The sequence below is a fragment of the Marinithermofilum abyssi genome (assembly GCF_014641195.1).
In the GTDB taxonomy this organism is placed as follows: Bacteria; Bacillota; Bacilli; order Thermoactinomycetales; family DSM-45169; genus Marinithermofilum; species Marinithermofilum abyssi.
In genome coordinates this window covers 1-57671 of record NZ_BMHQ01000002.1, presented here as the reverse complement: position 1 = coordinate 57671, position 57671 = coordinate 1, and the positions used below count along the sequence as shown (strand labels likewise).

The 57671-nt window shown below is 51.1% G+C and carries 49 protein-coding genes and 3 pseudogenes; 37 read left to right on the top strand and 15 right to left on the bottom strand.

Going from position 1 to position 57671, the window contains the following annotated elements; genetic code table 11:
- Nucleotides 1-11 precede the first annotated feature (11 nt).
- Complete coding sequence (locus IEW70_RS02415; RefSeq protein WP_188646348.1) at nt 12-821, bottom strand: cobalamin-binding protein; 810 nt, start codon at nt 819-821, stop codon at nt 12-14.
- Between the two features lie 66 nt (nt 822-887).
- On the opposite strand from IEW70_RS02415, the gene IEW70_RS02410 reads away from it, so the two are divergent.
- Entirely contained in the window at nt 888-1457 is a 570-nt protein-coding gene (locus IEW70_RS02410) for a GNAT family N-acetyltransferase (protein ID WP_188646347.1), read from the top strand.
- Here IEW70_RS02410 and IEW70_RS02405 read toward each other — a convergent pair whose 3' ends face one another.
- Nucleotides 1458-1940 carry a divergent PAP2 family protein gene (locus IEW70_RS02405; protein WP_188646346.1) on the bottom strand — a complete coding sequence of 161 codons (483 nt, stop codon included), beginning with the start codon at nt 1938-1940 and terminating at the stop codon, nt 1458-1460.
- Nucleotides 1941-2173: 233 nt separating this feature from the next.
- Here IEW70_RS02405 and IEW70_RS02400 point away from each other — a divergent pair, with 233 nt between their 5' ends.
- Entirely contained in the window at nt 2174-3181 is a 1008-nt protein-coding gene (locus tag IEW70_RS02400) for a LacI family DNA-binding transcriptional regulator (protein ID WP_188646345.1), read from the top strand.
- 174 nt (nt 3182-3355) lie between these two features.
- Here the strand turns inward: IEW70_RS02400 and IEW70_RS02395 are convergent, their stop codons facing one another.
- A complete protein-coding gene (locus IEW70_RS02395) occupies nt 3356-3661 on the bottom strand; it encodes a hypothetical protein (RefSeq protein ID WP_188646344.1) in 306 nt (101 codons plus the stop codon).
- A gap of 176 nt (nt 3662-3837) precedes the next feature.
- Between IEW70_RS02395 and IEW70_RS02390 the strand changes: the two genes are divergently transcribed.
- The 3 genes from IEW70_RS02390 (at nt 3838) to IEW70_RS02380 (ending at nt 7039) form a co-directional block, all read left to right on the top strand.
- Nucleotides 3838-4857: an asparaginase gene (locus IEW70_RS02390; RefSeq protein WP_188646343.1), complete on the top strand. Its 1020-nt coding sequence runs from the start codon at nt 3838-3840 to the stop codon at nt 4855-4857.
- Nucleotides 4858-5262: 405 nt separating this feature from the next.
- A complete protein-coding gene (locus tag IEW70_RS02385) occupies nt 5263-5496 on the top strand; it encodes a hypothetical protein (RefSeq protein ID WP_188646342.1) in 234 nt (77 codons plus the stop codon).
- Nucleotides 5483-7039 carry an FTR1 family iron permease gene (locus IEW70_RS02380; RefSeq protein WP_188646341.1) on the top strand — a complete coding sequence of 519 codons (1557 nt, stop codon included), beginning with the start codon at nt 5483-5485 and terminating at the stop codon, nt 7037-7039. The genes IEW70_RS02385 and IEW70_RS02380 overlap by 14 nt, the downstream gene beginning before the upstream one ends.
- Nucleotides 7040-7208: 169 nt before the next feature.
- On the opposite strand, the gene fdhD is transcribed toward IEW70_RS02380, so the two are convergent.
- The 5 genes and pseudogenes from fdhD to IEW70_RS02355 form a co-directional block, all read right to left on the bottom strand.
- Nucleotides 7209-8000: a formate dehydrogenase accessory sulfurtransferase FdhD gene (fdhD, locus tag IEW70_RS02375; RefSeq protein ID WP_188646683.1), complete on the bottom strand. Its 792-nt coding sequence runs from the start codon at nt 7998-8000 to the stop codon at nt 7209-7211.
- A gap of 29 nt (nt 8001-8029) precedes the next feature.
- The gene (locus tag IEW70_RS02370; RefSeq protein ID WP_188646340.1) at nt 8030-10381 is read right to left on the bottom strand and encodes an FdhF/YdeP family oxidoreductase; all 2352 of its coding nucleotides are present in this window, start codon (nt 10379-10381) and stop codon (nt 8030-8032) included.
- Nucleotides 10382-10923: 542 nt separating this feature from the next.
- Nucleotides 10924-11668: pseudogene (locus IEW70_RS02365) on the bottom strand (YjiH family protein); the annotation flags it as partial.
- An 11-nt stretch (nt 11669-11679) separates the two neighbouring features.
- Nucleotides 11680-12075, bottom strand: a complete 396-nt coding sequence (locus IEW70_RS02360; RefSeq protein WP_229751766.1) for a VOC family protein — start codon at nt 12073-12075, stop codon at nt 11680-11682.
- A gap of 252 nt (nt 12076-12327) precedes the next feature.
- The gene (locus IEW70_RS02355) at nt 12328-13899 is read right to left on the bottom strand and encodes a sigma-54 interaction domain-containing protein (protein WP_229751764.1); all 1572 of its coding nucleotides are present in this window, start codon (nt 13897-13899) and stop codon (nt 12328-12330) included.
- A 192-nt stretch (nt 13900-14091) separates the two neighbouring features.
- Between IEW70_RS02355 and IEW70_RS02350 the strand changes: the two genes are divergently transcribed.
- From IEW70_RS02350 to putP, 3 genes and pseudogenes are all read left to right on the top strand, one after another.
- Nucleotides 14092-15006 (top strand): proline dehydrogenase family protein, encoded by a 915-nt coding sequence (locus tag IEW70_RS02350; RefSeq protein WP_188646337.1) that lies wholly within the window; start codon nt 14092-14094, stop codon nt 15004-15006.
- Nucleotides 15007-15154: 148 nt separating this feature from the next.
- On the top strand, nt 15155-16702 hold the full coding sequence (gene pruA / locus IEW70_RS02345) for an L-glutamate gamma-semialdehyde dehydrogenase (RefSeq protein ID WP_188646336.1): 1548 nt from the start codon (nt 15155-15157) through the stop codon (nt 16700-16702).
- A gap of 285 nt (nt 16703-16987) precedes the next feature.
- Nucleotides 16988-18450, top strand: a pseudogene (gene putP / locus IEW70_RS02340) (sodium/proline symporter PutP).
- A 142-nt stretch (nt 18451-18592) separates the two neighbouring features.
- Here putP and IEW70_RS02335 read toward each other — a convergent pair.
- A complete protein-coding gene (locus IEW70_RS02335; RefSeq protein ID WP_188646335.1) occupies nt 18593-19249 on the bottom strand; it encodes a LytR/AlgR family response regulator transcription factor in 657 nt (218 codons plus the stop codon).
- Between the two features lie 266 nt (nt 19250-19515).
- Between IEW70_RS02335 and IEW70_RS02330 the strand changes: the two genes are divergently transcribed.
- Nucleotides 19516-19893 (top strand): cupin domain-containing protein, encoded by a 378-nt coding sequence (locus IEW70_RS02330; RefSeq protein WP_188646334.1) that lies wholly within the window; start codon nt 19516-19518, stop codon nt 19891-19893.
- A 44-nt stretch (nt 19894-19937) separates the two neighbouring features.
- Nucleotides 19938-20441, top strand: a complete 504-nt coding sequence (locus tag IEW70_RS02325) for an acyl-CoA thioesterase (protein WP_188646333.1) — start codon at nt 19938-19940, stop codon at nt 20439-20441.
- An 81-nt stretch (nt 20442-20522) separates the two neighbouring features.
- Here the strand turns inward: IEW70_RS02325 and IEW70_RS02320 are convergent, their stop codons facing one another.
- On the bottom strand, nt 20523-21185 hold the full coding sequence (locus IEW70_RS02320) for an FMN-dependent NADH-azoreductase (protein ID WP_188646332.1): 663 nt from the start codon (nt 21183-21185) through the stop codon (nt 20523-20525).
- A gap of 990 nt (nt 21186-22175) precedes the next feature.
- Here IEW70_RS02320 and IEW70_RS02315 point away from each other — a divergent pair.
- The 4 genes from IEW70_RS02315 (at nt 22176) to IEW70_RS18345 (ending at nt 23843) form a co-directional block, all read left to right on the top strand.
- On the top strand, nt 22176-22463 hold the full coding sequence (locus IEW70_RS02315) for a heterocycloanthracin/sonorensin family bacteriocin (RefSeq protein ID WP_188646331.1): 288 nt from the start codon (nt 22176-22178) through the stop codon (nt 22461-22463).
- 227 nt (nt 22464-22690) lie between these two features.
- Nucleotides 22691-23320 carry a phosphotransferase gene (locus tag IEW70_RS02310; RefSeq protein WP_188646330.1) on the top strand — a complete coding sequence of 210 codons (630 nt, stop codon included), beginning with the start codon at nt 22691-22693 and terminating at the stop codon, nt 23318-23320.
- A complete protein-coding gene (locus IEW70_RS18350) occupies nt 23292-23609 on the top strand; it encodes a phosphotransferase (protein ID WP_373285899.1) in 318 nt (105 codons plus the stop codon). The genes IEW70_RS02310 and IEW70_RS18350 overlap by 29 nt, the downstream gene beginning before the upstream one ends.
- Before the next feature lie 30 nt (nt 23610-23639).
- On the top strand, nt 23640-23843 hold the full coding sequence (locus tag IEW70_RS18345; protein ID WP_373285898.1) for a hypothetical protein: 204 nt from the start codon (nt 23640-23642) through the stop codon (nt 23841-23843).
- A gap of 357 nt (nt 23844-24200) precedes the next feature.
- On the opposite strand, the gene IEW70_RS02300 is transcribed toward IEW70_RS18345, so the two are convergent.
- Both IEW70_RS02300 and IEW70_RS02295 read right to left on the bottom strand, forming a co-directional pair.
- Nucleotides 24201-25187: an aldo/keto reductase gene (locus IEW70_RS02300; RefSeq protein WP_188646329.1), complete on the bottom strand. Its 987-nt coding sequence runs from the start codon at nt 25185-25187 to the stop codon at nt 24201-24203.
- Nucleotides 25188-25253: 66 nt separating this feature from the next.
- Nucleotides 25254-26105 carry an aldo/keto reductase gene (locus IEW70_RS02295; RefSeq protein WP_188646328.1) on the bottom strand — a complete coding sequence of 284 codons (852 nt, stop codon included), beginning with the start codon at nt 26103-26105 and terminating at the stop codon, nt 25254-25256.
- A gap of 240 nt (nt 26106-26345) precedes the next feature.
- Between IEW70_RS02295 and IEW70_RS02290 the strand changes: the two are divergent.
- From IEW70_RS02290 to IEW70_RS02270, 5 genes and pseudogenes are all read left to right on the top strand, one after another.
- Nucleotides 26346-27478 (top strand): annotated as a pseudogene (locus IEW70_RS02290) (MFS transporter).
- 278 nt (nt 27479-27756) lie between these two features.
- Nucleotides 27757-28797 (top strand): NAD(P)-dependent alcohol dehydrogenase, encoded by a 1041-nt coding sequence (locus tag IEW70_RS02285; RefSeq protein WP_188646327.1) that lies wholly within the window; start codon nt 27757-27759, stop codon nt 28795-28797.
- 649 nt (nt 28798-29446) lie between these two features.
- Nucleotides 29447-31510, top strand: coding sequence for a thioredoxin domain-containing protein (locus tag IEW70_RS02280; RefSeq protein ID WP_188646326.1), 2064 nt, complete (start codon nt 29447-29449; stop codon nt 31508-31510).
- Nucleotides 31511-31859: 349 nt separating this feature from the next.
- Nucleotides 31860-33416, top strand: a complete 1557-nt coding sequence (locus tag IEW70_RS02275; RefSeq protein WP_188646325.1) for a carboxypeptidase M32 — start codon at nt 31860-31862, stop codon at nt 33414-33416.
- Between the two features lie 108 nt (nt 33417-33524).
- On the top strand, nt 33525-34280 hold the full coding sequence (locus IEW70_RS02270) for an alpha/beta hydrolase (RefSeq protein ID WP_188646324.1): 756 nt from the start codon (nt 33525-33527) through the stop codon (nt 34278-34280).
- 435 nt (nt 34281-34715) lie between these two features.
- On the opposite strand, the gene IEW70_RS02265 is transcribed toward IEW70_RS02270, so the two are convergent.
- Nucleotides 34716-34928, bottom strand: a complete 213-nt coding sequence (locus IEW70_RS02265; RefSeq protein WP_229751763.1) for a YhzD family protein — start codon at nt 34926-34928, stop codon at nt 34716-34718.
- A 391-nt stretch (nt 34929-35319) separates the two neighbouring features.
- Between IEW70_RS02265 and sbnA the strand changes: the two genes are divergently transcribed.
- From sbnA to IEW70_RS02220, 9 genes are all read left to right on the top strand, one after another.
- Nucleotides 35320-36336, top strand: a complete 1017-nt coding sequence (gene sbnA / locus IEW70_RS02260) for a 2,3-diaminopropionate biosynthesis protein SbnA (RefSeq protein WP_229751762.1) — start codon at nt 35320-35322, stop codon at nt 36334-36336.
- A gap of 66 nt (nt 36337-36402) precedes the next feature.
- Nucleotides 36403-37434 (top strand): 2,3-diaminopropionate biosynthesis protein SbnB, encoded by a 1032-nt coding sequence (gene sbnB, locus IEW70_RS02255; RefSeq protein ID WP_188646323.1) that lies wholly within the window; start codon nt 36403-36405, stop codon nt 37432-37434.
- A 45-nt stretch (nt 37435-37479) separates the two neighbouring features.
- On the top strand, nt 37480-39381 hold the full coding sequence (locus IEW70_RS02250) for an IucA/IucC family protein (RefSeq protein ID WP_188646322.1): 1902 nt from the start codon (nt 37480-37482) through the stop codon (nt 39379-39381).
- 3 nt (nt 39382-39384) lie between these two features.
- A complete protein-coding gene (locus IEW70_RS02245) occupies nt 39385-40653 on the top strand; it encodes an MFS transporter (RefSeq protein ID WP_229751813.1) in 1269 nt (422 codons plus the stop codon).
- Between the two features lie 20 nt (nt 40654-40673).
- Nucleotides 40674-42488, top strand: coding sequence for an IucA/IucC family protein (locus IEW70_RS02240; protein ID WP_188646320.1), 1815 nt, complete (start codon nt 40674-40676; stop codon nt 42486-42488).
- Between the two features lie 4 nt (nt 42489-42492).
- Nucleotides 42493-44340 (top strand): IucA/IucC family protein, encoded by a 1848-nt coding sequence (locus IEW70_RS02235; RefSeq protein WP_188646319.1) that lies wholly within the window; start codon nt 42493-42495, stop codon nt 44338-44340.
- Nucleotides 44334-45128, top strand: coding sequence for an HpcH/HpaI aldolase family protein (locus IEW70_RS02230; protein ID WP_188646318.1), 795 nt, complete (start codon nt 44334-44336; stop codon nt 45126-45128). Before IEW70_RS02235 ends, IEW70_RS02230 begins: the two co-directional genes overlap by 7 nt.
- Nucleotides 45125-46333: a type III PLP-dependent enzyme gene (locus tag IEW70_RS02225; protein ID WP_229751761.1), complete on the top strand. Its 1209-nt coding sequence runs from the start codon at nt 45125-45127 to the stop codon at nt 46331-46333. The genes IEW70_RS02230 and IEW70_RS02225 overlap by 4 nt, the downstream gene beginning before the upstream one ends.
- Nucleotides 46334-46347: 14 nt before the next feature.
- Entirely contained in the window at nt 46348-47115 is a 768-nt protein-coding gene (locus tag IEW70_RS02220) for a ParB N-terminal domain-containing protein (RefSeq protein ID WP_188646317.1), read from the top strand.
- 334 nt (nt 47116-47449) lie between these two features.
- Here the strand turns inward: IEW70_RS02220 and IEW70_RS02215 are convergent, their stop codons facing one another.
- Nucleotides 47450-47920 carry a hypothetical protein gene (locus IEW70_RS02215; RefSeq protein WP_188646316.1) on the bottom strand — a complete coding sequence of 157 codons (471 nt, stop codon included), beginning with the start codon at nt 47918-47920 and terminating at the stop codon, nt 47450-47452.
- Nucleotides 47921-48153: 233 nt separating this feature from the next.
- Here IEW70_RS02215 and IEW70_RS02210 point away from each other — a divergent pair, with 233 nt between their 5' ends.
- A complete protein-coding gene (locus IEW70_RS02210) occupies nt 48154-49458 on the top strand; it encodes an NCS2 family permease (protein WP_188646315.1) in 1305 nt (434 codons plus the stop codon).
- A 162-nt stretch (nt 49459-49620) separates the two neighbouring features.
- Nucleotides 49621-50829: an MFS transporter gene (locus IEW70_RS02205; protein ID WP_188646314.1), complete on the top strand. Its 1209-nt coding sequence runs from the start codon at nt 49621-49623 to the stop codon at nt 50827-50829.
- Nucleotides 50830-51432: 603 nt separating this feature from the next.
- Here IEW70_RS02205 and lipP1 read toward each other — a convergent pair.
- Nucleotides 51433-52404: a LipP1 family hormone-sensitive lipase gene (lipP1, locus tag IEW70_RS02200; protein WP_188646313.1), complete on the bottom strand. Its 972-nt coding sequence runs from the start codon at nt 52402-52404 to the stop codon at nt 51433-51435.
- 515 nt (nt 52405-52919) lie between these two features.
- Here lipP1 and IEW70_RS02195 point away from each other — a divergent pair.
- From IEW70_RS02195 to IEW70_RS02170, 7 genes are all read left to right on the top strand, one after another.
- Complete coding sequence (locus tag IEW70_RS02195) at nt 52920-54245, top strand: VWA domain-containing protein (RefSeq protein WP_188646312.1); 1326 nt, start codon at nt 52920-52922, stop codon at nt 54243-54245.
- Nucleotides 54246-54326: 81 nt separating this feature from the next.
- Nucleotides 54327-54587 (top strand): CbrC family protein, encoded by a 261-nt coding sequence (locus IEW70_RS02190; RefSeq protein ID WP_268234811.1) that lies wholly within the window; start codon nt 54327-54329, stop codon nt 54585-54587.
- Complete coding sequence (locus IEW70_RS18255) at nt 54584-54694, top strand: CbrC family protein (RefSeq protein WP_308423119.1); 111 nt, start codon at nt 54584-54586, stop codon at nt 54692-54694. Before IEW70_RS02190 ends, IEW70_RS18255 begins: the two co-directional genes overlap by 4 nt.
- A 611-nt stretch (nt 54695-55305) precedes the next feature.
- Nucleotides 55306-55863, top strand: coding sequence for a polymorphic toxin type 47 domain-containing protein (locus IEW70_RS17705; protein ID WP_229751760.1), 558 nt, complete (start codon nt 55306-55308; stop codon nt 55861-55863).
- A gap of 19 nt (nt 55864-55882) precedes the next feature.
- Nucleotides 55883-56209 (top strand): hypothetical protein, encoded by a 327-nt coding sequence (locus tag IEW70_RS02180; RefSeq protein WP_229751759.1) that lies wholly within the window; start codon nt 55883-55885, stop codon nt 56207-56209.
- A 698-nt stretch (nt 56210-56907) separates the two neighbouring features.
- On the top strand, nt 56908-57216 hold the full coding sequence (locus tag IEW70_RS02175; RefSeq protein ID WP_188646311.1) for a polymorphic toxin type 35 domain-containing protein: 309 nt from the start codon (nt 56908-56910) through the stop codon (nt 57214-57216).
- Complete coding sequence (locus tag IEW70_RS02170) at nt 57213-57662, top strand: hypothetical protein (protein WP_188646310.1); 450 nt, start codon at nt 57213-57215, stop codon at nt 57660-57662. Before IEW70_RS02175 ends, IEW70_RS02170 begins: the two co-directional genes overlap by 4 nt.
- Nucleotides 57663-57671: the final 9 nt, after the last annotated feature.

Sequence of the window (57671 nt, the reverse complement as noted above, 5' to 3'; positions counted from 1 at the left end):
GCAGGTCTTTTTTATAGGGACAAGGGGTTGTTCGGATCCGGGGGATCAAAACGGTCCGGATACAAGAGATGCGCAAGGTGTTCGATTCCGGTTAAAATCCGTTGCGAGGGACGGCAGAACCAACCCTCTTCAAGAATATGGATACGGTTTTCTTTAGCAAAAGGCTGTCCTTTCCACACTTCACGGGAGAGGATGGTCTTCTTTTTTACCCGGTGTATCGGAACACCGGTCCATACCACCAAAATGACTTCGGGCTGGCGGCGGACCACTTCTTCCCAATTTGTTTGCACACTTTGTCCGGGTTCGTCGCCGAAGACATTGACGGCGCCGACGATACGGCTCACATCGGTTAGCCAGTTGTCTCTGCCGGGAGTAAACACCGGCTTGGGCCACCATTCCCAATATAAGCGAGTCGGGTTGGAATGGGGGATTCGTTCTTGGATGCGCTGCAGACGCTCCTCAAACCGCCGGGCTGCCTCAGCCGCTTTTTCTTCAACCCCTGCATAAGCGCCTACCCGAAGCATGTCGGCAGGAATACCCTCTATATTGTCGGGGTATAAAACGAGATAGGGAATGCCTCTTTTCTGTAAAGCTTCGATGTTTTTTTCCATTCCGGGAACACTAAGGGAAGCAAGAACCCAATCCGGCTTCAGAGATTCGAGCTTGCCCATGTCAATGGAAAGATCCGGGCCTAAGCGGGGAAGCTTTTCCACTTCCTGCGGCCAATCGGAATAATCATCGATGCCTACAACCTGGTCCAGCAGTCCGAGAGCATGCAAAATCTCGGTATTGCTGGGGCAAATAGAAACGATTCTCGGCATGGAGATCTCCCCCTTTTCATGTATAGAGACTCGAGCAAATCAACAGAAAGGAGTTTCACTATATCTATGGCTTTGCAACTGACCCGAATGTTTCCGACAGCATTTCGTGATCGACGCGTGTATCGCGGGAAGGAAGGAGAGAAGATCGTTCTGCGGCCCGCCACCCGGGAAGATGCGCCGGAACTGACCAAAAGGTTGGCGCGTGTGGTCAAAGAAGGTATTTATCTGGATGAAAATCCCGACAACTTGCCAACGCACCGAGAAAAACGGGATGAAATCCGAGAAATCCACAGAAACAAGGGAATGTATACTGTGGTGGAGGTGGAGGGCAAAATCGCCGGAGCTGCTATGTTGCGGCGCGGTTCCAAAGGGATCAGCGACCATACGGCCAAGTTTAGGACATGGCTGGTCCCGGGTTACCGCGGCATGGGACTTGGGAAAAAGCTGATGGAATACACGATTGATTGGGCCCATGCCAACGGATTGGAAAAGATCAATCTGGATGTCTGGTCCAGCAATGACCGGGCCATTCAGTTATATAAAAAGTACGGATTTCGTGTAGAAGGACGGCTGCGCCGTCAGGCCATTCTGCAAGGACAATATGTGGATGAAGTATTCATGAGCTTGTTTTTATAATTAAAACCACAGCCAATACCAGAGCAATGCAACACCGATTCCAAACCATCCGCCGGCGATCACTTCGATCGGCTGATGGCCCAATATTTCTTTTAACTTCACCCCTCTCTCCCGGGGGGATTTTTCCTTCATTTGCCGCAATTCCACGACCAACTGGGCAAAGTCTTCGGCCAATTGGTTCAAGACTTTGGCTTGCATTCCCGCCTGTCGGCGTACGCCGGTGGCATCGTACATCACAATCAGCGCCAAAATGGTAGTGATGGCAAAGTGCGGGGAGCCAAACCCCTCTGCCATTCCGATTGCGGTAGCCAGCGAAGTCACCGCAGCGGAATGGCCGCTGGGCATGCCTCCTGTATTAAATACCCAACCCCAATCCCACTCCCGGGTGATGGTATAGTTCCAGGGAACTTTCAGCAGTTGAGCCAGTGTGATTGCGGTCAGGGAAGTCCATAGGGGATAATTGCTCAATAACGGTTCGAACATGAGACCCTTCGCTTCCTTTCAACATCGTATCGCGTATAAGAGTGTTAAGTTCGTCAATTGGATATACACAATACAGTTTATCTCAATTGATATGTCGGATACCAGACTTTATCGAAAAGAGAAACCGGTTTCTCAGTCACTACCGGTTTCTGAAATTTGGCGCTAATGATTCTTGACAGGAATTGATCGGATTCGCTATTCTGATTTCGAAAACGCTTTCGAGGGGGATCGGCATGTCCATTACCATTAAAGACATTGCTAAACAGGCAGGTGTGTCTGTGACAACGGTATCCCGTGCGCTCAATGGTTATCCCGATATCAAACCGGAGACGCGTCAACGGATTCTTCGGATCGCAGCGGAAGCCAACTACCACCCCAGTGCCATCGCCCGCAGCTTGGTTATGAAAAAGTCTCGGGCCATCGGTTTGATTATCTCGGAGTTAACCGATTTGGGTTCCGGCTATCATATGTTGTTTGATGTGATCCGAGGGGTAAATGACCAAGCGATGGCTTTGGGATATGATCTGATTCTGTCGGCAACGGACCCCGAGCAACAAAGGGAGATTCCCTATATAGAACTATGTCAACGCCGTCAGCTGGAGGGCGTTGTCCTGATGGGGGTTCGGACGGATGATCCGTATCTGAAAGAGGTACTGGACGCCTCGGTTCCTTGCGCACTGGTCGATATCCCCCTCACGGCAGATTCGTGTACTTATGTAACCCTGGACAATGTCCAGGGAGCCAAACTGGCTGTCCAGCACCTTGTCGAACGGGGACATCGCCGGATTGGGCTGATCAATGGACATAACCAAGCTTTTGTCAGTCGGGAACGATGGAAAGGATATGGTGAAGGGTTGAAAGAGGCCGGGATTCCCCTGCGGGAAGAGTGGGTGGCTTACGGAGATTTTGAGCAGGAATCCGGGGCCGAATGTATCGAGAATCTCCTGGCGGCTGATCCGGAATTAACTGCCGTATTTTGTGCCAGCGATATAATGGCCATCGGTGCGATTCAGCGTTTGAAACAATTGGGGAAACGAGTTCCGGAAGATGTGGCGGTGGTGGGGTTTGACGGCCTTGAGCTGACCCAGTTTCTCACCCCTTCGGTTACTACCATCGTACAACCAAGGCACCGCTTCGGAGTGGAGGCGGTCAATCTGTTGGTGAGGATGATGGCAGGTGAAACACCGGAACCGATTATCCTTAATCCGGAACTGCGAGAGGGACAGAGTACGGGCAAATGAAAAAACACCGCTCGAGGCGGTGTGAAGCCAGAGTTTATGGCTGGGAATGAAAGAGGCTTTAGCCCAAGTTGCGGCCTTCGAATAATGTATCCCAGCCCCAAACCGTGGGGCCGAGGCAAATGTAGCCGTCGCGCGACAGGAAACAGTGTACGATCAAGCGATGAGACTTTTCCATCAATGACAACCGGATGAAGGTTTCCTTCGTTTATTCCCCGTCTTTTTTTGTTCATAAGCAAACCAGCGGCCAGCCAACGCAAACAGAAACAGAACGATGCCAATGACCAAGGTCCATCCACCGGGAGTGTTGGCAAACCATTCTTGGATATGGGAAGGGTCTTTGGCTGCGGTATCTACCGCTTGGCTGGAAGGAACGATCACAGCCAAGTACAGCCCCAGCAACATCAAAATCAATCCGGCCACTTGGGCAACCAAAAAAAATGCACGACCCGAGCCTTTAAACATCTGTTTGTATGATTTCATCGGTGCCCCGCCTTTCTTCGGGTGTGTTTTATGTTATGAAGAAAGCGAGTCCGAATTTCCGGTCATACCGTCTTTTTTTGACTCTTTCACCCGGCATATTCTATTCAAGCTGTTGGAATATTTCATATTCTGGTAATGATCTCTGTGATAAAGCATGTCATCGAAGGAGGCTGGCGGTGAACATTATTGCCAATGTATACCGGGGAGGAGCCGTCGAAAGCTCCCATTCCGGCCATGTGGCTGTGGTGGATGTGGAAGGGCGGCTGCGCTATTTTTACGGGGATCCCTATCGGATGACATATGGCCGATCGGTCATGAAGCCCATTCAGGCCATTCCGGTGATTACCACCGGAACTGCAGAGCGGTTTGCGTTGGATGAGGCTGATCTGGCTTTGTGCTGCGGTTCCCACAGCGGAGACCCGCGGCATCGTGCCCGCGTTTATGACATGCTGAGGCGCGCAGGACAGAAAGAAGCGGTTTTGCAATGCGGGACCCATGTTCCAAGGGATACGGAGAGCTATCACCGGTTGATTCGGGAACAAAAACCGCTTACGCCTGTTTACAGCAATTGTTCCGGAAAACATGCCGGGATGGTAGCCACGGCGGTTCACATGGGAGAAGATTTGGCGACGTATCACTTGCTGGACCATCCTGTTCAGCGCCGTATTTTGGACATGGTAGCGGAAATGACTCGATATCCCCGAAAACGGATCTCCATCGGGGTGGACGGTTGCAGCGTTCCAGCCCATCGGTTGCCCTTGTTTCACTTGGCTTGGGCCTATGCCCGTCTTGCAGCTCCCAGAAGCATCTCGCCCGGCTATGTGCGGGAAGCGGCAGTCCGGATCGCCAATGCCATGACCGCCCAACCGGAAATGGTGGCAGGCCGGGGTCGATACTGTACGGATTTGATGGAGGCTTTCGGCGGACGCATCATCGGCAAGCTGGGAGCGGAAGCGGTATATTGTGTGGCAGATCGGGAATGGGGGCTTGGCATTGCCGTCAAAATCGAAGATGGTGCGGAGCGTGTACTGTACACGGTAGTTAATGAGGTATTGCGGCAGTTACGGATTGGAACGGATGGGGCTTTGGACCGGTTGGCGAAGTATACAGCTCCCGATGTTAAAAACATGAGCGGAAAAGCAGTCGGCCAAATCCAGGCGGATTTTATGCTGCGCCTGGCGGAGAGGAAACGGTAACCAAAAGTCGCCCCTCCATTCGTTCTCAAAGATGAACTTTGTCAGCCATTTTGAAGCCCTTCCTGAGCAGGAAGGGCTACTTCCTTTGCTTCTATCCCTATGACCTGATAACCCTCTTTCGAGGTGCCAACAGCACGTAGCAGGGGCTTCATCCCTATGTGCCGGGGTTATCCTTCCCATCCCCTGTGTTACACCGAAAATGGAATGAAAATCCGATTGTATCCACGGTCCCGAAAAGGGAGAAAAACCCTGCACAGAGATAATTGACAGAAGATCCAACCCCGCTTATAATGATAATCGTTCTCATTAACATTCGAATAAAAAACGGAGTCGTGCCGTTTTTTAATGTTCTTGAAAAAGATACGTGCAGTACATATCTGCGGGAGATGTTGAGGAGGGTACATCGTGACACAGGCAAACTGGTTCCGGTGGCTGTTGGCTGCCATTGTTGTGGTGCCGCTGTTAGGCAGCCAACCCGTATCAGCAGCGGAAAAGGAGGTTTCAGTAGAGTCATTGGAAGAGCATCTCCATCTGGCGATGGAAAAAGCGGAAAAGAAAGAGATGTCCGCTGTGGCCAAGGAGATGGATGCTTTTCATGAAAAATGGGAGAAAGTCGAAGAGGGGATTGAATTCCCCTAAAGATTATGAAGCGATCGAATCTGCGATGGCCCAGGCAGAAGCACTGTTAAAGAGCCCCCATCCCGATCCAAAGGCTGTCTCTCATGCGTTGGAACAATTAAACGAAGCGGTAATGTCCTATGAAACCGGGGGGACATCAGAGAAAGGCACTCATGAAGAAGCCGGGAAGAAACTGAAAAGCTTCCTACCCCTGCTGCATCAAGCAGAGGAAGCGGCCGAAAATGGACATTTCAAGAAAGCGGAGCAGGCCTACCATGAATTTCATGAGGGGTGGGAACAGGTCGAGGCCGGCATTCGCTCCGAAAATCCGGGGGCATATGGTGAGATTGAAACCAAGATGGCCGGTGTGAGTGCTGCCTTGAAAGCCTCTCCCCCCGATAAGAAAGAAGCTGCGGCTGCCCTTCACGGACTGTTTGAAGAAGTGGAGCACTATGGGGATGAGAAAGGCGTTGCTTCCAAAGAGAAGGGCAGCATCCAAACCCTGATCCATGAACTGAACGAGGTACAGGAAGCGTTGAACAAAGGGGATATCTCCGCTGCCCGGGCGGATATGGTGGAATTCATTCAGATTTGGCCGTCCATTGAAGGACAGGTCAGCACCAAGTCGGAAGAAGTATATACCCAGACGGAGAACAACATGACCAAAGCCTTAAGTCTGTTGTCTTCTAACCCGCCCAAAACCGGGGAGGCCAAGCAAGTCATCTCTGAGATGAAGAAAGGCCTGGAGCCGCTGGCTCAAAAAACGTCCTACTCTGCTTGGGACGCTGCGATCATTCTCTTGCGGGAAGGGTTGGAGGTTCTCCTGATCGTCGGTGCCCTCCTCGCCTTCCTCAACCGTACCGACAACAACGATAAACGCGGTTGGATTTGGGGCGGTGTCGGCGCGGGGATTGCAGCCAGTTTTGCCTTGGCATTTGTGCTGACCACCCTGTTCTCTGTCGCGGTGGCCGGTGAAGAACGGGAGTTTCTTGAGGGGATTACCGGCTTGATTGCCGTGCTGGTGATGTTGACCGTGGGTGCTTGGTTGCACAGCCGGTCCAATATCGCAGCATGGAACCAGTTTATCAATGATAAAGTGGGCACGGCCTTGGCCCGTGGCAGCCTGTGGTCCCTGGCTGGTGTGTCGATGCTGACCGTCCTTCGGGAAGGGGCGGAAACGGTGATCTTCTACCTGGGGATGATCGGTTCGATCAGTACACAAAATCTAATCCTGGGAATCGGAGCTGCCACGCTGATTCTGGTAGCACTGGGAATTGCGATGATCCGATTCAGTGTCAAGCTTCCCATGCGTCCTTTCTTCCTCACCGTCAGCGCTTTGATCTATTATCTCGCCTTTAAGTTTACGGGTGAGAGCATCCATGCGCTGCAAGTGGTGAAAAAGGTGGAATCCACCCATATCACCGGTGTGCCGGAGCTCGAATTCTTCGGTATGTATCCGACCCTGGAAACCATAGCAGTCCAAGCGGTAGTGTTTGGAGTCATCCTCCTCTCCGTCCTGTGGACACGACACAAGCAAGCGCAAAGTGTGGCTTCGGAAGCATAACTTTATATCCTGAAAACCATGTCCAATAGATGATCGGAACGAAACCTCCTGGTTGACGGATGGCAACAGGAGGTTTTTCTGTGTCGTTATCTAATGGTTGGGAGTTTGTTCTTTTTATAGCAGCTGCATCTCTATCTTGGCGGCCCGTATAAGAAGTGATTCCAACTTTTCATTGTTGAGAGAAAACAATCCGTTCCCCGTGTGTGTACACATTCATCTTTTCCCCGCGGATGAATCCGCATACGGTGATGCCGAGGTCTTCCGCCAAGTCGAGGGCGAGGTCGGTGGGAGCCGATTTGGAGAGCAGGATTCCGATACCGATTTTGGCGGTTTTCAGCAAAACTTCCGACGAGACGCGGCCGCTGAATGTGATCAGCTTGTCAGACAGGGAGATGCGGTGCTGGAGACAGTGGCCGTAAATCCGGTCCAGCGTATTGTGGCGCCCGATATCGGTATAAGAGATAAGCAGTTGATCCGGTGTACACAAGGCGGCATTGTGTACACCGCCCGTCTGATGGAACGCCTCGGAGGCTTGTTGCAATTTCCGTATCAGGCGGATGCACTGGGCAGGAGTAACCTGCAGGCGGCTCATCACGGTTTTGGCGGTTCGGGCATCGCTCTGAAAATAAAACTGCCGGCTTTTCCCGCAACAGGATCCCACGATTCGCTTGGAATGGGCAGCGGCAGTCCGGGAAGGTGGATGGCTCAACTCTACATAGGCATAACCTTTATCGCGGTCCAGGGTCAGCCCTCGGATCTCCTCCATGGAACGAATCAGGCCTTCCGATGCCAAAAAACCGATAACCAGTTCTTCCAAGTCAATCGGTGAGCAGACCAAAGTGGCGAATTCTTCCCCGTTCACCATCATCGTCAGGGGAGTCTCTCGAACAATGCGGTCCTGCTTCTTCTCCGGATGGTACGCCGCTGCGGTGTACCGGTGGATGATCCGTTTTACATCGATCTCTTTTGGCTGTGGATGTCGCGGCTTTTTCACCCGATCTCCATCTCCAATTCTTCCACACGCTTCTCCGCATACCGAAGATCTTTCTGAGCATGGAAGGTTTCCGCTTTTTCCAAAATGACGGGAGTATTGTATTCCGGGATGCCGGCATGTTCCTCATATACCCCTTGTGGGATGAGGCAGTTGCCTTCGGGCCAGTGAACCTCCAGGTTGCCGGGCCGGATGTTCACAAAGCGGGCTTTTCCCTGAAAACGGCCGTGCCGGTTATACACCACAACCGGTTCTCCTGCAGAGATACCCAGTCGTCGGGCATCTTCTTCATTCATCAGCACATCGTAACGGTCGGCTTCATTGAAGGGATCGGTGTCCGCATAGATCATGGAATTGAACTGTTTTCCCCTTCGTGTGGTGACAGAAAAATGCTCTTTTGCCTTCCGCAACTCCGGCAGCTCGATCGGAATCAGATTGCCCCGGCCATCGGGTGTGGGACACTCACCGCCCTCACAAAGCCAAGCTCCGCCCCATTGAAAGACATCTCCCTGCTGATTCAGGTGCTGAATCCCATCATAGTTGGAAGCGGCTTGAGCGATTTCCTCGCGGATTTCTTGTGCGCTTTCCATTTGGATCAAATGCTTCGCTTCCGGTTTGACGCGGGAAGCCAAGTCCATGTAAATCTCCCACTCTGCCCGTGCCTCCTCTAAACGTGGGCCGGGGATTTCCGGTGAAAAGTAGACCATCCGCTCGGTGGAGGTGGAGGTGCACCCGCCGGGTTGCTCATACCGGGTCATCGCCGGCAGGACGATGACCGCTTCTTTGGCATCGGCCAGGGTAGAGGTGTTAAAAATAATATCTTGGTGCACACGCACTTCGATATTCTCCAAGCATTGGCGGACAAAATCCGGGTTGGGCATCGTTTCCAGAAAGTTGCCGCCGGAGAGGTAATACACCTTCGTTTTTTGTTCGTGATCGTCAGGCAGTAGCGCATTTTCCAGAGAAACTCCGACGATATCTCCCTGCCAGCGGGGAATGGCGAAGCCCCACACTTTTTCTACCCGGTTCACCGTCTCCTTCTCAAAACCTCCGCCGGGCAAGCTGAAAGGATCGGCGCCCATTTCCCCGGCGCCTTGTACTCCGGAGTGGCCCCGAATCGGCATGACGCCACAGTGTTCCCGGCCGATGAAGCCCCGCAGCATGGCCAGATTGGCTACTTGGGAGACATTGTCCGTGCCGAAACGGTGCTGGGTGAGCCCCATGGACCAGACAAAGACGCCCGATTTGGCATGGGCCAACAACTCGGCGAACTGAATCATCCGTTCTTTAGAAACTCCGGAAGACCGCTCCAACTCTTCCCACGCATACCCGAGGACATGTTTTCGCAGGGATTCAAAACCGTTGGTGTGGGCTTGAACAAACTCGTGATTGATGGCAGAACCGGGGGAGACTTCCTCCATTTCGAACCAATGTTTCATCACCCCGTTCATAAAGGCGATATCTCCGCCAATGTTTACTTGGTAAAAATCATCGGCGATTTTGGTGCCAAACAGGGCGGAATCAGGAATGGAGGGGATCCAGTAACGGTCCATCGATGGCTCGTGGTAGGGGTTAATAACGATGATTTTAGTCCCTTTCCGCTTGGCAGCGTACATGTACTTGGTAGAAACCGGCTGGTTGTTGGCCGCTGCCGACCCCCAGAATACGAGCACGTCCGTTCCGATCCAGTCCTTGTAGTTGCAGCTGGAAGCACCGATGCCGAGGGATCGCTTCAGCGCCGTTTTGGACGGAGAGTGGCAAATCCGGGAGGCGTTGTCAATATGGTTGGTACCGATGAATCGGGCTGCTTTGGCTGCCATGTAATAGGTTTCATTGGCGATCCCCCGCGAAGTCAGGTAGAAAGCCAGCTGCTTCGGGGAGATGTCCCGGATCTTCCCGGCAATGCGGTCCAATGCTTCATTCCAGGAGAGACGGCGGAAACGGCGTTCCTCTTTTTCCCGGATCAAGGGGTACGGGATTCGGCCCAACTGACGCAGCTCGGTGCTGTTCTTCTGCCGCAACTCCTCGATGTCGGCGTGAATCGTCTCCGGTTTCATCGCCGGCATGGTGTTAAGCCGTAAGACATTGAGCCGGGTCGTGCACAGGTGGGGACCGGTCAAGGTTTGATCTTTCAAACCGGCCACACCCAGGGCGCACCCATCACACACCCCCCGGGTCAAAATGCGGGTGGCATAAGACAGGTTGTCCCGGTTTTCCCAGACTGCTTTCAGGGTGTCACGAATGTGGCGGGGCTTGATTTTGCCCAATCCGAAAGGCACTTTGCTTACCCAGAGGTCAGGGTCCGGTACCTTGGGAAGGGAGATCGGCCCGGTGTGTTTAGTTTTGCCCATGGGAATACCTCCTTAAACTTAACGGATAAAACATAGGGAGTTTCCCGTTTGAATGAGCTTTTCTCCCTGCGAGCAGCGGTTTCCTTCTCGATCTTTTATAAACGAATGGAAAGTGAAGATGGATTTGGTTCAATATGCAAGAAGCTGCTGAAGCTCGGGAAAAGCAAAGCACATCTCTCCTCAAGGTCGCTAACCAAAGGAAGGTTGCACGAGCGTGTCTGGTCATTCAAGCTTTTTCGATAGAGGAGGAGGGTCGGTGTAAATCGGCGAAGATACTTTGCGCTTTTTGTAAGAGACCGGAGACGGCTATACCGGACCCCCTATAACAAAGGATCAGACCGACCCTCATCATGCACTTTGGAGAAGGTCTGCTATGTGATCAGCCAAAAAGCGAGCGGTGTTGCCAAGATGAGTGTCAACACGGTCCGCTCCAGCCAGATAACCACAAGCTCCCGGATGGTGACGGGAATTTCTGTGGACAGGATGCACGGGATGGAGGCGGAGAAAAAAAGAATGGAGGACACGGAGAGAACGGCGCTACGAATCGGCCAGATACGTGCCGTGATCGCAGTTACCAGGAAAGTGACCAGCAGAGTCGTCCAGAAATACATATTCCAGTATGCCATCAGGTTCAAGGTTTTGGCGACGATGATCATAAAGGTGGCGGAGACGGTGGAAAAGCCGGTGGCGATAATGACCGCCTCCCGGGTGGTGTACTTCCCTTCCTTGTACAATCGGTTGGTAATCAGAAGGGCGATGGAGTAACTGCCGACAAAAGAAGCAACATCAATGGCCGACCGTCCGGGTGGGTGTTTTCCAGATGATGCGCATGACGGGCCGCATCCAAACGCCGACAAATTCCAGCAAGCCATACCCTACTAGCAGCGCCAAAAAGATCGAGCCCAACGGCACCAACAGCCCGACCGGGATCACCAGCTTCTCAAAAAGAAAAAGACCCGTATCCGGGGCCAGCACCCAAGCCGGTCCGATCTGAAACACCAGCATTATCGCTACGGCCAAGCCCACGAGTTTCAACAGCGAAAGAACAACTTCTGTCCGGCTGTTTTTCCATCGGCCTTTCCAAAAGGGAGAGAGTGCACCCAAGGTAATAACGAACAATGCGTAATAAGGAGTAAAGGGTGCAAAGTGTCGGGTAATCGCAGTAACCAAGTGATCCAGAGGAATAGAGGTTTTTCCTTGCCAGGGGATCGGGACGAAAAACATGAAAATACCGATGAAGCTGTACAGCAGCAGTTTGAGAACGGGAGAATAGGAGGGGCCATTCAGTCGAACGGCTTTTACAATCCCTGATTGATCTCGATTAACGTCCCGTCCGGATCCCGAAATTGAGCGGACCGAATCCTCCAAGCCTCCCGGGAGGTCGGTTCCGCAACAAAGTGAACCCCTTGTTCCTTCAGACCGTGGTACGTTTCATCCACATTTTCTACTCGAAAAATGATCACCACCCGGTCCATCGCTTTCCGTTCCAGCGGCAAGTGATCATTTCCCACCGCCTCGGCCATTTGCCGCCGATCAAACAAAGCCAGTTTGGCGTCGCCGGCGTCGAAGTCGGCGTACAGGGACTCTTCATCGCCCCATAGAACCGGAAAACCCAGTACGTCCCGGTAAAAAAGAAAGCAGTCCCGGTAGTTTTTCACTAACAAGCGGGTATGGGTCAGTTGCAAAGGGTTCACTCCCTATTTTCATTTGTCTTAGTAACTATTCGGGCAGGTGATTTTAAAGGCCTTCTGATGGGGGACAAATTTCCCCCTTTCCTCTTGTGGTTGCCTCATCTCCACTTCATCCGTTTTCGTTACAAAATATTGTGTCAACGGCGGATACGTACAAGGTAATCTGATTTAGTGTGCTATGGTGGGAGGTATCGGTTACAACCTATTAGCGCCGGTATTCCACCGGCGCCGCTTACTTTAGCGGAGACAATCCTGTTACACCCTAGTGGACAAACCATACTTCTTGATTTTGTTATATAAAGTAGCTCGGGAAACTCCCAACAGTTTGGCTGCTGCAGATTTATTGCCGTATGTTTTCATCAGGGCGCTTCGGATCTGCATCTCTTCACTGTCGGCCGGCAGTTGTTCTAGGGCGGAAGCACGAACGGATTTGTTTTCTTTCTTTTTTATCAGATGGTTGGGAAGATGATGGGGTTGAATCACCTCTTCATCGACCAAAATCATGATCCGTTCGATGGTATTGCGCAGTTGTCGGATATTTCCCGGCCAATCATGGTGCAGCAACAGATACATCACTTCCGGATCGATATCGGGAATCGGTTTGGAATATTTGACGGAAAACTCTTTTAAACAGAGCTGGATCAGTTCCGGGATGTCTTCCATTCTTTCGCGCAAAGAGGGGATGGGGATTGAAACGACATTTAACCGGTAATATAAATCTTGTCGGAACAACCCTTCTTCGATCATTTTTTCCAGGTCTCGATTGGTTGCAGCAATGATGCGCACATCGACGGGGTTCGGTTTGTTTCCTCCGATCCGGTAAAATTGTTTTTCCTGAAGCACACGCAATAACTTTACTTGCAGATCCAGCGGCATTTCACCGATCTCATCTAAAAATAAGGTTCCTCCTTTTGCAATATCGATCTTTCCTTTTTTACCCTCCTTGTTTGCGCCGGTGAAGGCCCCTTTTTCATAACCGAACAACTCGCTTTCAAACAACGAAGCCGGGATCGCACCGCAGTTAATAGCGATAAACGGCCCCTCTGCACGCGGGCTTGCCTTATGAATGGCGCTGGCGAATAATTCTTTTCCGACGCCGCTTTCCCCGGTGATCAAAACGGGGACATCGGCGGCTGCCACTTTTTTGGCCATGCCTACTGCCTCGCGAAGGGCGGGACTTCTGCCTTTGATTGGGTGGAAGGGATCCGATTGCTTCTTATCCATTTTCCTCTCTAAATCCTGTATATAAGCGGTAGTTGCGGAAAGCTCCTCATTCAGCTTGACGACGTCGGTAATATCCCGTTCGACAGAGATCCCGCCGATAATGGATTGATCCATCACTACAGGCAACGAATTGATTAACACGTACACATCCGGGTAAGGTTGATGGTACTTTCGTATCACCCCTTTACCGTCTTTGAGGGTGGACATGACTTCGATGGAGTCCTCTTCAAAGAAGTCGGTAATGGGTTTACCCACGATCTCGTCATGGGAACATTGGAAAATTTCCTCCGATTTCGGGTTCCAGGAAACGATATTTCCTTCTCCGTCCACAGCAGTAATCGCATCATCGACCGCCTGAAGCAGCGTTTCATAATAGGCCAGACAGATTTTCCACTGTTTAAACACCGTTTGTACGATATTGGAAAAAGGGATCCATCCCACGTACGTTCCATCGGTATCTTGGAGAGCGATGTCTTTTCCTACCTCCAATGGATCGAGGTCGGACAGCAGCTGATCCTTTGGAAGGGTTTTCATTTTGTCGCTGTCTAACGACGCATTCCAAGGCAACGAAAGGGTATGAAGCGGAATCTGTTGCTTTAACATCATCAACCACCCTTTACACCGAGCTTGTCCTATACGTCTTGTATAGATATTATACACTTTTGTAGATCAATGGACACTTATGTTTAAAATTTTTTACACCTTACTCTCTCCCTGTCCCATCAGGTTCACCATTCCTTTGGCATGACTTTTGCTGAGAAATCGGATAAAAGAGTGTCGTTGGAGGGGAAGAGGATGATTGAAACCATTTCTAAAAATATCTTTCTATATGCTTCGCAAAGCAGGGCGCTGAATACAGCGGCGAAGAAATGGGGGTTACGCTTCGGTGCTTCCCAAGTAGTTGCCGGGGAAACCATTGAAAGCGCGATGAAAGCGGCCAAATCACTCAATGAAAAGGGCCTGGTGTGCACCGTTGACCACTTGGGTGAGTTTGTTTCCAGCCGGGAAGAAGCTTCCGAGGCGACGGAATACTGTATCCGTACGTTGGATTCAATCGCTGAATCAGGGGCTCAGTGTAATCTGTCATTGAAATTAACCCAACTCGGCCTGGACATTGATGTAGATTTTTGTTTGCACAATATGCGTCGCATATTGGATACAGCGAAGAAGCACCAAAATTTCGTGCGGATCGATATGGAAGATTACGCTCATTGTCAGATGACTTTGGACATGCTGCGGGAGTTGCGCAAAGAGTACGAGAACGTCGGAACGGTAATCCAGGCTTATCTGCATCGATCGCTGCAAGATGTGAAAGATTTGAAAGGGGTTCCCCTTCGCTTGGTAAAGGGAGCTTACAAAGAATCCCCGGAAGTGGCTTATCAAGACAAGAAACAAGTGGATGAAAACTATATGCGGATCATCCGGGAACATTTGCTGAGCGGAAGTTATACGGCGATTGCCACCCATGATCACAACATCATTGCCAAAGTGAAGGAGTTTGTCGAAGAGCACGGGATATCCCGCGATCAATTTGAGTTTCAGATGCTGTACGGTATCCGAAAAGAAATGCAGGTCCAATTGGCGGAAGAGGGATATACGATGCGCGTGTACATTCCCTTTGGAAACGATTGGTTTGGTTATTTTATGCGCCGTTTGGCAGAAAGGCCGCAAAATGTGGCTTTTGCGATAAAAGGGTTATTCTCAAAATGATGCGCATTTGATTGACAATTGTGTAAACCTTTAGACACTTGGTTGACACTTGTGTAAAAAAGAGAACGGATTATGGGGCGGATATTTGGCATGTAAATTGCTTTGATTTAAGAGGGGAGCAGAAAAATCAGCGAAAGGAGCTTGATCCATGACCACACCGTATCAACATGAACCCTTTACCAACTTTCAAGTGGAAGAGAATCGCCGCGCATTTGAAGAGGCGTTAAACAAAGTCGAAGCATCTTTGGGCCAAGATTACAGCCTGGTGATCGACGGAGAACGGATCTCCACCGATGAAAAACTGGTATCCGTCAACCCGGCCAATACCAATGAAATCATTGGCACCGTTTCCAAGGCCAATCAGGAGCTGGCTGACAAGGCGATTGAAGCCGCTTCCAAAGCTTTTGAAAGCTGGAGAAAATGGGACCCGGTTGCACGGGCTGAAATTTTGTTCCGTGCCGCTGCGAAGATGCGCCGCCGGAAACACGAGTTTTCCGCTCTGTTGGTAAAAGAAGCGGGGAAACCGTGGAAAGAAGCGGATGCGGATACCGCGGAAGCGATCGATTTTATGGAATACTATGCCCGTCAAATGATCGCCCTGAAAGACGGCAAACCGGTGAACAGCCGGGAAGGGGAGATCAACAAATATATCTACCAGCCGATCGGTGTAAGCGTAGTGATTCCGCCGTGGAACTTTGCTTGTGCGATTATGGTGGGAACCACCGTGGCACCGTTGGTTACGGGCAATACCGTTTTGCTGAAACCGGCAGAACCGACACCAGTGATCGCGGCGAAATTTGTGAATCTGATGGAAGAAGCGGGGCTGCCCAAAGGAGTGCTGAACTTTGTCCCTGGAGACCCGGTGGAAATCGGCGAATATCTGGTGGACCACCCGAAAACCGCTCTCATCAGCTTTACGGGATCCCGTGCCGTGGGAACACGGATCTATCAGCGGGCTGCGATTGTCCATGAGGGACAATTCCACTTGAAACGCGTGATCGCCGAGATGGGCGGAAAAGATACCGTGGTAGTGGACAAGGATGCGGATCTGGATTTGGCGGCGGAATCCATCCTGACCTCGGCCTTCGGTTTCTCCGGACAGAAATGCTCTGCCGGGTCCCGCGCGGTGATTCACCAAGATGTATACGACGCCGTGTTGGAAAAAACCGTTCAATTGGTAAAAGACATCACGGTGGGTGACCCGCGCTTCCAAGAAAACTGGATGGGTCCGGTAATCAACCAAAAAGCCTTTGACAAAATCATGGGTTATATCGAGATTGGAAAAGAGGAAGGCCGGTTGGTGATCGGTGGCGAGGGAGACGACTCCAAAGGTTATTTCATCCAACCGACGATTTTCGCCGATGTAGCTCCCGATGCCCGGATCATGCAAGAAGAAATCTTTGGTCCGGTGGTAGCGTTTTGCAAGGCCAAAGATTTTGACGAAGCGCTGGAAATCGCCAACAATACCGAGTACGGGTTGACCGGTGCCGTCATCACAAGAAACGCTGAGCACATGGAGCGGGCCAAGCGGGACTTCCATGTAGGCAACCTGTACTTTAACCGGAATTGCACGGGAGCGATTGTGGGTTATCACCCGTTCGGTGGTTTCAAAATGTCCGGAACGGATTCCAAAGCAGGCGGACCGGATTATCTGATTCTCCATATGCAAGCCAAAACCATCAGTCAAATGTTGTGAAGAAACAACGGGAGCAATCTCTTCCTTAAAAGAGGTTGCTCCCATTTAAAGTAAACTGACGGATTTTTTAAATCAATCATTTATTGACGGATTTTTCTTGTTGATTCCGGATGTAAGGGTATTATAATTTTGTCGGGAGTAAGCGGGAAGCTTTCCCCACGCCGCTGGGGAAGGGGAATGACGGCCCCTTGGCGGTCCGCCCATTTTCTCCAAAAGCAAGAACAGAGGTTTTGTTGATGGTACAATAATTCTTAAGGGGAGTCACTCAATGAGGGGGGGAGTTAGATGGAGTATGGAGTCATTATATCGATCGGCATTTATTTAGTTGGCATGCTGGTTATTGGTTATTTTGCATATAACCGGACATCCGATCTGTCCGACTATATGCTCGGCGGACGAAATCTCGGGCCGGCAGTCACGGCGTTGAGCGCCGGGGCATCGGACATGAGCGGATGGCTGCTGATGGGGCTTCCGGGTGCGATGTATGCCACCGGATTAAGCAGCGGATGGATTGTGGTCGGGCTGACTCTGGGCGCCTACTTGAACTGGCTGTACGTGGCTCCACGGCTGCGAACGTATACGGAAGTGGCCAACAATTCAATTACCATCCCGGACTATTTTGAAAACCGCTTTAAGGATGAATCCAGGGTTTTGCGGATTGTTTCCGCGCTGGTGATCTTTGTCTTCTTCACCTTTTATACGTCATCCGGTATGGTTTCCGGCGGTGAACTGTTTAAAAGTTCCTTTGACATGGATTATTTGTGGGGAGTATGGATTACAGCCGGAGTCGTAATCTTGTACACCCTGTTTGGCGGGTTTTTAGCCGTCAGCTGGACGGATTTTGTCCAAGGAACGATTATGTTTATCGCGTTGATTCTGGTTCCCATCGTGACTGTGATGGAGGTCGGAGGGATCGGGGCCGCCTTCAGTGAAATTCGCTCGATAGATCCGACACTGCTGGACGCCTTTAAAGGAACGAGCGTAATCGGCATCTTCTCTCTGCTGGCGTGGGGGTTGGGATATTTTGGTCAACCCCATATTATTGTGCGTTTTATGGCTATCAACTCGATCAAAGAGATGAAACAGGCTCGTCGCATCGGGATGGGGTGGATGATCTTCTCCCTCGTAGGAGCCATGTTTACCGGTCTGATCGGAATCGCCTATTTCAGCCAAGCGGGCACCAAGTTGGACAACCCGGAAACCGTCTTTATCGTGCTGTCCAAAGTGCTGTTTCATCCGTTGATCACAGGCTTCCTTCTGGCTGCGATCCTGGCTGCGATCATGAGCACGATTTCGTCTCAGTTGCTGGTAACGGCCATGCCTTGACGGAGGATTTTTATAAGGCCTTTTTCCGTCGTTCGGCTACGGATAAAGAGCTAGTTTTGGTTGGACGCCTGTCCTTGCTGGGAGTCTCTCTGATCGCACTCTACTTGGCTTTAAATCCGAATGAAACGATTCTAAACTTGGTCGGTTACGCATGGGCCGGATTTGGTTCCGCATTTGGACCTGTGGTATTAATCAGCTTGTACTGGAAGCGGATGAATAAATGGGGAGCCCTGGGCGGAATGATTACCGGTGCGGTGACAGTGATCATCTGGGAGCAAATCAAGGCCTTTGATGAGATCTATGAGATGATCCCCGGATTCATCGCCTGCACGATCGCGATTTTTGTGATCAGTCTGTTGTCCAAGAAGCCCGATCCGAAGATGGAAGCCGAGTTTGACGAAGCGGTGAAGCAAGTCAGCTAAGATGAATGACAGATGAATCTAACTGCACAAGAAAAGGCGTTATCCCCTGCTTTATTTGGGGATAACGCCTTTTTGTTTCGGTTTCCCGTACGGATCTACAGAATTCAAATTCAATACACAACGTTACAAGTATCTCGCCTGTTCAGAACCCCAGAGTTTGTCTTACCAGGCGGAGATAGCGCTGGCCTACGGGGAGTGTGGGACGATCCGGAGTCGCCAGTTCGACAAGGAGGTTGGAGGCGATGTCTCGGTGCAGCTTGCTGATCCAATCGATATTGACGATGTAGGAGCGGTGGATGCGAAGGAAGGAATCGGGCAGCCGCTCTTCAAGGGCCTGCAAACTGTGGACCGTGATGTAACGGTGTTTCCCGTGCTGGAACCAGGTCTTTTTTTGCCCGCTTTCGAAACAGGGGATTTCTCCCACGGGAACGGGTTTCCAGATGTCATCCAGCTGTCCGGTCACATAGCGCAAGGGCGGCTGGGTGTTCCGCCTGCTCGGCGGCAAGATGACCGTCAGGGAGCTGAAGGATCCGTCCGGCCCTTCCATGGGATACCCCATTCCATAATAGGGAATGCCGAAAACGGAATCGTCCACCAGGCACTCGACCCGTTTTTTGCAATGGAAGACCCGATTGCTGATACTCCCCGACGGCACCGGCTGGCCGGGTCGGATGGGAAGTCCGTATTGCCCGGGCTCGTATTCGACGTACTGGGCGTTTTCCGCGATGGCAACGGAAGCTTCCGGAGGTACCCAGTCATGAAGGAGCTCCTGGACGATGGACATGACTGAGGAGTGCACGGGCTTACACCTTCCTTTCATTCCCGTTCTTCGATCCTCATTCCTATTATAAGTGGAAACTTTTTTTATGAAAACCGCCTTCTCGTTCATCCTCATCGACATCTCATATTCGGCTCCTATTTTCCGAGTCTATCTCCATATATGCCGGTTTGTCGCAAATCGGGGACGGATCATCGTTGATATGGTAAACTTCCCCTTCAGAAGGGTGACCTTTCCACCCGTCGGCCCCCGAATGGGCCGACATGTTTCATAAAGGATGATGGACCATGAACATCTATCGTTTTGACCGAGAAGTCGGCACCCCCGTAGAGCAGTTTGGAAACACCGGGGTCACGTTGTCCCGGATCCTTCTCACCGCGGGCCCCGCACAGGTGAGCTGCATCCACCTGGATCCGGAGGGACGAATCGGAGAACACCGCGGGACAGCTCCCGAGCTGTTCCTGATTGTCGAGGGCGAAGGCTGGGTAAGCGGGTCCGGACAGGAACAGATCCCGGTTCGGGCGGGGGAAGCCGTTTTCTGGGAACGGGGTGAGCAACGCAGCTCTGGTACCCGGAAAGGGATGACCGCGATGGTCATTGTCGGGGATTCGGTGGAACCGCGCCGTTTTCTCACCGAATGCCGGCGTGTTCCCCTTACCGTATAATCCTATTTTTTCCTTTTACAACGAACTTTGGAGGTGAACCAGTAATGGAAGCCCGTTACAGCAAACAATCCCGCACTATCAAAACCTCTCTTGTCCTCCCGCCGGACATCAACCACATCGGCACCATGTTCGGGGGCAAGGTGACATCCTATATCGATGAAGTAGCCGCCATCGCCGCCACTCGACACGCGCAGCGGACGGTGGTGACCGCCTCCATGGACCCCGTCGACTTTCTCTCCCCGATCAAACGGGGGGATGCCGTCACCGTAGAGGGCTTTGTCACCTGGACGGGACGCTCTTCGATGGAAGTCTACGTCAAAGTAATCTCCGAAAACCTCTACAGCGGGGAGAAACAGTTGACCGCCACCTCTTTCCTGACGATGGTCGCTCTCGACAAAAACGGCAAACCGGCACCTGTCCCGCGAGTGATCCCAGAAACCGACGAGGAAAAATATCTTCACCGCACGGCTCCGGAGAGGCAAAGACGGAGAAAAGAACGGAAGCAGAGCTTTGACACCAGTTTTTCTCTCCCGATAAACGGAGCCTGAGGAGAACGGATCATTGCCGGAAAGGCCAACAGAAAAAATAAAAGCCGGGCGGGGATTACCCTGACCCGGCTAATTATAGGTTTAAGCGTTTGCAGTTGTTTCCTCCCGGGCAAATCTCTTGGCTGCTTCTCTAGCACGCTCCATTGCTTTTGCTTTAATGTTTTCCGCTTGATCGGGCATTTGGTTCATACCTTCTGCGATGATGGATTCGACATCCGTGATTCCGATAAAGTTCAGAACGGTTCGGATGTAACGATCGCCAAATTCCATTTCTTTTGCGGGTCCTTCCGAGTAAATTCCGCCGCGGGCTTGGATGTGAACCGCTTTTTTACCGGTCATCAACCCGACGGGTCCTTCCTCCGTATATTTAAAGGTTTTACCCGCAATACAAATGGTATCGATGTATGCTTTCATTTTCGGAGGGATACTGAAGTTCCACATAGGGGTCACAAATACATACTTATCTGCGTCAATGAACTGCTCGGTGAGTCGCTCAATGGCACTTACTTTCTTTTTTTCATCCGCGGAGAGTTGATCAAACGCAGTTCCCTGTTGAAGTTTTCCCCACCCGCTGAAAACATCCGTATCGATATACGGGATATCCGTTTGATAAAGATTCAGCTCAATGATTTCATCCTGCGGGTTTGCTTGGCGATAAGCGTCTATAAAGGCTTTGCCGATGGAGAGGCTGTAGGATTGGTCTTCGGTTTTGGGGTTTGCGGTGATATACAGTACTTTGGCCATTTATTCATCGTTCCTTTCCGATGGAAGATCATTATTATTTGGGTAAAGAGGATCATCCGCTTCAGTGGGGACTTTAATCACGATCATTTTCCTAAGTTCGTTTCAGTCTCGGTTGCTGCGTTCAGTCGGGATAAGCGGACCTGATCATTTTGTCCGTCCCTTCCAGACAACGCTTCCCCTGATCGTCAAGGCTTGCCAAAGAATAACCGGTGGGAACGGTGTGTCGGATTCCAATCACATCCCGCATCTACACCATCTGCGGCCCGATTAGACCGGAGATCCTTCACCTATATTCGTTCCATCCATCCGGGTTACAGCGCTGTATCCCAATGGCCTGTACTTCATGACCATTTGCGGGAGATCGTTGGAAATGCATCCTCTTCATATAAGTTATAAGCTGTGTTCTTTTGAAAGCTTTATTCCGATACGGTTACAAACCCGATTTGGAACCTCTTCATACCGGGTCCTAAAATTTTTCTTTGTTGAATAAACCGGAACCAGCGTGAGCCTCTCCGGCATGAGCGACGCACTTCGTTCCTAGGAATCTTCATGTTCTACTTATCCCTCGAGATTTTCGCTTCATCTCACCACCTTTCAATACAGGTTTTTCACACTGCTGTTGGGCCAAACCAAAGTCAAATAGTAACTAACTAACTTATGTAAAGTACAATAACTTAATAACTTACTATTGTCAAGAAGTAAATAGGCACATATCCTTTTACAACTATCAAAGGTTCCGGATCCCTTCCTGGTCGGGAGGAATAAAAAGTTACTTACCAGAACATACAAACATTTTTGTCTATATGACGGGGTCAAGACCACTTTCGGGGGGATTTTTTTGACCCGGATTCCAATAAAAAAATGTGGACCCGCAATAACGACGGCTCTGGTTCATAAAGATTACTATATTTTTCCGAAGGGGGGAGGGTCTGATAATCGGCGTGTGTTGTTTCCGATTCAAACAAAGCTTATCCATTAGGAGGGTCAGAAATGGATAATTTCAAACAGGATCTTCAGAAACTGAGCCTTGACGAATTTCAGGCTGGGGAGCCGACACCCTGGGACCATCAGGATCCCTCGGTTGCCCAGCGGTGCTTCGGTTGCGGATTTCGGTGCGGCGGTTGCGGATTTCGGTGCGGCGGTTGCGGATTTCGGTGCTTCGGTTGCGGATTCGGGTGCGGCGGTTGCGGATTCCGGTGCTTCGGTTGCGGATTCCGGTGCTTCGGTTGCGGATTCGGGTGCGGCGGTTGCGGATTTCAGTGTTTCAATTGTTTTTGAGTTGTCCCGTTGTTTCGGGGGAGCTTCAAAGAGGATTTCGCGGCTGTGTGTGAAAAAAAGATTGCCCCTGTACAGACCGGGTCGTTGGGCTGTCAGGGGTTGTTTTTCTGTGACTTGTTCCACACGGCTAAAGCATCCTAGGAAGGTTCCGCAGGTTGCGTATGTGGAATGGAAAGGGTAAGTATCTGGGAGGGGGAGTATGAGCGGGAGGGGGACTAGACACCCAGATGTTTAATACCCAATCATTTAAGACGTCATTTGGATTGGATTTGGTTGTGCCAATTGTTAAGCGCAAAGGTACTGCGGTGTATCGTGCTGTGCGCGATGGAGAACCGGTATTATTGAAAGTCCATACCCACGAGAAACCATTTGTGCGCGAGACGGATAGTATTTCCCGTCTCGCCGTCAGAGGCGCACCCGTACCTAAAATTTTGGAAACATGTTGTACAAAGGAATGGTGGGATGGGGTAACGCTAAAGGACCTGTTTTTCCAATTGGATTATATCCGTCAGGTTAAGATGATGAACAAAGTGGGTCGCCTACTGGCACGTATCCAATCGTTCTTGTCAGAAAAGGAGGTTTCGGATTCTGTTTTTTGGAAGGTGGCATCCAAGGTCCAAACTTTAGCTCAGTTTTCTTGGAAAACATATTACAGTGAACAGTACTATAAATGGGTGAACCGTTTGAAACTGCAACCGAAAGATCTGAATCGTGGTTTCCAAGCATGCTTGAATCAGACTGAGCAGGCTTTGGGTGAGCTCAAAGAGCCCGAGAAGTTAACGATTCTACACAACGACTACGGTTTTCGTAATATCATGGTCTCACAAGATGGCGAACCAGGTATTCGGCCTATTTGATTTCGAAAACGCTTCCCTTGGCGATCCTGTATCCGACCTGGCCAAACTTACATGGAGTGATCTTAACCTAACCGATAAGGTGCTACAAGAATCGTACTTGTTAGGCTATGAAGCAGAGGCAGGACGAACGGTAGACCGCCATTTACTTATTCTCTATCAAGTAATTTCTGGGGTGGACACCATTTATTGGGTAGACAAGCAAGAGTCTCTCTCCCAAGAAAACAAAACTTTTCGCGAAAAAGGTTTACAAATATTACTTTACGCTTGCACTCAGTTACGACAGTCGTGAAGCTAAGAAGGCGTCGGAGCCTATAATCCGGTGGACTGGTATCCTTGGAGCGAAGCGTCGTTCGAGAAGGCGAGAAAGGAAGAGACGCCGGTCTTCCTGCTATGGTCGGGAGCAGGGATTAATTGGTATATGGATATGGAAAGAATCTTTCGGTGTAGTTACAGGATTGGGGATAGTGAATTCTTCCTACTTACTTGTCTTCAGGCACTTCATCTAAGGTGTTTTTTTGTTTAGGGATACAAGTTAATTTATTGACTGAAAATCTATTAAATTAAATTTACATGAGGAGTTGGTTTCATGAAAAAGTACACTCGTTTGAATAAATTGGCTCACTGCCCTAATTACCTTTGCATTTGACAATGTGAGTATCGGAACATTTTGGCGGACGACCACGTCTGGGCTGGTGAACATGAAGCATTATGGAATCAATTTGTGCTAAACTTCAAGTCAACCCTCGATATAAATGGATATAATTAACAGAAGCCCTCCGACCATAAATGAAAGGTAGTTGGAGGGCTTTTGCGTCTGAACAAACCAATTTAGGATTTGTTTTTTCTACAATGACATCACTGTCTGGACTGGAACGTCCGTTCAGAGTCCGGTCCTTTTTTCCAGCTCCTCCGGATATCGCGCGCCCATCAAAGTAATCTTCGAGGTTGCGGAATTGATGTCACGTACCTCTTCAGGTGTCAGTTTAACGTTGGCCGCTCCCAAGTTTTCTTCCAGACGACTCAATTTCCGCGTACCCGGGATCGGAACGATCCACGGTTTTTGCGCAAGCAGCCAAGCGAGGGCAATTTGGGCGAGAGTGGCGTTTTTCTGTTCCGCCACTTTTTTGAGCAAGTCAATCAAAACCCGATTGGCTTCAAGAGCCTCCGGGGTAAAGCGAGGAAGAATACTGCGCAAATCGCTGCTTTCAAATGTCGCATTTGCGTCAAACCTTCCCGTCAGGTATCCCTTGCCCAAAGGGCTGAACGGGACAAAGCCGATACCGAGCTCCTCCAGAGTCGGTAACAACTCCTCTTCGGGACGTCTCCACCATAGGGAGTATTCGCTCTGGACCGCGGCGAGGGGATGAACGGCGTGTGCGCGACGGATCGTCTTCACTCCCGCCTCGGACAGCCCCCAATGCTTCACCTTTCCTTCCTGGATCAGATCTTTCACCGCTCCCGCCACTTCCTCGATGGGCACATCCGGATCAACCCGGTGCTGATAATACAGGTCGATGGCTTCGACTTTCAGTCGTTTGAGCGAGCCTTCGACGACTTTCTTGATATGCTCGGGCCGACTATTCATCCCGGCCTGTTTTCCGTCTTGGATATTGAAGCCGAACTTGGTGGCGATCACCACTTGATCCCGGTAGGGATGGAGAGCTTCTCCCACGAGCTCTTCGTTCGTGTAGGGTCCGTATATTTCGGCGGTGTCAAAGAAAGTGACGCCACGGTCGACGGCCTCTCGGATCAAGGAGATCATCTCCTGCTTGTCCGAAGCCGGACCATAACCGTAGCTCATTCCCATGCAACCGAGCCCGATCTCGGAAACTTCCAGGCCGCTTTTTCCTAATTTACGCTTTTGCATTTTTTACCTTCCTCTCTTTTTATTATTGTCACTTAAAATGTCATTCCGATGGGCTTCGGTTTAGCGTTAAATATCAAATTTAACGTTACCAAGCCATTTCACGATTTCAGGATCGTTATGTGAAAAGAACAAGCTCTTTTTCGTATCTAACGTAGTAACCCTCTCCATATCCTCTTGGCTTAATTCAAAGTCAAAGATATTGAAGTTCTCAATGATTCTTTCTTTGTGAACAGACTTTGGAATTGCAACGACTCCTCTTTGTGTCAACCAACGTAAAATCACCTGAGCAACGGATTTATTATACTTTTCAGCCAGTGATACTAAAACTTCATTCTGGAAGATGTTATTTCTTCCTTCAGCAAAAGGTGCCCAGGACTCTATTTGAACATTGTTCTCTTTCATAAATTTAGCACTTTCTATTTGCTGGCAGAAAGGATGCGTTTCAATCTGGTTTACGGCAGGAATTACTTCATTATGAACTATCAAATCTACCAGACGATCCATCTGGAAGTTACTAACCCCGATAGCCCTGATCTTTCCCTCACGATACAATTCCTCCATAGCACGCCAAGAGCCATATACATCTCCAAATGGCTGATGAATTAAATACAAATCCAAATAATCCAATTGCAATCTTTCCAGTGACTTTGCAAATGCTTTCTTTGTGCTCTCATAACCGGCATCCTGAATCCAGAGTTTTGTCGTAATAAACATTTCCTCTCTTGGTACGCCACTCCGTTTGATTGCCCTCCCAACCGCTTCTTCATTTTGATAAGCGGCAGCGGTATCAATGAGACGATAGCCTGCCATAATGGCGTCATAAACGCATTGTTCACATTCATTTGCATCTTCAATCTGATAAACACCAAAGCCGAGTATAGGCATCTCAACACCATTGTTCAAAATTACTTTTTGCATATGAAATCCTCCGAGTTTTTAAAATTTTGTTTCAAGCCACTATTTTTATCCCATTTATTAAAGCCTGCTAATTACAATGTAGACATGTCGATAACGAATCGATAACGCACGTCACTGCGTTGGAACGCCTGGATTATAAAATTGCAAGTTATGAACAGACAGTGGTTAAAACAGAAAAAACACTGAAAAAACCGGGGGAGGATTAAAGCAAGGGATCTTTCACCCGAGGAGGAATGAAGAGTGGAACGCCTATGGACGAAGTCGTTTGTTCTCATGACCGTAGGCTTGCTTTTTCTGTTCACCGCATTTTATATGCTGTATCCAACGCTACCGTTGTTCATCAAACAGATGGGCGGTGACAAAGCGCAGGTCGGTCTGGCGATGGGCGCGTTTATGCTGTCCGCCGTTATTTTTCGTCCGATCGTCGGCGGGCTGCTGGACCGGTTCGGCAGGCGTCCGTTCATCGTCTGGGGGCTGCTTTTCTTCACCTTGGCGATGGGTATGTATGACTGGATCGGTGGAATTGTTGTTTTGATGGGGCTCAGAATATTTCACGGGATGAGCTGGGCCGTTTCCACAACCGCCATTCTCACGGCAATTACGGATATGATCCCGGCCGCCCGCCGCGGAGAAGGCATGGGATGGTTCAGCACGTCCATGACCCTGGCCATGGCGGTCGGTCCGATACTCGGCATCTGGGTTGCACAGAACCTGTCGTACCACGCCCTGTTTCTATTCGCCGTCGGCCTTTCCGCCGCGGCGCTGCTTTTGACGTTTGGTGCAAAAATGCCTTTTCGGCCGCAATCGGGTGCAAAGAGGATCGAACTTCTCGAAAAATCGGTCTTGCCCTTCACGGCATCGGTCTTTTTTCTGTTTATCTCTTATGGCGGCATTACCACTTTTGTCCCGCTGTTCGCCCACTCGATCCAGGTCAATTCCGGGGCGTTCTTTCTGGTCTATGCCGCCACGCTTGTCCTGATTCGTCCCCTTGCGACCGGCACGGCGAGACGTTTGTCGTTGTACCGGCTTTCGTGATTACGATTTTAGCTTTGATCGCCTTGAGCTTCTCGACCGGATGGTTCGGCGTGCTCGCTTCGGCGGTTCTGTACGGCATTGGTTTCGGTTCCGCGCAACCAGTTCTTCAAGCGGCGACCATACGTCTTGTCCCCACGGACCGTAAAGGGGTGGCCAATGCTTCTTTTACGACTGCCACCGACCTCGGCATCGGGCTGGGTGCGATCATGCTGGGCTGGGTCTCCCAGCACGGGAGCTACCAGGCATTGTTCATGGTCAGCGCCGTGTCGGTCGCGTTATCCTTGTTGCTGTTCACTTTCTTTGTGAAACGTTTGTTGAACAACGTTGTTGAGCAATAAAGAGCATCGCCCCCCGAATACCGGCTCTCTTCCTCCGAACAAGTGACGCAACTTCCCTATAAGGTTTGCCCAATGGAAAATCTGCAACCGGAGTCGTCGTGGAGAGCAAGACCCCACGATGTATGGAAGTGCCAGCAGGACATCTTGGTCCGTGTCATCTGTTTGCGATGAAGCGTTGTAATGAGATGGTTTTAAAATCTCAAGCTGTTTCCTATTGACTTGGAGTTAACTCCAGGTTTTAAACTCCTCCATGTAAATAACCAAGGAGGTTTTGTCATATGATTACTGCCAACGCACAGGCCACCTTTGGTCCGAGCGAGCCGTTCAAAGCGACCACGATCGATCGCCGCGACCTCGGCCCTCGTGATGTCCTCATCGAGATCAAGTACTGCGGCATCTGCCATTCCGACATTCACCATGCCCGCAGCGAATGGCGTCAGGAACAATATCCCCTCGTTCCCGGCCATGAGATCGCCGGAATTGTCGCCGAGGTCGGCTCCGAGGTCACGAAGTTCGCCGTCGGCGACCGGGTCGGCGTCGGCTGCATGGTCGACTCCTGCGGCGAATGCGAGAACTGCCGCAAGGGCGAGGAGCAGTACTGTCTCAAGGGAAACACCCTTACCTACGCCGATGTCGACAAATACGGCCAGCGCACCCAGGGCGGCTATTCCACCCACATCGTCGTGGAAGAGGACTTCGTCCTCAGAATCCCCGAGGGAATCAGTCTCGACGTCGCCGCACCGCTGCTGTGCGCCGGCATCACGACGTACTCGCCGCTGCGTCGCTGGGAGGCCGGCCCCGGCAAGAAGGTAGCGGTCGTCGGCCTCGGCGGGCTCGGTCACATGGCCGTCAAGATCGCGCGCGCCATGGGTGCCGAGGTCACCGTCCTGTCACAAACGCTGCGGAAAAAAGAGGACGGTCTGCGGCTCGGTGCGGATCACTACTATGCTACGAGCGATCCGGAGACATTTGAGAAGCTTGCTGGTACCTTAGATCTCATCATCAACACGGTGAGCGCGAAGATCGACGTCGATGCCTACCTCTCGCTGCTGGCTCTGGACGGCACCTTGGTCAACGTCGGTGCGCCTGCGGAGCCGTTGTCACTCAACGTGTTCTCCCTCCTCGGCCAACGCCGGTCGTACGCCGGTTCGTTGATCGGGGGCATCCGCGAGACCCAGGAAATGCTGGACGCCAAACACAACATTGGCGCAGAGATCGAGGTCATCTCGGTCGACAAGATCGACGAGGCCTATGAGCGGGTACTGGCTTCCGACGTGCGGTATCGGTTCGTGATCGACATCAGCACGATGACCGCTTAACCATGCGGGTTGCTACCAATGCCGGCCCCCGTTCGCACTGCGTCGCGGCGTCAAAGTTGTGATAAACACTCGTGAAACCGGCGAGCATGAAGCATCCTACGATTGTCACACGAGTAACATTTACCGTGTTGTCACGTATGGAGAAACGCAAAAGGAACCGCGCCACAACAAGCGCGGTTCCTTTACTTAGAACACAGTTTCGATCTTAACGGTATCCCGGCACTAATTGTTTACTATACAATCTCATGTCTGAGAGGTTGATTGACAACAAAAACGCCTGCAGCGAATCTGAAGGTAGAAGAAGAAGAGCTAGTAAAAAGGCAGCTGACTGATCAGTCGGCTGCCTTTTTATTTTGTTCACCAATTTTCGGAGTGGGGGGCGATGTTCCGTGTTTTTTAGCAACCGACTGGATCGATGAAAGTCGATAAGATTGAATGGAGGAATTGAAAGCGAACCATTTATGGTCAGGACTCCGGGTATAAAATTATCTCCGTTGCAAACAAACCCTCTCAGGAAGCGGTTCAAAGTGCCTCTGATTTCCTGTACATCCAAGCAAGTGAATGAGTTATAAAAGAGAAGATGAGTCGGACCGGTTTTTGGTTAAACTGTACTGTGATATGATGAACTGACAGTACAGGAGGTGGTCCAATGAGCGAACCCAACCGTCTAATAAAGGAAAAATCGCCTTATTTGCTCCAACACGCCTATAATCCGGTGGACTGGTATCCCTGGAGCGAAGCGGCGTTTGAGAAAGCCAAGCAGGAAGACAAGCCGATCTTTCTTTCCATCGGTTACTCCACCTGTCATTGGTGCCATGTGATGGAGCGGGAGTCCTTTGAGGACGATGAAGTGGCGGAATTGTTGAACCGGGAATTCATCTCGATCAAGGTGGACCGCGAAGAGCGGCCCGATGTGGACAATATCTATATGACGGCGTGCCAGGCGTTGACGGGGCAGGGGGGATGGCCCCTGACGATTATCATGACCCCGGATAAGAAGCCTTTTTTTGCCGGTACATACTTTCCGAAGGAAAACATGTACAACCGTGCCGGTCTGATGGAGATCCTGGAACGGGTGGCCCACCTCTGGAAGAATGAACGGGAGAAGCTCCTGGAGGCGGGAGAGAAAGTGGCCAATGCCCTTCAGCACCAACTGAAAACGGCGGAAGAGGGAGAGCTGGTGCCGGAGGTGATGGAGGAAGCGTTGGAGCAGTTTACCGGCAGCTTCGATCACGAGTACGGCGGCTTCGGCCAGGAACCGAAGTTTCCGCGCCCCCATGATTTCTTGTTCCTCCTCCGGTATTGGCGGGAAAAGGAAGAAGCGAAAGCCCTGTACATGGTGGAAAAGACGTTGGATGCGATGCACCGCGGCGGCATTTATGATCACATCGGGTTTGGATTCGCCCGGTACTCGGTGGATCGGCAGTGGCTGGTCCCCCACTTTGAAAAGATGCTCTATGATAACGCCTTGTTGGCGTATGCCTATCTGGAAACGTACCAGGTGACACGGAATGAGCGTTATGCGCAGGTGGCGCGGGAAATTTTTACCTATGTACTCCGGGACATGACTTCTTCTGAAGGGGGCTTTTACTCGGCGGAAGATGCGGATTCCGAAGGGGTGGAAGGCAAGTTTTATGTGTGGACTCCGGAAGAGGTAAAAGAAGTACTAGGGGAAAAAGACGGTACTCTTTACTGTGATGTGTACGACATCACCCCGGAGGGGAACTTTGAGGGGAAAAGCATCCCGAACCGGATCCATTATTCCTTTGAAGCGTTGGCTTCCGCTCACGGCATGAGCGAAGAGGAGCTGGAACAAAAGCTGGAGTCCCTGCGGAAAAAACTGTTTACGGCGCGGGAGCAGCGGGTCCATCCTCACAAGGATGACAAAATTCTCACGTCTTGGAACGGACTGATGATCGCCGCCTTGGCAAAAGGAGCCCGTGTCCTACAGGAGGAAAAGTATGCGGAAGCTGCGGAGAAAGCGGTAGATTTTATTCAGGAAAAGCTGCGCCGGGAAGACGGTCGTTTGTTGGCCCGATACCGGGACGGAGAAGCGGCTTTTTTAGGGTATCTCGATGACTATGCTTATTTGACCTGGGGATTGTTGGAGCTGTATGAAGCCACGTTCCAACCGGCTTATCTGCGGGAAGCCGTGGCACTCAGCAAAGAAATGCTGGAACTCTTCGGTGATGAAACGGACGGCGGCCTTTTCTTCTACGGGAAGGACGGTGAACAGCTGCTCACTCGTACCAAAGAAATCTACGACGGGGCTACTCCTTCCGGCAATGCCGTGGCCGCGTTGAATCTGGCCCGGCTGGCCCGCTTGACAGGAGACTTGGCGTTGCGGGATGCGGCGGAGCGGCTGATGAAATCCTTCGCCGGTTCTGTGGATCGTTCGCCGATGGCCCACACTTTTTACTTGGTGGCGCTCCACTTTATGCTGGCGAAGCCCAAGGAGATCGTGGTCGTCGGACCGGACGGAGACGAAACAGTGGAAAGCATGCTCCATTATGTGCAGTCCCGTTTTCTCCCGGAAGCAGTGATCGCCTACAAGGAGGACGGCAATTCGGCGGAGCTGTCCCGACTGTTGCCCTTTACCGAGGAGCAGCGCGCGGTAAACGGACGGGCCACGGCTTATGTGTGTCGCAACTACGCCTGCCGTCAACCCGCAACCAATCTGGAAGAATTGCAGCAGCAGCTGAATGAAGCATAGGCCTTCAACACGGCTGCAAAGCCGATCTTCGAAAAAGAAAAGAGCACATCTCCCAAGGAACGGACTTGAACGACGTACCCGGCTTCGATGCGTGGGACCGAAGTGGAAAGCGAGCCAACCTATGCAACTAAACAGGGAGTGTTCCTTGTGAGTGCTTGTCCCGTGGTTTACACGGGCTTTTTCTTTGGTTCGTACCTCGGTGATCGCTTCGAAGCGGACAGCATCACTTCTGTGAGGAAGGGAACGCCGGGCGGAAGCGTTTTTGCTGTGTTGAAGATGTTTGCTATATGACCCAATTTTGAGAAAAAATTGTTCGCTCAGGTTGTACGGCACGGAAAAGAGCGATAGGATGAAAGCAGCGGCAGAAACATATCTATTGCATGGGAGAGGGGAGTTTTCTGTGGAAGAGAAGCTGCGGGAACTAAAAGAACTGCTCCGTGAAGTATATGATCTGGAATGCATCATCATGTTGTTGAACTGGGATCAGTCCACCTACATGCCGCCCGGCGGAGCGGAAGCGCGGGCACGTCAGATGGCGGTGATGGAGCGATTAGCGCACGAAAAAATGGTGCAACCGCGGATGGGCCGCTTGTTGGAGGCGTTGGTTCCTTACGGGGAGAGCTTGCCCTATGATTCCGACGAGGCGGGATTGATCCGCGCAGCACAGCGCAAGTTTGAAAAAGCGAATCGGGTGCCTTCTGCCTTTATGGGTGAACTGATCAGCCATCAGGCAAAAACGTACCAGGTATGGACAGAAGCCCGCCCGGCGAACGATTTTGCCAAAGTGGCGCCATTATTGGAGAAAACCTTGGAAATGAGCCGGCAATTGGCGGACTATTTTCCGGGATATGTACATATTGCCGATCCCTTGATCGACTTCGAAGATGAAGGAATGAAGGCATCCACGATCCGCAGCCTGTTTAGTGAGCTGCGGGAACAACTGGTTCCTCTGGTTAAGGCGGTAACGGAACAGGATCCTGTGGAGGATCAAGTGTTGAAACAGCACTTCCCTGAGGAAAAGCAATGGCAGTTCGGTTTGGATGTGATCCGACAGCTGGGATACGACTTTAAGCGGGGACGTCAGGATAAGACTCACCATCCCTTTATGACCAAGTTCTCTCTTGGAGATGTACGGATTACGACCCGGGTGAAAGAAAATGAACTGGGAGAGGCATTGTTCAGCACCATCCATGAAGCGGGACATGCCATGTATGAACAGGGGATTCATCCGGAATACGAAGGCACACCATTGGCACAGGGTGCTTCCTCCGGCATTCATGAAAGCCAGTCTCGTTTGTGGGAAAATCTCGTTGGCCGCAGCCGGGAGTTTTGGGAGTATTTTTACCCCAAATTGCAGGCGGTGTTTCCGGACCAGCTCAACCCTGTTTCTCTGGATTCTTTTTACCGGGCGATCAACAAGGTGGAACCTTCGCTGATTCGCACCGACGCAGACGAACTGACGTACAACCTGCACGTGATGATCCGTTTCGATCTGGAGTTGGCTCTTCTGGAAGGAAAACTGGCGGTGAAAGATTTGCCGGAAGCGTGGCGGGAGCGGTACCGGACGGATTTGGGCATTGCCCCGCCGGATGACCGGGACGGGGTACTCCAGGATGTCCACTGGTATGTGGCTACCATCGGCGGCGTGTTCCAGGGATATACTTTGGGCAATATTTTGAGTGCCCAATTCTATGATGCCGCACGAAATGCTCACCCGGAGATTCCGGCGGAAATGCGACAGGGGAACTTTTACACCCTCCACCATTGGCTCAAAGAAAATGTGTACCGGCACGGGAGCAAATATACTCCGGAAGAGCTGGTTCAAAAAGCGACGGGGCAATCATTGTCCATTGAACCTTATGTTCGGTATCTGAAGACAAAGTTCGGTCAATTGTATCCATGGTGATGCACCCGGAATTTCCCGGGCATCATCTTCAGTGTTTTTGCAGGGTTTCCGATGATAAGGGCGAATGGGTACAAATATCATTGGAAAATTCCGATGGGGGGATCGGAAATGAGTGAATCCATCAAAACGTATCACGTGATGCCGGAGGCGGAGCCTTTCTATTTTCCGGGAAGTGATGTGGGAGTGTTGGTGCAGCACGGCTTTACGGGAACGACACAGAGCATGCGGGAGTTGGGAGAGCATCTGGCCGGATGCGGGTATACGGTATATGGGCCCCGGTTAAAAGGACACGGCACTCACTATGAGGAGATGGAGTCTACCACCTATCACGATTGGATCGCTTCGGCTGAGGCCGGGTATCTGATGCTGCGCGAAAAATGTTCCCAGATTTTTGTCGTCGGCCTATCCATGGGCGGTACCCTGGCACTTCACTTGGCTCACAAATATCCGGAAACCAAAGGGATTGCCTTGATCAATCCCGCATTGTTCATGGAAGCATTGGAAGAAGTGGCTAAACAGGAAGAACCTCGCTTTTTGGATGCGATCGGATCCGATATAAAAAAAGAAGGCGTTCAGGAGTTGGCCTACGAAAAAACCCCCCTTCGCTCCATTCGGGAATTGGTCCGCTTCATGGCGGAAACCAAAGAAAAAGTGCCTGCGATCACTTGCCCGACACTGGTGTTTGTCTCTCCGGAAGATCATGTCGTACCGCCTGACAACGCCCACTATATCTTTGATTATACAGCGGCTGCCCGCAAGGAATTGGTAGAGCTCCCCGAATCCTATCATGTAGCTACTTTGGATCATGACAAAGAGTTGATCAAGGAACGCTGCGCTGTATTTATCAAGGGCTTGACAGGCTAACCAGGCTGGAAAAAGGGCTTTTGGTAACAAGAGGTTTGACATGAAGCTGAACAACCGGGTATTCGGTTGTTCTTTTTATTCAGATCCGTTATGTTACAAAAGAAGGAGTTAAATGGGCGGCCTGCGGCCCGACGATCCGTATGTCCGACTACTTGATTCAAATCGGCTGAAAGAATACAAGTGAAGTTGTAACGTTCCGCCCCGTCACAAAGACGGGGCTTTCTATCTTCAGGTATCATGAACAAAGAGAAAGGAGTCGATATGATATCCACCAAGCATACTTTTCACCTCAAAGCCCATTGGCAAGGAGAGTCCATTTCGGAATCGAAGAGGGATTTTACCAATCGGTCGCCTTTTGGTGGCGGTACGCTTTCTATCGAGCTCTTCTGTCATTAGAGAGAGAAAAAAGCCTTCTCAAGAAGAAAGCAAGCCGGTTCAGGCCTGCTTTTCTGTCGCCTTTTTTCCCTTGTGGCTGAGAAACTCCACCAACCGTCCGGATGTGTGGAAGATACGGAAGGGATATGCTTGATATTCTTTGTCCAGAAGCAATTGGCGTCCTTTTGCCTTTGCCTCGTGATCGGTTTGGGCTTGGAGCGGTTCGTCCAACAATTTTTTCCCTTCGTTGTCGTAAACGGTGATGTGATACATATCGATCCCCCCGCGATATTGTCGCAATCATTATATCATTTCGAGAAACCGTTTGTGAACGCTTTCAATATGTCTCGACGAACCCTGTCGGTGGGTACAAATAAAGGAAGGGAGAGAAATAAAGAAAGGAAAGCAAAAACAGAGGTTTTTGGAAAAGTGAGCTCATCTTCCGAGGCCGGGGAAGATGAGCTTGTTATGTTGGATACGGTAAAGGGGGTTACCGCTGATATCACTGTATCGAGCCAGTACTAAGGACAGGTTAATGGTCTGTAAAGGTTTTGATAAATAAAAAAAGTTTTGTGGTATAAGGGATTGACATGAAAATGATTATCAATTACAGTGATAAAGAGCTGATAATAATTCTCATTATCAAGGAAGCGAGGGAATATAGTTGCCTGAGCAACGTGCTGTACAACCGTTGGAAGGCGTTCGAAACTCCGTAGTGGATTGTGTCGGTAACACTCCCCTAGTGTCATTACAACGGTTGTTTCCCACAGATGATGCAGAAGTGATTGCCAAATTGGAGTTGATGAATCCCGGCGGCAGCATGAAAGATCGGCCGGCTCGCTATATCATTGAACAGGGTATGAAGGACGGAACGATTCCGCCTGATGCACACCTGGTGGAAAGCAGCTCTGGAAACTTGGGTGTAGCGATTGCGATGGTGGCACGGGTGTACGGGTTGCGTTTTACCTGTGTGGTGGACCCGAAGACCACGCAGACCAATGTCAATATTTTGCGCAAGTTGGGGGCTCATGTGGAAATTGTTCAAGAGCCTGACGACCAAGGTGGATATCTTAAAACGCGGATTCGTCGGGTGAAGGAACTGATACATACCATTCCCAATAGTGTGTGGATCAATCAGTATGCCAATGATCTGAACTGGCAGGCTCACTATTACGGAACGGCCAAAGAAATGGTGGAACAGTTGGATCGGCCGGTGGATTACTTCTTTGCAGCAGTCAGTACCTCGGGCAGTATCTTGGGCTGTGCACGACGGTTGCGGGAACGTTTTCCCCATATTCGGGTGATCGCTGTCGATGCGGTCGGTTCGGTCATTTTCGGTGGAAAACCGGGGAAGCGGGAGCTTCCCGGCATCGGATCCAGTAGGGTGCCGGAACTGTTGAACCCCGCCGAAATTGACGATGTCATTTATGTGCATGATCGGGAAGCGGTACAGGGCTGCCGTGACCTCTTAAACCAGGAAGGAATCTTTGCCGGTGGTTCATCCGGTTCCGTGGTGGCTGCGATTCAAAAGACGTTGCCCAAGCTTCCCAAGCCGTGCCGGATTTTGACGTTGTTCCCGGACCGGGGTGACCGTTATTTGGATATGGTGTATGACGATGATTGGGTGGCCGGGTTGGATCCCGTCCCGGAAGAGTTGGAGGCTCTGAAGGTCGGGAGCTAAGTCGGACAGCAGTCAGGACGAGATGGGAGACACAGCAAACAGAAAAGAACGAGGAGAGGACGAAACATGAGCGAACAAACGACGGCAACACCTTCCCTGTTATATCTCAGCCAGCAAGATATCATCGATGTGGGGGGAGATACCTCCGATCTTTACGTCGATGCGATTCGGCGGGCATTGTCCCTGCACGCACAAAAGCAAACGGTCCAGCCGCTGAAGCCGTATCTTCGGGCTCAGGGAAAAGAGGGCCACATCGCGGACCGGATCATCGCCATGCCCGCACATTTGGGCGGAGATTCTCCCATGTCGGGGCTAAAATGGGTCGGCAGCAAACATGACAATCCGACAAAGCGGGGAATGGCTCGTGCCAGTGCCCTAGTCGTGTTAAACGATCCGGAGACGAACTATCCCGTGGCGGTGATGGAAGGCAGCCTGATCAGCGGGATGCGAACCGCTGCCGTGACGGTGGTCGCGGCCCAACACCTGGCTAAAGAGAATTTCCGCCATATTGCCTGTGTGGGCTGCGGCGTTATTGCCCGGATGCAACTGACGTCCATGCTGGAGCAGTTTCCCCAGGCGGACACCATTCATCTGTTTGACTTGAACCGGGAATCGGCGGAGCGGCTGGCAACCACCTTGACTGAACGCTTTTCCGGGGTGAAGGTACAGGTGGCGGATTCCCCTGCAGAGGCGGTAAGGAAGGGGGAAGTGGTAATCACTTGTACGGTGACGGATCAGCCGTATATCCCGTTCGAATGGTTGCAGAAAGGGGCTTTTGTCAGCAACGTCTCGATCATGGATGTCCATAAGGAAGTCTTCCTGAAAGCAGATAAAGTGATCGTCGATGATTGGGATCAAAGCAATCGGGAGAAAAAAGTGATTCACCAATTGGTGCTGGAAGGACGCTTTTCCCGGGAACAGCTGCATGCGGAATTGGGCGAAATCGTGTTGGGAGACAAACCGGGGCGTGAATCAGAAGAGGAAATCATCCTGCTTAATCCGATGGGCATGGCTGTCGAGGATATCTCCTGTGCCCAGGCGATCTATGAAAGAGCCTTGATGCAAGGAAAAGGAACACAGCTCAGCTTGTATGGATAAGGATCTCCAACTTATTCAGCCAATGATTCACCGGGGTGTATACACATGAGCGAACAACGGGGAACTTCCCTTATCGATCCGAATCATAATCACATATCCGATAGGAAATGGGCTCAGCAACAAGTCAACTATGATTTTATCAACGCCCTCTTATTTGAGAATGTGGGTGGGATCCGCGAGAGAGGGATACTGGCTTCCCGCCTGCCCCAAGGCCTGAACTTGACCGAAGCTCCTCTGGCGGATGGAGAAGCGTGGTTTCAGCTTCTGCATCCTTCGGGGCAAGAGGGCCTGTTCTTCCGGGTATGCCTGCAGAAAAAGCTGCAACCCGTCCGTCTGACTCGTCTGCCTGTGTGGAAGGCATGGCAAAATGAACCGGGCTGCTGGGAACATACGGAAATCCATGCGGTCGAGGTGATGAACTGGCTGCGTTCCATTCTCCCGCAGGAGAGAATCGAGCAGTTCCCTGGTTGGGACGGGTTTGTGAAAGAATTGGAGACAGCCGTTCGCCATACGGCTTTGTCCAGGGAAGGAAAGCGAACCTTTTCACATACGGGAGATGACCTTTTTTCCTTGCCGTCTTTGGAGCGGATCGCCTCGTTCCGCGATCGGCCTTTCCACCCGACTTCCCGTGCGAAAACCGGGTGGAGCGATGAGGACTACCGCCGATACAGTCCGGAGTTCGGGCAACCTTTCGGGGTGGATTGGGTTGCGGTGGATCGACGCTTTCTCCGACAAGGAGGAGGGGAGGATCCGGCGGTATTTGCGGATTTGCTGTTGAAGGGAGCGGATCGGCAGCGGCTGTTGAATGCAGCCCGGGAAGTCGGGGCAGGATCCGACTTTGCCTTGTTGCCGGTGCACCCCTGGCAAATGGAGCATGTGTTGCCAAAAGTCTATGCCGATGAGCTGCAACGGGGTGTGGTTCGTCCCGTGGCAAAGGATGTGGGCCGATTCCGGGCCACATCCTCCCTGCGGACGCTGGTGCCGGAGCAGCGGGAGGATGTGCATCTGAAGCTGCCGTTAGGTATCGGATCCCTCGGAGCCTTGCGGATTCTGCCTCCCCGATATATGGACAACGGAGAAAAAGCCCAGGCATTTCTGGAACACCTGATCCAGATGGATCCCGTACTGAAATCCCGTCTGCTGCTCTGCGATGAAACCACCTGGTGTTCATTTCAGGATCCGGATGGAGATCCCTTTGCCGACAAACCGGGTCATCTCGCCTGCCAGTTGCGCCGGTATCCCGATGGGGATGAGAAGGGGGACGGAATATGGGTTCCAATGTCTGCATTGGCGGTGGGGGATGTCCAGGAGCCCAATCCATTGCTGGAATCTTGGTGGAACGAAGCAGATTCGGAGACGGTGCTGCCTCTTTTTCGGGAACTGTGTCAGTTGTTTGTAGAGACTGCGCTTACCTGTGCCTGTTATGGCGTGATGCCGGAGATGCATGGACAAAATGTCCTGGTTCTTTTCCGTAAGGGAGAGCCGAAAAAGCTGTTGCTGCGGGATCATGATACCTTGCGCCTTCATGTTCCCTGGGTGGAAGCGGCAGGTCTGAAGGATCCGGGCTACACGGTGAAGCCGGGGACTCGCAATACGCTCATCCTGCCCACACCGGAAGAGATGCTGGCTTATTTCCAAACATTAGGGATTGAGGTGAACCTGTATGCGATTGCCGAAGCCTGGTCCGGAATGTTTGGCGAGGAGGAGAGCGTTTTTTGGCGGCAAATCCGGGATGTGACGGCGGGGGTGTTGTCCGGCCTGTCCTGTCGTCCGGAGGTTCGTTTGACCTTGAAACAGACGCTTTTCCAAGCGGAGTGCTGGCCGGCAAAATGGTTGATCGGACCGCTGTTGGAACGGACGGGAACGGGGGGCGGCAGCATGCCTTCCGGACTCGGCAACACGCAAAACCCTCTGCGCATGACAATAGAGAAAACGGGGGCGCGGTAATTGATGACACCCGAAGCGAGATGGCGGCGCAATTTTTGGATGCTGTGGTTTGGTCAGTTTGTGGCGATTGCCGGATTGACGGTGGTCGTCCCCCTGCTTCCTTTTTATATGGAAATGCTGGGGGCGACAGATCCGGTCGAGAACCGGTGGTGGACCGGGATTTGTCTGGCCGCTCCGGCATTGACGCTGTTTCTAGTTTCCCCCGTGTGGGGGCGGATCGGCGATAAATGGGGACGGAAGTGGATGGTGGTGCGGGCCTTGCTGGGATTGTCGGCCAGTATCGGGTTGATGGGCTGGGCCCAGACTCCGGTCCATTTCCTCCTGTTTCGGCTGTTGCAGGGAGCCTGCGGCGGGGTGGTGGATGCCGCCGCCGCCTTTGCCGGTTCAGATGCGCCTGCCGGTAAACGGGGGCGCGTGTTCGGCAATCTGCAAAGCGCTACCGCAGCCGGTTCTCTCGCCGGTCCCTTGATCGGCGGTGTGCTGGCGGATGGGTGGGGATATCGTCCCTTGTTCTGGCTCATGGGCGGTTTAACGGCACTGAGTGCCTTGTTAGCGGCGGCGGTGTTGGTCGAGCCCCGTCCTTCGGAACAGCGGGAGAAGCAGAGGGGGACGGAGACACCGATGCGTCAGGTGTTCGGCCGTCTGATGAGCGATGTTCCCCTGCGGGGGATTCTGTTGGCCGGGGTATGCGCGCAGGCCGGTGTGTTTGGCTTGGTGGCGGTGTTTGCACCGCTGGTCCGGGATCTGGCAGGTTCTCCCCATTATGCAGCCACTTGGGTGGGTGTATTGCAGGCCGTCACCTGGGGCGGCACCATTCTGGGCGCTCCCTGGTGGGGTCGGCGCAACGACCGGTCCCCCCTGGAAAACAACTTTTTCTGGGCCGCTGTCGGGTGCGGCGTTTCCGTTTTGTTGCAAGTGATTCCGCAACAATTGCTCTGGTTGATTCCGTTACGGTTTATACAGGGCTTTTGTTTCAGCGCACTGCTGCAATCCGTTTTTCTCAAGGTGACCCGGCGTACACCTGCGTCAGATCGCGGGGCTTCCATAGGAATGACCAACAGCTTTCTCGTCTTTGGACAAGTGCTTGGTTCATTTCTTGCCGCTGTTGCCGGGGGAGCTCTCAGCGTGGAATGGACATGTATCGTGATGGGACTGCTGTTTTTGGCAGGTGCATGGCTGGTTAAACATCCGCCCGCATTTCGGTGGCGCCTGCCGGAAACCGGCCTTTCGCTGGCCTCGCGTTCTCCAGCGGATGTTCGATATAAACGATGAAGGGATAGAGGAGGAACGTTATGGACACGGATACGACCCAAACGCTGCACAGCCGGGCTGTGGCAGAACAGGCGGCGGTACGGCGGTTGCTCAATACATATCTTCGGGAAACGGGTGTGTCCGATCCGAGGGTATCGCCCCGGGATCCCGTGGTTCAGGACCTGCCCGGCCATGTGTGGAAGGAAGCTCGCCGTTGGGGTGAATGGATGCGGGTGGATCTGCCCTCGACCGGGCGGGTCATTTTCGGAATGCTTCACTATCTGTCTCCATTCGGTCACCATGATTATGGAATTCGATTCTGGCTGGCATCTTCACCGGGTGCTGCTGTGCAGCAGTTAAGCCCGTTTCCGGATGTAGCGAAAATCTTGCTGGAAGAGTTGGCGCAAGGGGAAGAGGATGGGGATCTCGCGCGGGTTCGCGTAGAATCCTTGCTGAAACAGGTGGAGAACAGCATCCAAAAAACGGCCCGGTACCTGAAAGAGGGGAAACCCGTCTTCTCTTGGGAGGATCTGAAGCCCCGCGTATTGACCCGGCAGTCGGAGCAATCCCTGCTGTTCGGCCATCCCTTTCACCCCACTCCCAAAAGTTCCGAAGGGTTTTCTGCCGATGATTTGGCCCTTTATGCACCGGAGTTGGGCGCCGATTTCCGCCTGCACTATTTTGCGGTGCATCCCGATCGGATAAAGGAAGAATTCCTAGTAGACGCCGACTTGTACCCCGCTTCCGTCAGCGAAGGGGCCCGATTCCGGTTAGGAGAGACGGCTGCTCACTTTCAACTGCTGCCCTGCCATCCATGGCAAGCAGAGTTTCTGAAAAAGCAGTCCGCTTTTCGCCAATGGATGGAAGCGGGGGATATCATGGAGCTGGGTCCTTTGGGGGAACCGGTGTACCCTACGTCTTCCGTACGAACCGTCTGTGACCCCGACCATGGCTTGCAATGGAAGCTGCCGATCAATGTGCGTATCACCAACTTTGTGCGGGTGAATCCGTTGGAACACCTGCAGCGCTCTCTCGATGCGAGCCGAGTGGTGATGAATCGGCGTACGGGATGGAAGTTCCCTGATTTTCATGTGCTGGCGGAAACAGGATACCGCACGATCCAAGCGCGTACCCCGGAAGAAGAAAAGCTGGTGGAGAGTTTCTCCGTCCTGTTCCGGGAGCATCCCTTTGTCCAAAAGGATGCGGGAGCGATGGTGGTGGCATCCTTGTTGGAGGAGCGGGGAAGAGCCCTGGAACCGGCCATTATACAAGCATTGCGGAACGCGGGAGGAGAAAAAGGCGTCCCCTTGTCGGCTTCCCTGATGCAAACATGGTTCCGGCGGTATCTGGATCGTTTTCTCAAACCGGTGCTTGCTGTCTGGATCCATGACGGAATCAGTTTGGAAGCTCATGTGCAGAACACGATGGTTCATCTGGAAGAAGGATGGCCCGCCGGTGTCTATATACGGGATATGGAAGGCGTCAGTATCAGCCGGGAACGGGCGGAAGAGTTGGACTTCTATGGTGTCCTGAGTGAGAGGAGTCCGGTGTTGTATTCCGACGAAGAAGCATGGAGCCGATTGAAATATTATGTGCTCACCAACCATTTGGGACATGTGATTCATATATTGGCCTATTACGGTCAACGGGATGAGTTGGAGCTGTGGAGCGGCGTGCGGGAGGCACTGGCAGAATGGAAGGAGCTGCACACCGAGCGGGGTTCCCGTTATATCCGGGATCTGTTGGAGAATCCCGCGCTGCCTGCGAAAGCCAATTTGATCAGCCGTTTTCAAGAGCGGGGGGAACGCCCCTCCTATATTCCGGTTCCCAATCCGATCAGAGAAGTCGCGAGGTGAAAACATGCAAACAACGGGTTCAGAAACAGCCAGAAAGATGCCCCTCTGGACGGCAGCGATTCATTCTCCCCAATATATAGAGGTGCGACGGCGGATCTTCCGGCAATTGGTCGAGTCTCTCATCTATGAAAAAGTGGTGCGCCCTTCCGTGGAAACGGTGAAGGAGGGCCTTCTCTTTCAACTTCATGGCAAAGACGGGGACGGTCGGCCTGTCATCTACCGGTGCACAGGGAAGAGGCGCTACAGCTTTGACCGCATTCGCCTCACAGGAACGGTGGAACGGGTGAGCGGAGCGGATGTTCGGGAAGCCGACTCCTTTTCCCGTTTCTTATTGGAGCTGCGGGAGGAGATGGGTGCAGATGAAGAACGGTTGAAAGGCTTTATCCGGGAGCTGGAAGAAACCCATCTGAAAGATGCCATCGCGCAGTTTGTGCGCCACCGGGATCAACGTTCCGTGCAAGGCCGGGACTACGATGCGCTGGAAGGTGAGATTATGGACGGTCATACCTATCATCCTTCCTACAAATCTCGCATCGGCTTCGATCCGGAGGAACATACAATATACGGTCCCGAGTTCCGCCGCCCTATTGCACCGGTGTGGGTGGCGGTGAGTCGGCGTTGGGTAAAGATAACGTCTTCCCGGCAGGTGGATCCGATGGAGCTGATCCGGGAACAAGCGGGAGAAGTTTGTCTGTCCGAGTGGTTGAAACGGATCCGGGAACAGGGGAAATCCCCGGAAGACATGATGATTCTTCCGGTGCACCCCTGGCAGTGGCAAAAAGTGATTGCCGTCTATTTTCAGGAGGATATCCGACAAGGAGACTTGATCTATCTGGGGGAAACGGCAGACCGCTACCTGCCCCAGCAGTCGATCCGCACCCTGGCGAACGGAACCCGGCCGGAACTGCCGTATCTGAAGCTTTCCCTCAGCATCCTCAACACCTCGACAGGCCGGGTGCTGGCCCCTCATACCGTGCAAAACGCGGCGCTGGTGACGGATTGGCTCCAAGGCATTGTCCAAAGGGATGCGTTTCTCCGCGAGGAGATGAAGCTGTCTCTCCTCGGGGAAGTGATGGGAGTTTCCTATGATCCGCCCACTCCCGGACCGTTGCATGATCGGACTTACGGGGTGCTGGGCTGCATCTGGCGAGAGAGCTTGCACCGTTATCTGGAACCCGGGGAAGAGGCCGTTCCCTTTAACGGGGTGTGCAGCCTGGACCGGGACGGCACCCCGCTGATCGATGCCTGGGTGAAAGTCTACGGTGTAGAAAACTGGACGAAGCGGTTGTTGGATGTCAGTGTCACCCCGATCATTCACCTGTTATATGCCCATGGAATCGGGATGGAGTCTCATGCCCAAAATATGGTGCTGATCCATGAAAAAGGATGGCCGCGCCGGGTTGCGCTGAAAGATTTCCATGACGGCATCCGTTTTTCGCGGAAACATCTGACCCACCCGGAGCAGTGCCCCGACCTGATTCCCACGCCGGAAGCCCACGCTCGGGTGAATCGCAACTCTTTCATCGAAACCGATGATCCCAAACAAGTGGCCGACTTTATGCATGATGCCTTTTTCTTTATCAACTTGACGGAGTTGGCCATGTTTCTGCAAGACCACTATGGATATTTGGAAGAGCGGTTCTGGGATCGGGTGCGGGAAGTGATTCGCGCCTATCAAGCGCGTTTCAGTCATTTGGAAGAGCGATTCCAACTGTTTGACCTGTTTGCACCGGTGATCGATGTGGAACAGCTCACCAAACGCCGCCTTTTTCCGGAAACGGAAATTCGGGTGCATCCGGTGCATAACGCATTGGCAAATAGGAACGGAGAAAGAGGGGATGCCTCATGTTAAAAACGAACCGGTTAAAAGCCAAGCTGCGGCAACAAGAGCCGGTACACGGTCTGTTCTGCTCCATCCCCACCCCGGTGCATGTTGAGATGATCGGATGTGCGGGGTTTGACTTTGTCATCATCGATACAGAGCACACATTGGTCAACCCGGAAACCTTGGAGAATATGATCCGGGCGGCGGAAGGCGTGGATCTCACCCCGCTGGTCCGCGTGCCGGAAAACAACCCCGGCGCGGTTTTGCAAGCATTGGATGCCGGGGCCCAGGGAGTGGTGGTACCCCATGTCCGCTGTCGGGAAGAGGCAGAAGCAGCGGTCCGTGCGGCCCGGTACCATCCTGAAGGGGAGCGCAGTCTCAATGGGGGTCGGGTGCCCGGCTTTGGAACGCTTCCCCTGCCGGAATATATCCGCCGTGCCAACGAAGAAGTGATGGTCGTCCCAATGATTGAAGACCGGGAAGGTGTCGGGAACGCAGAGGAAATCCTCTCCGTGCCCGGGGTGGATATGGTTTTAGAAGGGGCAGCCGATCTTTCACAATCCTACGGGGTGCCGTGGCAGACCCGTCATGAACAGGTCAGAGAAGGGTTGCGCCGGGTACAGGAGGTGGCGGTGCAGCAAGGTGTACCCTATTGTGCCATTCCCCGGGTACCGGAAGACTATGACACTTGGCGTGAGGCCGGTGTGTACGCGTTTGTGTTGGGAGAGGAGCGCGGCATTTCCTTCCGGGCGATCCGTTCCCATCTGGAGGGATTCCAAAAGACGGCGGCTGGACAAAAGGAGGAGGCGCGGTGAATATCCGGGAAACAGTCCAACAGTTGAAAAACGAGCGGTCGGATCCTCTTTGTGCCTACCTGTACGATATGAACCGGCTGCGGGATCATGTGGAAACGGTGGTCCGTTCGCTACCCGACCGCTGCCGCATGTTTTACGCGATGAAAGCCAATTCAGAGCCCGAAATATTGCAGGCCCTGGCCCCGATTGTGGACGGATTGGAAGTGGCTTCCCTCGGAGAAGTGGAAAAAGCCCGTGCGGTCAGCACCGATATTCCTGTGATTTTCGGCGGTCCCGGTAAAACGGATCAGGAGATCGAAGGTGCGATCCGGCACCGGGTGACCCGGTTTCATGTGGAGAGTCTGCATGAGCTGCGCCGGATAGAGGAGATTGCGAAGCGATTACAAGCGAACGTGTCCATCTTGCTCCGGGTCAACCTGAGCGGCCCCTTTCCTTCGGCGACTTTATCCATGGCCGGGCGTCCGACCCAATTCGGGATGAATGAAGAGGAAGTCGGCGAAGCGATCCGGACAGCGTGGGCATCGGCTCATATATGTTTGCAGGGCTTTCACTTTCATTCCATCTCCAACCAGCTGAATGCCCAAAGCCACTTGCAGCTGCTGAACATGTACCGGGAAAAGGTGGAGGCCTGGGAAGAGGCATACGGATTGAAGGTTACCGCCGTCAATGTAGGGGGCGGCATCGGAGTCAATTATCAGAATCTGGACGCTCAGTTCGACTGGCCGCTGTTTGTGGAAGGCTTAAAGCCGCTGGTAGAGGGCTTTCCATCCCATTGGCGCCACATCGACTTTGAGTGCGGCCGCTATTTAACGGCGGCATGCGGCTATTACGCTTGCGAAGTGCTGGATATCAAGCGGAATCACGGCAAGAATTATGTGTTGGTTCGCGGCGGTACCCATCATTTCCGGCTGCCGGTTTCTTGGCAGCACAGTCACCCCTTTGAAGTGGTACCCGTGGAAAAATGGCCCTATTCATTTGAACGGAAAGGGTTCGAAGGGGAACCCGTCACCATTACCGGGCAGTTATGTACACCCAAAGATGTGATGGCTCGGGATATTCGGGTGGATCGGGTGCGGATCGGGGATATCATATTATTCCAATACACGGGAGCATACAGTTGGTCCATTTCGCACCACGACTTTTTAAGTCATCCCCACCCGGAGCACTTGTACTTGGAGCATCCCGCTGTTTGCGAACCCCGCTAGAGGAGGAGTTGGTCATGGACATTTTATCTTCCTTGCGATTGGTCCGTATCGGGCAACTGGAATTACACGAAGATCACGAACCCTCCCGCCTGAGTGCTACTTGTGCCGCGATCCGTGATGAGGGAGTGCTCCGGCATCCGCTCCTGGCTGTGCAAAGCAGCGGCGGAAGCTACCTGGTCTTGGATGGAGTCCATCGGACAAAAACGTTGGAAGCGTTGGGCTGCAAACGAGCCCCTGTACAGGTAGTCAGCCCGGAGGAAGTGATATTGCAGTCTTGGGTACACCAGGTTTCCAAAGGTTTTTGGATGTCGGAGGTATTTGAGGATCCCTGTCTACACATCACACCGCTGAAGAAAAAGGAAACCGCGCTTTTGGCGGAAGTGGAGGAGGCGGACGGCAACCGCTTGTACATCTACCCCGCAACAGGGGCTGCCGAGAAGGAACGCATGGAAGCTTGGCGGCGGTTAGTGAAAGCATACAGCTCCCGTCATGCTGTCACCCGAATCCCTACAGATGAAGCCGAACCTCCTGCCGAGGGCCGGGTTCTGGTTCGTCATGCACCCGCTTCACTGGCCATGGTGAAGGAAACGGTGCGGCGCGGGGAAGTGATGCCTGCGGGGGTTACTCGGTTCATTGTTCAGAACCGGCTATTGAATATACGGGTTCCGCTTGATTTCCTTACGAGGGAGAGGCCGAATCTGGAACAATGGCAGCAATTCTGCAGTCAACTGGAAGGGAATTTGCGCCACTATACGGAAAGCATCTATCTGTGCGAAGTGTAGCAAGTCCGGTGCGATCACCGGACCTGCTTATGGACAAACCTGTTCAGCCAGCAGAGTCCTTCTGCTCGTCACTCCTATTCCGAGGTCACAGATGTCAAACTGTCCGTACCAAGAGATGTAATAAGACGCGGCACAATACGGAGTACACCTTGGTTGCTCCCAGGTCGTGCTATGTGCCGCTTTTTTGTCTCGTCCCTCTTTTGTCGCTCGTCAAGAGTCCCCGGCGGCAAAAGAGTTCTTCAGCTCATTCCGAGAAACCTGGTCAGCAGCCTCAGCACACATCTTATGTGCTCAGTTGCCGGCTCCGCTACGATCCGATGACGGAGGCGTTCTATCAGTCCTCTTGCTTTTCCGCTTTTCCTTCCGCTTCTTCCGCCGTTTCTTCTCCCGAATCGGCATGCGATGCCTCTGTAGAGTCCTTGTCAGCCGCCGATGATGGGGTGACAGCCATTTCCGGCTTGGGGCTGCGCATGGAAAGTCCCCCGGAGATAATCATCAAGATTCCCGGAATGATCCACAGGATGGTTGCCAGGAAGAAACCGAGAGCCCCGACGGCCAAGTTGATGATCCCGCTCAGCATGTGGTTTTTTTGGATCATGGAGGGCATGGAAAAGACGGTGGAAAGCAAGGAGAGGAGGAGCAGGATGATACCTATGCCGAAAACGAACTCCACCCCTTCAATGTTTCCGCCTAATTCCGTTTCCATAGCCGAGCCGAACAGGCCTGCGATGATAAAGAACAACCCGACCCCTATGCCGAGAATACCGCCGATCAATCCCAGTATAAATTCTGCTGTCCGGTTCACTGTTCTCTCTCTCCTTTTGCTTTGAGTAAAGGTGTCCTTCCAAGGGGACCCTTTTTGTTTTTATGCGCGGCAAAAGAGGGATATGTCCGGGAAGGATAGTGAAAAATGAACGTGAGCAAAACAAAGGATGTTCCCTTTGGAAGAAAAAAGGCCATTGTATACAGGGTAAAAAACGATTATTATTATAGGTGTGACCAAAAAATGTTCGTGTTTTTCTCTCGAGGAGGGTCTTTATGGATCGGTTTTTCCGTTTTGCAGAAAACAAGACGAACCTTCGTACGGAATTGCTGGCAGGCTTCACTACATTTCTGACGATGGTGTACATCGTAGTGGTCAATCCGGCAATTTTGCAAAAAGCAGGGATGGATTTTGGAGCGGTGTTTGTCGCTACGGTGCTGGCGTCTGTGATCAGTACGCTGATTATGGGCTTGTTTGCCAATTACCCGATTGCCATTGCCCCCGGAATGGGGCTAAACGCCTACTTCGCTTTCAGTGTAGTGGGGCAAAGCGGCATCAGCTGGCAATCGGCGATGGGAGCCGTATTGGTAGCCGGGATCATCTTTTTACTCCTCTCTTTCACCCAGTTTCGTGAAGGGTTAATTCGCGCGATCCCGTCCAGTCTAAAATTCGGAATTACCGCGGGGATTGGTCTGTTTATCGCCTTTATCGGATTGAAATCGGCGGGGATTATTGTTGGTGATAAGGTCAACCTGGTGGGTCTGGGCGATTTCCATCATCCCATGACGGTGTTAAGCTTGGTGGGACTGTTAATTACCTTGGTGCTGATGACCCTGCGGGTAAACGGGGCGCTGTTTTTCGGCATGCTGGCTACTGCCGTCATCGCCTGGGCCTTTGGCTTGTTTCAACTACCCGCCCAATGGGTGACGATGCCTCCCAGCATGGCGCCGACCATCGGGGTGGCGGTCACTTCGATCCCGGATGTGATTTCCCATGGTTTATATGCTGTGGTGTTTGCTTTTTTGCTGGTAACCCTCTTTGATACCACCGGAACCATGATCGGCGTAGCGGAACAGGCGGGATTGATGAAAAACGGCACCTTCCCCCGGATGAAACCCGCCTTGCTGGCAGATGCAGTGGGGATGAGTGCAGGTGCAGTGATGGGAACCAGCCCCACCAGCGCTTACATCGAATCTTCCGCCGGAGTGGCTGCCGGTGGACGAACCGGTTTTACGGCTGTCGTCGTCAGTGTGCTGCTGTTGGGAACCTTGTTTTTTGAACCGTTGGTAAGTAAAATCGCCGCCCTTCCCGCCATTACCGCACCGACGCTTATTATTGTGGGCTGCTTCATGATGAGCGGGCTGTCGAAGATCGCATGGGATGACTTTGATGAAGCCTTTCCCGCCTTTATCGTGATGTTGAGCATGCCGTTGACCTTTAGTATCGCTACGGGAATCGCCTTTGGATTTATTACGTATCCGCTCTTGAAAATCGTGCGCGGGCGCTTTAAAGAAGTCCACCCGCTGTTGTATCTGTTTATGGTGCTCTTTATCCTACAATTGACATTTTTGCCAGAGTAATAAATGCTTGACCTGAAACCGAAAAGTAAGGAAAATAAATCTTGCCCGGGCGTACCGCGTCCGGGCTTTCCTTGAGAAAAGGGCAGTTTTTCGGGTATACCCGAGCAACCATAACCAGACGAGTTTAAATAAAGATACCAGTTGGATAAAGGGGGGTCACAGATGAGCAAGGTATGGACGGAAGGACAGTTTCGTGTGTTGTTGGCGGTGGTCGCCGCAGCCGGAATGACCCAGGGGCTGTTGTTGCCGCTGTTGGCGACGTTATTGGAAGCACGGGGCTACTCCTCCAATTGGAATGGGGTAAATGCTGCGGCCCTCTATCTGGGGATACTCACGGCGGCACCCTTATGCAGTCGAGCGGTTCGTCGCTGGGGTTACCGCCAAGTGATCGGTGCCGGTCTGGGGCTTACTCTGGTATGCACCTGGCTGTTTCCGTTGGTGCCGGGCTTTTATGCCTGGTTTGTGCTGCGTTTTCTGATCGGCGCGGGGGACAGCCTTCTTCATTATGCCAGCCAACTGTGGATCACCACAGAGTGTCCCAAATCCATTCGCGGCAGACGGATTTCCCAGTATGGGTTGGCCTATGGGCTCGGTTTTGGACTGGGTCCTCTGGGGATCAATCTGCTCCCTTGGGGAAGTTGGGTTCCTTTTGTGGTGATGGGTCTGATCTTAAGTATGATTATTCCTTTTGTCAACGTGTTGGACGCCTCCCGGCCTCATTTGGGAAGAGAAGAGGGAGCTCACAAGAGGAAGGGTTTCTCCGTGTATCGCATGGCTTTTATTGCGCTGTGTCCCGCTTTTCTTTATGGTTTCCTGGAGGCATCGCTTTCCGGAAGCTTTCCGGTGTACGGACTGCGGCAGGGGTTGTCACCCGCCTGGGTATCTGTGCTGTTAACCGCTTTTGTATACGGCAGCTTGTTGTTCCAGGTGCCACTCGGTATGTTGAGTGACCGCTGGGGACGTAAACAAGTGCTCGGCAGTGTGTGTTTGCTGGGAACTGTGGGGATGGCCGTGGTTCCCTTCTTTATGGCCAATGCGGCCGCCCTGTTGGTATTGTTCACGTTGTTGGGCGGGTTGTTGGGGTCTCTCTATTCCCTCGGGATGGCCTTTATGGCGGATCAGGTGCCCCATCGTTATTTGCCGGAAGCCAACGCCTGGGCCAATGCGCATTTTGCCGTCGGTTGCATGATCGGCCCTTATACTGGCGGTTGGTTGATTCAATATGTCGGAGGCGGCAGCTTGTTTTGGCTGATCGCAGGAGCGCTGCTGCTCTTTGTTTTGCTGTTGGCAGTGCACAGAAAGGAGCCGCTGGATCTGGACGCCGAAGCGGTGACGCCGGAGCTGGAAACAGCGGAGACAGCAGCGATGTAAAAAAGCTTTTCGATCGGGTCCGGTTGATGAAAAAGTAACCCGCTGGAATATGGCATGAAAGGTTCTCTAGTCTTCAGGAAATAGTTGCTATAAAAGTTTGGTTCAACCAGTTAAAATGCGCCCCCGTACACCGGTATGGCCGAAAGTGGAACAAATCTTCGGGAATGAAGTGGTCCAAGCGGAAACGGACGAATCACTCCCAAAAAGGTACTGGAGATGCATCGAAACAAATCAAAAGTATATGGAACTGTATGGATTTACAAGAACGAAGAATAGTAATAAATGTAATTAGGGGTACCGCCCGATTCCTGATAAAGTTCTCACATAACAACCAACCCCTCTGCATACCTATGACACCACGAAACGCAAAAAGGCGTGTGAACCCGTGTGGCCCCGGGTAATGTCATAGTGAGGGAAGGATCTACCCATGACAAAGGAGGTTCTTAGCATGGCCAGCCTGTTGGATGGGCTCGCCTTCGGAGGAATCCTGGTGTTGATCGCCCTCATCGCAGCGGTGCAAATCAGGGATCGAAAAAAATTGAAATGAGCGAGCCGGCAAAAAGTGTCCGTTTCCTTTGGAAGACGGACGCTTTTTTACTGGTTTCAAGAGATGGAGGTATCGGTATTCTCAGAGGTAGGGGCTTTGCGCAGCATCTGGTGAAGTTGCTGTCCGATTTCCTCCAAGGCTTGTCGGCTTTGTTCCACCAGCCCGGACATATTGAGAAAACTGTGAACCATTCCCGGATAGCGTTTCCACTGTACGGGAACACCTTCTGCTTTTAAGCGGCGGGCATAAGCTTCCCCTTCGTCCCGCAAAGGATCGTATTCGGCTGTTATGAGGATTGCAGGCGGCAAATCGTGAAGCCTTTCTGCATCCAACGGGGAGGCGAGGGATGGAACCGGGTCCCCCGGATTAGGGAGATAATGATTCCAGAACCATTGCATCTCCTCTTTTGTCAAATAGTATCCTGTGCCAAACCGGCGGTAGGACTCCGTGTCAAAACCATATCGAGTCACAGGGTAAAATAAAGCCTGACAGGTAAGTGATGGACCGCCCCGCTCTCGTGCCAGCAAGGTGACTCCTGCCGCCAGGTTGCCGCCGGCGCTGTCTCCGGCTACTCCCAATCGGGTGGAGTCAATCTCAAGCAGCTCTTCGTTCTGGGACACCCATCCGAGGGTGAAATACGCGTCTTCCAGTGCAGCGGGAAAGGGATGCTCCGGCGCCCGCCGGTAATCCACAGAGACGACGACGCATTGGCCGTAATGGCTTAAAAAGCGGCAGATGGCATCAGATGTGTCCACACCGCCAAAGACCCATCCTCCGCCGTGTAAATAGAGCAGTGCGGGAAACGGCGGCGTCCCGAAGGGATGGTAAATCCGGACAGGAAGGGATCCGCCGGGTCCGGAAAGGGTTCGGTTTTCGATGCGGCGAAGGGGAAGCCGTACTTCTGGCAGTTGTTTACTGGCGATATGAAAGGCACGCCGCGCTTGTTTGAGCGGCAGGCGGATGATCTTGGGTGCAACGCGCCGGGCGATTTCTTGAAGCAGGGAACGAATTCGATGATCCAGAACCATTGCTTCACCTTCTTTCCACATATAGGTGGATTTTATTCCCAGTGATTAGTACTATCTTATACGATTACGGATGTTTCGAACATAGTAAAACTGTATGAGGGTGGTGTTAAGGCACGGTAAAAAAACCTTAGACACTGGTCGGTGAGCTTTAGGGGCCACCATAAACAAAGAGGAGCCTAGCGCTCTTCTTTGTTATTTCTCTGACAGTCTCATCTAGTAGCGTCGTGGCAGTTATTCTATACAGCCGATATAGAATTTATCTTTATGAAGGATTCGATTATAAGCGTACCACGCAGCAAGCTAACGTCCATGGGTGTTGTTTGCCGCTCTAGGGATGTATCGTGCCGAGAATTTTCCTGTGCCAGATCATATTTGGAATATAGCCAAGTTCAGAGGGGTCTACAAAAGGGTGTTGTATGCTATAATTGTTGATGGAAAAACCACCGTCACCACCCAAGGAGAAGCCGCTATCCAAGCGGCTTTTCTCTATAATAACTGAAAAGAGGTGTCATTTATTGCAATCATTCCGGAAGTACATAGGATTGGCCTTGGTTCCCATGTTAATCCTGACCGGCTGTTCCGGGGAAAAGAAAACCAATGCCGATGCTCCGAAAAATGAGAAGAAATTTGAAGCGGCGACAGATCTACAAGGAATGCTACGGGAGGGCCCCGGCAAATATGCAGGAGACAAATACGATAAAGCCAAAGTGGAGAAGGAACTGGACAAGCTTCCTAACAATTTAACCGGCAAAGAAGCGTATAATCAGCTGATTCGTTTGTTAGCCCAGGACTACAAATCGGTTGTTGAGAAAATGAATAAGATCGACCTTTCCAACAATGTAGATGAGAACGAACCGGGAACGAAGATTAAGGAGCTCCCAAAAGAAAGACCCGTCAACGTCACCATTCTGTTTGACTCCAGCGGCAGCATGGCAGGGAAAGTCCCTGGCGGAGTCAAAATGGACCTAGCCAAGCAAGCTATTCAGGATTTTGCTGAGAAGATTCCGAAAAATGCAAACGTATCCCTTCGTGTCTACGGTCATAAAGGGACCAATAGCAAGGTGGACAAAGCGGAGTCCTGTAAAAGCACCGAAGAAGTGTATCCGATGGGTCCCTATGATGCTCAAAAGTTTGACAACGCCTTGAATCAATTCAAACCCGGCGGGTGGACACCCTTAGCTTCTTCTATTAAAGCAGCAAAAGAGGATCTTATGCGCTCAGATCAAGAGGGGAAAGCCCAAAATATCGTCTATGTGGTGAGCGATGGGGTGGAAACATGTGACGGCGATCCCGTAGCCGCTGCCCAACAACTGCACGATTCCCATATCAAAGCAGTGGTGAACATCATCGGGTTTGACGTGGACAATGCCGGTCAACAAGCCTTACAACAGGTGGCTAACACTGGCGGCGGAACATATGCTACGGTACAAAGCAAAGCTGACTTAGAAGAGTATCTTAAAAAGGAATATGAGCGTTTGAAAGATGAATGGGAATCCTGGGCATATCGGGCAACACACAAAGCAGGAGAAGAGTGGGCTCACGACTACGAACAAATTGCTGACCAAACCATTTCCGGAATCTTGGGTAAGAATAATGATGAACACACTCGTTTATTGAATGCTCTTTGGTATTTGAATGAACACAACAAGCTGAAGGGTGGCGAGTACGGGGAAGGGTATGATAAACTGGACGCTCTTATCGACAGGAGATTTGAACTGATTTCCAACTACTCGGATAAACAATACGATAAGCTTACCAAGATTGCAGAAGAAAATCAGAAGCAAGCAGAGCAAGAGATTGAAGAACGCAAGAACGAAGGAATCAGCAATATCGGACAGTAGAAAATCTAAGAAAGGCCAAGGAGTGAAATCCTTGGCCTTTCTACCCCTAACGGATGGATCATTGGACTTCTTTTTCGGTGTTTGCATTGCGGTCAACATCGATACCCAGATCCATTTAAGACAGGTGCTTTTGAAACAAACGATAGCGGAGAAGCGGTTTGTGAAGTCTGTCAGATGAGGACTCCGTATGTTTATAACGGTCCCTTTTATGCCTTAGAAAATGTGGAAGTCATCTGTCCGTGGTGTATTAAGAATGGTGCTGCTGCCAAAAAATTCGACGGATCGTTTCAAGATGCAGGTAGTTGTGAAGTGGTTGCTGATAAGTCCTTCCTTGAGAGTTGACGCTACGGACACCGGGATATCGCGGCTGGCAACAAGAAGTTTGGCTTAGTCATTGCGGCGAGTTTTGCTCCTTTGTGGAGGATGGGAAGACATCGAACCCATTTTAAATGAGGTGAAAGATGATCTAAGCGAGTACAACGTTAGAATTGGCTCGAAATTGCCTTACTCCTAACGGATCGGTAATAGGAATTCTTTTTTAGTGTCTGCATTGCGGTCAACATCGGTTACATGTCGGTTTTTCGTGAAATAGAAGCCAAAGGTAAAAAATGAACCCGGTAACGAATAAAAATACAGATATTACAGAAAATAGGGGTCTTCAAATTTGCATTTTTAAGGAACTTATATTTAATTTTTCCGGGTCCAAAAAGGGAATTTTTCAAGTCGTGTTTCCTATAAGTAGATGGCTTTTTGATTATTAATTCATGCTTCTGTCTAAAGATACTAGGGTCATCTTGAAAGGCCCATCAACCGTTTTAGCGCATGTTCCACAAGCGTCACAAACGCTTAGAACCACAAGAAACTAGCCTATGTAGTAGTACTTCGTAAACATGCGCTGACAGTACCTGTCACTGACCTTTTTATGGGCGAATACCTCAGGTGTCTTTAGCAAGTAAATGCAGAAAGAAACGGGGATGCCCCATTGAGCATCCCCGTTTTAAATATCTTTGTTTTGTTTGTTGCATGCACTCTTTTACTACCGCCTTCTTTGTGCGTTTGAGTGCTTCTGGAAGGGGAAAGGGAGCATTGCTTCCGTTATTTTAAAGGGGACGAGATAAAAGAAGTCAGATGTGGATGGTTTGGGTATCAAAGTCCAGCACCGTATGCGATTATTTATTTAACTAAAGAATCACTCTCTCCTCTCCCCGGGTATGGTTGTGGCCCTGATACAGATGCTGATGTTCCGAAAGAGAAGGATCCTGCAACTAAGGGTACAGGTAACACTGAGTTAGGTAAAATAACAGGATATAAATTTAAAGAAGGTGTTGATTTAGATTTTAGGGGAACAGGAAAGACATATAGGGACGCATTAAATGAAGCTTTTATTAGGACAGGTGTACCGAGAACAGAATTTACTGTGACTAAGTGGGGAAGAGACGCTAATGGTAAATCATTCCCAGTAGAGTGGAGAGCTAAAAATGGTGCAGAAGTCAATATTGATATTGGACATACAAAAAACGGTCCAGATGTTCCGCACATTGGTTATCAAACTGGGGGAAAGAGGTGGAGGAGGATCCACACGTGGGCATATACTGGTAGACGATGTACCTGTAAATAGATAAATGGAGGAAATGCATATGTGGGATATTGAGGAACAGATTATGTCTGCTGCTGCTTCTATGAACATCAATGTAACCAAAATATCGGAACATGATACAGAATTAAGATTTCGAGAACTTTCTAGAAAATACGCTAACGGTACTAAATTATTTCCGTTGTGGGAGCACCTGGATAACGATATAGCTGTACAACATCCAGAAGCTTGGAAATGGATTGCTGAATATATTGGAGATTCTCAAGCTATTTTGATGTTTAACCCATCCGATGAAAAATCGTCTTATGAAGTAGATGGGGGAGAAAATCTAGTAAAACTACTGTCGGAAATGTTTAATGTTGAGTTCTAATGTTACTAATAAGAACAATGAATATTTACTATGTTTTAACCACCATGATGTACTAATTGCATGTGGAGATGCAACCGAATGGATAAAAAATACGAGAATATTCAAGATTGAATAAAATCTTCACTACTAACTATCTATCTCGATGAGTGAAGGGAATAAAATCAAATGAAACACCAGATTTGTTAATGGAGGCACTAAGTAAGGGGGAAGTTGTTGGCTATCAAGGTCGGGGAACAGGAAGACCAATTTATGGGGTCGTATTCAACGGTCGAAAACAACGAGTTGCAATTACAGTTATCGTAGGAGCTAATCCAAAATCATTACCATAAGAGGTGGGGCATATGGATAAAATTAAGATATTCTTAGAATATAAATGTTATCCAATGTAGATATACAATGACAAAGGTGAACTAGTTGACAATGATTTAGTTGAAGGAACTCAAAAATGAAATAGAAATTGATAAAATGCTTGTAGAAATACAAAGTATTTATGACACATTATTTGAAGACAATGCTATTAACTTTGAGTATAAAGGATTTACTAAAGAATTGGATAAGGAAGTATTTATGCAGAAAGTCGAGAAAGTGACATCCATGATTAAGGAAAAGGTCGGGGACAAATATTTAATTGAGAACAAGATAGACATCTAAAAAAGGGTTATTTTGTTGGGATTTTTTACTAAACCTTGATTGGCTAAATGCCAGAGAAGGATCCTGCAACTAAGGATACGGGTAAGGTTGTTTCAGAGGTTTCAGAGCTTGGGAGTAATAAAATCCATCATATTTTACAGGACAAGCATGCTTGGGATTTGGAAGTGAAAAATAAAAACAGTTGGGAGGATGTATCAAAAGTAATTTCAAATGTAATGAGGAATGGAACAGAAAGTGCATATAAAACAGTTAGAATGAAATCGATGAAAGTTAATGGACAAACGGTAGATGTCACATTTGTAAGGTTAAAAGATGGAACAATTAAAATATTAGATGCGTGGGTGAAAACAAGATGATGAGGAAATTGGAAAACTTAATTAGTTCTTTAAATTTTACAGAGGCTAAATCTGTAGTAGACAGATTGAGTGAAAATGAAATAGAAAGCTTTTTTATTGATTTAGCCTTTAAGACGGAGAACATATTATTTTATACATTTATATTCGATATGATAAAAGAAAATGAAAAAGCATCGCTACATTATATTGCTTCTCTAATCCTTTCTCAACCACTATGTCATTTAGAAGGAGCTTATCAAGCAGCATTTTTTCATGCAAAAAGAGCAGTAGAGTTAGATGAATATGATGTAGAGTTAAAAGAATATTTATTATTATTTAATGATATACCGAGCTTGTTGCATAAATCAAAACAAGAAAAGACTGGGAGAAGACTTAACGATTCCAAGGGGCTTGAACCGTTTGGATTCCCGCTTGCTTCTCGGCTAAACGGTCGCATAGATAGGTAAACAATACCC

Excerpts from the sequence above, each read along its gene's own strand:
- pruA (WP_188646336.1), top strand. The coding sequence starts at position 15,155 with ATGACCACACCGTATCAACATGAACCCTTTACCAACTTTCAAGTGGAA.
- IEW70_RS02235 (WP_188646319.1), top strand. The coding sequence starts at position 42,493 with ATGCAAACAACGGGTTCAGAAACAGCCAGAAAGATGCCCCTCTGGACG.
- IEW70_RS02250 (WP_188646322.1), top strand. The coding sequence starts at position 37,480 with ATGAGCGAACAACGGGGAACTTCCCTTATCGATCCGAATCATAATCAC.
- IEW70_RS02350 (WP_188646337.1), top strand. The coding sequence starts at position 14,092 with ATGATTGAAACCATTTCTAAAAATATCTTTCTATATGCTTCGCAAAGC.
- IEW70_RS02220 (WP_188646317.1), top strand. The coding sequence starts at position 46,348 with ATGGACATTTTATCTTCCTTGCGATTGGTCCGTATCGGGCAACTGGAA.
- IEW70_RS02325 (WP_188646333.1), top strand. The coding sequence starts at position 19,938 with ATGGAAGCCCGTTACAGCAAACAATCCCGCACTATCAAAACCTCTCTT.
- IEW70_RS02270 (WP_188646324.1), top strand. The coding sequence starts at position 33,525 with ATGAGTGAATCCATCAAAACGTATCACGTGATGCCGGAGGCGGAGCCT.
- IEW70_RS02265 (WP_229751763.1), bottom strand. The coding sequence starts at position 34,928 with ATGTATCACATCACCGTTTACGACAACGAAGGGAAAAAATTGTTGGAC.
- IEW70_RS02415 (WP_188646348.1), bottom strand. The coding sequence starts at position 821 with ATGCCGAGAATCGTTTCTATTTGCCCCAGCAATACCGAGATTTTGCAT.
- IEW70_RS02285 (WP_188646327.1), top strand. The coding sequence starts at position 27,757 with ATGATTACTGCCAACGCACAGGCCACCTTTGGTCCGAGCGAGCCGTTC.
- sbnB (WP_188646323.1), top strand. The coding sequence starts at position 36,403 with ATGAGCGAACAAACGACGGCAACACCTTCCCTGTTATATCTCAGCCAG.
- IEW70_RS02170 (WP_188646310.1), top strand. The coding sequence starts at position 57,213 with ATGATGAGGAAATTGGAAAACTTAATTAGTTCTTTAAATTTTACAGAG.
- IEW70_RS02405 (WP_188646346.1), bottom strand. The coding sequence starts at position 1,940 with ATGTTCGAACCGTTATTGAGCAATTATCCCCTATGGACTTCCCTGACC.
- IEW70_RS02245 (WP_229751813.1), top strand. The coding sequence starts at position 39,385 with ATGACACCCGAAGCGAGATGGCGGCGCAATTTTTGGATGCTGTGGTTT.
- IEW70_RS02395 (WP_188646344.1), bottom strand. The coding sequence starts at position 3,661 with ATGAAATCATACAAACAGATGTTTAAAGGCTCGGGTCGTGCATTTTTT.
- IEW70_RS02180 (WP_229751759.1), top strand. The coding sequence starts at position 55,883 with ATGTGGGATATTGAGGAACAGATTATGTCTGCTGCTGCTTCTATGAAC.
- IEW70_RS02205 (WP_188646314.1), top strand. The coding sequence starts at position 49,621 with ATGAGCAAGGTATGGACGGAAGGACAGTTTCGTGTGTTGTTGGCGGTG.
- IEW70_RS02400 (WP_188646345.1), top strand. The coding sequence starts at position 2,174 with ATGTCCATTACCATTAAAGACATTGCTAAACAGGCAGGTGTGTCTGTG.
- IEW70_RS02355 (WP_229751764.1), bottom strand. The coding sequence starts at position 13,899 with ATGTTAAAGCAACAGATTCCGCTTCATACCCTTTCGTTGCCTTGGAAT.
- IEW70_RS02320 (WP_188646332.1), bottom strand. The coding sequence starts at position 21,185 with ATGGCCAAAGTACTGTATATCACCGCAAACCCCAAAACCGAAGACCAA.
- IEW70_RS02275 (WP_188646325.1), top strand. The coding sequence starts at position 31,860 with ATGAAAGCAGCGGCAGAAACATATCTATTGCATGGGAGAGGGGAGTTT.
- IEW70_RS02295 (WP_188646328.1), bottom strand. The coding sequence starts at position 26,105 with ATGCAAAAAGTAATTTTGAACAATGGTGTTGAGATGCCTATACTCGGC.
- IEW70_RS18350 (WP_373285899.1), top strand. The coding sequence starts at position 23,292 with ATGGCGAACCAGGTATTCGGCCTATTTGATTTCGAAAACGCTTCCCTT.
- IEW70_RS02240 (WP_188646320.1), top strand. The coding sequence starts at position 40,674 with ATGGACACGGATACGACCCAAACGCTGCACAGCCGGGCTGTGGCAGAA.
- IEW70_RS02210 (WP_188646315.1), top strand. The coding sequence starts at position 48,154 with ATGGATCGGTTTTTCCGTTTTGCAGAAAACAAGACGAACCTTCGTACG.
- IEW70_RS02370 (WP_188646340.1), bottom strand. The coding sequence starts at position 10,381 with ATGGGCAAAACTAAACACACCGGGCCGATCTCCCTTCCCAAGGTACCG.
- IEW70_RS02330 (WP_188646334.1), top strand. The coding sequence starts at position 19,516 with ATGAACATCTATCGTTTTGACCGAGAAGTCGGCACCCCCGTAGAGCAG.
- IEW70_RS02280 (WP_188646326.1), top strand. The coding sequence starts at position 29,447 with ATGAGCGAACCCAACCGTCTAATAAAGGAAAAATCGCCTTATTTGCTC.
- IEW70_RS02175 (WP_188646311.1), top strand. The coding sequence starts at position 56,908 with ATGCCAGAGAAGGATCCTGCAACTAAGGATACGGGTAAGGTTGTTTCA.
- IEW70_RS02310 (WP_188646330.1), top strand. The coding sequence starts at position 22,691 with ATGTTTAATACCCAATCATTTAAGACGTCATTTGGATTGGATTTGGTT.
- IEW70_RS02230 (WP_188646318.1), top strand. The coding sequence starts at position 44,334 with ATGTTAAAAACGAACCGGTTAAAAGCCAAGCTGCGGCAACAAGAGCCG.
- IEW70_RS02300 (WP_188646329.1), bottom strand. The coding sequence starts at position 25,187 with ATGCAAAAGCGTAAATTAGGAAAAAGCGGCCTGGAAGTTTCCGAGATC.
- IEW70_RS02315 (WP_188646331.1), top strand. The coding sequence starts at position 22,176 with ATGGATAATTTCAAACAGGATCTTCAGAAACTGAGCCTTGACGAATTT.
- lipP1 (WP_188646313.1), bottom strand. The coding sequence starts at position 52,404 with ATGGTTCTGGATCATCGAATTCGTTCCCTGCTTCAAGAAATCGCCCGG.
- IEW70_RS02410 (WP_188646347.1), top strand. The coding sequence starts at position 888 with ATGGCTTTGCAACTGACCCGAATGTTTCCGACAGCATTTCGTGATCGA.